The 56,543-nt window shown below is 72.9% G+C and carries 53 protein-coding genes (2 of these 53 running past the window's edge); 25 read left to right on the top strand and 28 right to left on the bottom strand.

Features of this window, described 5'->3' with window-relative positions:
* Together L3X23_RS21965 and L3X23_RS21960 are read right to left on the bottom strand one after the other, a co-directional pair.
* Positions 1–132, bottom strand: the beginning of a protein-coding gene (locus tag L3X23_RS21965) for an SDR family NAD(P)-dependent oxidoreductase (RefSeq protein ID WP_237194147.1). 606 nt of this gene lie to the left of the window's left edge; only the first 132 of its 738 coding nucleotides appear in the window; the start codon lies at positions 130–132; its stop codon lies beyond the left edge, outside the window.
* 96 nt (positions 133–228) lie between these two features.
* Positions 229–483, bottom strand: coding sequence for a DUF2530 domain-containing protein (locus L3X23_RS21960; protein WP_093084564.1), 255 nt, complete (start codon positions 481–483; stop codon positions 229–231).
* Positions 484–544: 61 nt separating this feature from the next.
* Here L3X23_RS21960 and L3X23_RS21955 point away from each other — a divergent pair, with 61 nt between their 5' ends.
* Positions 545–1,972 (top strand): NCS2 family permease, encoded by a 1,428-nt coding sequence (locus L3X23_RS21955; protein WP_237194146.1) that lies wholly within the window; start codon positions 545–547, stop codon positions 1,970–1,972.
* 38 nt (positions 1,973–2,010) lie between these two features.
* Entirely contained in the window at positions 2,011–3,258 is a 1,248-nt protein-coding gene (locus tag L3X23_RS21950; RefSeq protein WP_237198094.1) for an MFS transporter, read from the top strand.
* Between the two features lie 51 nt (positions 3,259–3,309).
* Here L3X23_RS21950 and L3X23_RS21945 read toward each other — a convergent pair whose 3' ends face one another.
* The 6 genes from L3X23_RS21945 to L3X23_RS21920 all read right to left on the bottom strand — a co-directional run bounded on the left by L3X23_RS21945 (position 3,310) and on the right by L3X23_RS21920 (position 9,925).
* On the bottom strand, positions 3,310–4,197 hold the full coding sequence (locus L3X23_RS21945) for a DMT family transporter (RefSeq protein WP_237194145.1): 888 nt from the start codon (positions 4,195–4,197) through the stop codon (positions 3,310–3,312).
* A gap of 209 nt (positions 4,198–4,406) precedes the next feature.
* Positions 4,407–5,384 (bottom strand): glycoside hydrolase family 16 protein, encoded by a 978-nt coding sequence (locus L3X23_RS21940; protein ID WP_237194144.1) that lies wholly within the window; start codon positions 5,382–5,384, stop codon positions 4,407–4,409.
* 6 nt (positions 5,385–5,390) lie between these two features.
* The gene (locus L3X23_RS21935; RefSeq protein WP_237194142.1) at positions 5,391–6,257 is read right to left on the bottom strand and encodes a hypothetical protein; all 867 of its coding nucleotides are present in this window, start codon (positions 6,255–6,257) and stop codon (positions 5,391–5,393) included.
* Between the two features lie 16 nt (positions 6,258–6,273).
* Positions 6,274–7,266 (bottom strand): hypothetical protein, encoded by a 993-nt coding sequence (locus L3X23_RS21930; RefSeq protein WP_237194141.1) that lies wholly within the window; start codon positions 7,264–7,266, stop codon positions 6,274–6,276.
* Entirely contained in the window at positions 7,263–8,177 is a 915-nt protein-coding gene (locus L3X23_RS21925; protein ID WP_237194139.1) for a hypothetical protein, read from the bottom strand. The genes L3X23_RS21930 and L3X23_RS21925 overlap by 4 nt, the downstream gene beginning before the upstream one ends.
* A gap of 239 nt (positions 8,178–8,416) precedes the next feature.
* Positions 8,417–9,925, bottom strand: a complete 1,509-nt coding sequence (locus tag L3X23_RS21920; protein ID WP_237194137.1) for a glutamate--cysteine ligase — start codon at positions 9,923–9,925, stop codon at positions 8,417–8,419.
* Positions 9,926–10,064: 139 nt separating this feature from the next.
* On the opposite strand from L3X23_RS21920, the gene L3X23_RS21915 reads away from it, so the two are divergent.
* Both L3X23_RS21915 and L3X23_RS21910 read left to right on the top strand, forming a co-directional pair.
* Positions 10,065–10,868, top strand: coding sequence for an RNA methyltransferase (locus tag L3X23_RS21915; protein WP_237194136.1), 804 nt, complete (start codon positions 10,065–10,067; stop codon positions 10,866–10,868).
* 4 nt (positions 10,869–10,872) lie between these two features.
* A complete protein-coding gene (locus L3X23_RS21910; protein WP_237194134.1) occupies positions 10,873–11,439 on the top strand; it encodes a DUF2537 domain-containing protein in 567 nt (188 codons plus the stop codon).
* A gap of 70 nt (positions 11,440–11,509) precedes the next feature.
* Here the strand turns inward: L3X23_RS21910 and sepH are convergent, their stop codons facing one another.
* Together sepH and serC are read right to left on the bottom strand one after the other, a co-directional pair.
* A complete protein-coding gene (gene sepH / locus L3X23_RS21905; protein ID WP_237194131.1) occupies positions 11,510–12,595 on the bottom strand; it encodes a septation protein SepH in 1,086 nt (361 codons plus the stop codon).
* Between the two features lie 274 nt (positions 12,596–12,869).
* Positions 12,870–13,985, bottom strand: coding sequence for a phosphoserine transaminase (serC, locus tag L3X23_RS21900; protein WP_237194129.1), 1,116 nt, complete (start codon positions 13,983–13,985; stop codon positions 12,870–12,872).
* Between the two features lie 175 nt (positions 13,986–14,160).
* On the opposite strand from serC, the gene L3X23_RS21895 reads away from it, so the two are divergent.
* Positions 14,161–14,757 carry an LLM class flavin-dependent oxidoreductase gene (locus tag L3X23_RS21895; RefSeq protein WP_237194127.1) on the top strand — a complete coding sequence of 199 codons (597 nt, stop codon included), beginning with the start codon at positions 14,161–14,163 and terminating at the stop codon, positions 14,755–14,757.
* Between the two features lie 69 nt (positions 14,758–14,826).
* The gene (locus L3X23_RS21890) at positions 14,827–16,095 is read left to right on the top strand and encodes an MFS transporter (protein WP_237194125.1); all 1,269 of its coding nucleotides are present in this window, start codon (positions 14,827–14,829) and stop codon (positions 16,093–16,095) included.
* A 63-nt stretch (positions 16,096–16,158) separates the two neighbouring features.
* Here the strand turns inward: L3X23_RS21890 and L3X23_RS21885 are convergent, their stop codons facing one another.
* Complete coding sequence (locus L3X23_RS21885; protein WP_374204889.1) at positions 16,159–17,337, bottom strand: citrate synthase 2; 1,179 nt, start codon at positions 17,335–17,337, stop codon at positions 16,159–16,161.
* A 113-nt stretch (positions 17,338–17,450) separates the two neighbouring features.
* Between L3X23_RS21885 and pdxH the strand changes: the two genes are divergently transcribed.
* The 5 genes from pdxH (at position 17,451) to L3X23_RS21860 (ending at position 23,580) form a co-directional block, all read left to right on the top strand.
* Complete coding sequence (pdxH, locus tag L3X23_RS21880; RefSeq protein ID WP_237194123.1) at positions 17,451–18,104, top strand: pyridoxamine 5'-phosphate oxidase; 654 nt, start codon at positions 17,451–17,453, stop codon at positions 18,102–18,104.
* A gap of 186 nt (positions 18,105–18,290) precedes the next feature.
* A complete protein-coding gene (locus tag L3X23_RS21875; protein WP_237198093.1) occupies positions 18,291–19,547 on the top strand; it encodes an MFS transporter in 1,257 nt (418 codons plus the stop codon).
* A gap of 128 nt (positions 19,548–19,675) precedes the next feature.
* Positions 19,676–20,968 carry a citrate synthase gene (locus tag L3X23_RS21870; RefSeq protein WP_237194122.1) on the top strand — a complete coding sequence of 431 codons (1,293 nt, stop codon included), beginning with the start codon at positions 19,676–19,678 and terminating at the stop codon, positions 20,966–20,968.
* Between the two features lie 158 nt (positions 20,969–21,126).
* Positions 21,127–22,503 carry a deoxyribodipyrimidine photo-lyase gene (locus tag L3X23_RS21865; protein ID WP_237194121.1) on the top strand — a complete coding sequence of 459 codons (1,377 nt, stop codon included), beginning with the start codon at positions 21,127–21,129 and terminating at the stop codon, positions 22,501–22,503.
* A 90-nt stretch (positions 22,504–22,593) separates the two neighbouring features.
* Positions 22,594–23,580 carry a hypothetical protein gene (locus L3X23_RS21860; protein ID WP_237194119.1) on the top strand — a complete coding sequence of 329 codons (987 nt, stop codon included), beginning with the start codon at positions 22,594–22,596 and terminating at the stop codon, positions 23,578–23,580.
* A 198-nt stretch (positions 23,581–23,778) separates the two neighbouring features.
* Here the strand turns inward: L3X23_RS21860 and L3X23_RS21855 are convergent, their stop codons facing one another.
* Together L3X23_RS21855 and L3X23_RS21850 are read right to left on the bottom strand one after the other, a co-directional pair.
* Positions 23,779–24,987, bottom strand: a complete 1,209-nt coding sequence (locus tag L3X23_RS21855; protein WP_237194117.1) for an ABC transporter permease — start codon at positions 24,985–24,987, stop codon at positions 23,779–23,781.
* Complete coding sequence (locus tag L3X23_RS21850) at positions 24,984–25,865, bottom strand: ABC transporter ATP-binding protein (protein WP_237194115.1); 882 nt, start codon at positions 25,863–25,865, stop codon at positions 24,984–24,986. The genes L3X23_RS21855 and L3X23_RS21850 overlap by 4 nt, the downstream gene beginning before the upstream one ends.
* Before the next feature lie 56 nt (positions 25,866–25,921).
* On the opposite strand from L3X23_RS21850, the gene L3X23_RS21845 reads away from it, so the two are divergent.
* The gene (locus L3X23_RS21845; RefSeq protein ID WP_237194113.1) at positions 25,922–27,634 is read left to right on the top strand and encodes a TrkA family potassium uptake protein; all 1,713 of its coding nucleotides are present in this window, start codon (positions 25,922–25,924) and stop codon (positions 27,632–27,634) included.
* Between the two features lie 73 nt (positions 27,635–27,707).
* Here the strand turns inward: L3X23_RS21845 and L3X23_RS35885 are convergent, their stop codons facing one another.
* Positions 27,708–29,507 (bottom strand): helix-turn-helix domain-containing protein, encoded by a 1,800-nt coding sequence (locus L3X23_RS35885; protein ID WP_308116929.1) that lies wholly within the window; start codon positions 29,505–29,507, stop codon positions 27,708–27,710.
* A gap of 381 nt (positions 29,508–29,888) precedes the next feature.
* Here L3X23_RS35885 and L3X23_RS21830 point away from each other — a divergent pair, with 381 nt between their 5' ends.
* The 5 genes from L3X23_RS21830 (at position 29,889) to groL (ending at position 36,136) form a co-directional block, all read left to right on the top strand.
* Complete coding sequence (locus tag L3X23_RS21830; RefSeq protein ID WP_237198091.1) at positions 29,889–31,523, top strand: methane monooxygenase; 1,635 nt, start codon at positions 29,889–29,891, stop codon at positions 31,521–31,523.
* Between the two features lie 121 nt (positions 31,524–31,644).
* The gene (locus L3X23_RS21825; protein ID WP_093084642.1) at positions 31,645–32,697 is read left to right on the top strand and encodes an FAD-binding oxidoreductase; all 1,053 of its coding nucleotides are present in this window, start codon (positions 31,645–31,647) and stop codon (positions 32,695–32,697) included.
* On the top strand, positions 32,697–33,881 hold the full coding sequence (locus tag L3X23_RS21820; RefSeq protein ID WP_237194111.1) for an aromatic/alkene monooxygenase hydroxylase subunit beta: 1,185 nt from the start codon (positions 32,697–32,699) through the stop codon (positions 33,879–33,881). The genes L3X23_RS21825 and L3X23_RS21820 overlap by 1 nt, the downstream gene beginning before the upstream one ends.
* A complete protein-coding gene (gene mimD, locus L3X23_RS21815; protein ID WP_237194109.1) occupies positions 33,878–34,252 on the top strand; it encodes a propane 2-monooxygenase effector subunit MimD in 375 nt (124 codons plus the stop codon). The genes L3X23_RS21820 and mimD overlap by 4 nt, the downstream gene beginning before the upstream one ends.
* Positions 34,253–34,450: 198 nt before the next feature.
* Complete coding sequence (gene groL, locus L3X23_RS21810) at positions 34,451–36,136, top strand: chaperonin GroEL (RefSeq protein ID WP_237194106.1); 1,686 nt, start codon at positions 34,451–34,453, stop codon at positions 36,134–36,136.
* A gap of 130 nt (positions 36,137–36,266) precedes the next feature.
* On the opposite strand, the gene L3X23_RS21805 is transcribed toward groL, so the two are convergent.
* The 7 genes from L3X23_RS21805 to L3X23_RS21775 all read right to left on the bottom strand — a co-directional run bounded on the left by L3X23_RS21805 (position 36,267) and on the right by L3X23_RS21775 (position 43,597).
* The gene (locus L3X23_RS21805) at positions 36,267–37,646 is read right to left on the bottom strand and encodes an MFS transporter (RefSeq protein ID WP_237194104.1); all 1,380 of its coding nucleotides are present in this window, start codon (positions 37,644–37,646) and stop codon (positions 36,267–36,269) included.
* 95 nt (positions 37,647–37,741) lie between these two features.
* On the bottom strand, positions 37,742–38,890 hold the full coding sequence (locus L3X23_RS21800; RefSeq protein ID WP_237194103.1) for a GNAT family N-acetyltransferase: 1,149 nt from the start codon (positions 38,888–38,890) through the stop codon (positions 37,742–37,744).
* A 30-nt stretch (positions 38,891–38,920) separates the two neighbouring features.
* Entirely contained in the window at positions 38,921–39,961 is a 1,041-nt protein-coding gene (locus L3X23_RS21795) for a gamma-glutamylcyclotransferase (protein ID WP_237194101.1), read from the bottom strand.
* Positions 39,962–40,810: a metal ABC transporter permease gene (locus L3X23_RS21790; protein ID WP_093084662.1), complete on the bottom strand. Its 849-nt coding sequence runs from the start codon at positions 40,808–40,810 to the stop codon at positions 39,962–39,964.
* Positions 40,807–41,946 carry a metal ABC transporter permease gene (locus L3X23_RS21785; RefSeq protein ID WP_237194099.1) on the bottom strand — a complete coding sequence of 380 codons (1,140 nt, stop codon included), beginning with the start codon at positions 41,944–41,946 and terminating at the stop codon, positions 40,807–40,809. Before L3X23_RS21785 ends, L3X23_RS21790 begins: the two co-directional genes overlap by 4 nt.
* Entirely contained in the window at positions 41,934–42,671 is a 738-nt protein-coding gene (locus L3X23_RS21780; protein ID WP_237194097.1) for a metal ABC transporter ATP-binding protein, read from the bottom strand. The genes L3X23_RS21785 and L3X23_RS21780 overlap by 13 nt, the downstream gene beginning before the upstream one ends.
* Positions 42,668–43,597 (bottom strand): metal ABC transporter solute-binding protein, Zn/Mn family, encoded by a 930-nt coding sequence (locus L3X23_RS21775; RefSeq protein WP_237194095.1) that lies wholly within the window; start codon positions 43,595–43,597, stop codon positions 42,668–42,670. Before L3X23_RS21775 ends, L3X23_RS21780 begins: the two co-directional genes overlap by 4 nt.
* Before the next feature lie 99 nt (positions 43,598–43,696).
* Here L3X23_RS21775 and mtnA point away from each other — a divergent pair, with 99 nt between their 5' ends.
* Positions 43,697–44,641: an S-methyl-5-thioribose-1-phosphate isomerase gene (gene mtnA / locus L3X23_RS21770; protein WP_237194093.1), complete on the top strand. Its 945-nt coding sequence runs from the start codon at positions 43,697–43,699 to the stop codon at positions 44,639–44,641.
* 28 nt (positions 44,642–44,669) lie between these two features.
* Complete coding sequence (locus L3X23_RS21765; protein ID WP_237194091.1) at positions 44,670–45,866, top strand: MFS transporter; 1,197 nt, start codon at positions 44,670–44,672, stop codon at positions 45,864–45,866.
* Between the two features lie 103 nt (positions 45,867–45,969).
* Here L3X23_RS21765 and L3X23_RS21760 read toward each other — a convergent pair whose 3' ends face one another.
* Together L3X23_RS21760 and L3X23_RS21755 are read right to left on the bottom strand one after the other, a co-directional pair.
* The gene (locus tag L3X23_RS21760; RefSeq protein ID WP_237194089.1) at positions 45,970–46,605 is read right to left on the bottom strand and encodes an MBL fold metallo-hydrolase; all 636 of its coding nucleotides are present in this window, start codon (positions 46,603–46,605) and stop codon (positions 45,970–45,972) included.
* Positions 46,605–47,693 (bottom strand): S-(hydroxymethyl)mycothiol dehydrogenase, encoded by a 1,089-nt coding sequence (locus tag L3X23_RS21755; protein WP_237194088.1) that lies wholly within the window; start codon positions 47,691–47,693, stop codon positions 46,605–46,607. The genes L3X23_RS21760 and L3X23_RS21755 overlap by 1 nt, the downstream gene beginning before the upstream one ends.
* A gap of 101 nt (positions 47,694–47,794) precedes the next feature.
* On the opposite strand from L3X23_RS21755, the gene L3X23_RS21750 reads away from it, so the two are divergent.
* The gene (locus L3X23_RS21750) at positions 47,795–48,961 is read left to right on the top strand and encodes a fumarylacetoacetate hydrolase family protein (protein WP_237194087.1); all 1,167 of its coding nucleotides are present in this window, start codon (positions 47,795–47,797) and stop codon (positions 48,959–48,961) included.
* Here L3X23_RS21750 and L3X23_RS21745 read toward each other — a convergent pair.
* Positions 48,951–49,526, bottom strand: coding sequence for a TetR/AcrR family transcriptional regulator (locus L3X23_RS21745; RefSeq protein WP_237194086.1), 576 nt, complete (start codon positions 49,524–49,526; stop codon positions 48,951–48,953). The genes L3X23_RS21750 and L3X23_RS21745 overlap by 11 nt on opposite strands.
* A 64-nt stretch (positions 49,527–49,590) precedes the next feature.
* Between L3X23_RS21745 and L3X23_RS21740 the strand changes: the two genes are divergently transcribed.
* Genes L3X23_RS21740 through L3X23_RS21725 form a run of 4 tightly spaced genes read left to right on the top strand, consistent with a single transcriptional unit; the run spans position 49,591 to position 52,805 of the window.
* On the top strand, positions 49,591–50,394 hold the full coding sequence (locus L3X23_RS21740; RefSeq protein WP_093084694.1) for an enoyl-CoA hydratase-related protein: 804 nt from the start codon (positions 49,591–49,593) through the stop codon (positions 50,392–50,394).
* Complete coding sequence (locus L3X23_RS21735) at positions 50,394–51,524, top strand: acyl-CoA dehydrogenase family protein (protein ID WP_237194085.1); 1,131 nt, start codon at positions 50,394–50,396, stop codon at positions 51,522–51,524. The genes L3X23_RS21740 and L3X23_RS21735 overlap by 1 nt, the downstream gene beginning before the upstream one ends.
* Before the next feature lie 9 nt (positions 51,525–51,533).
* Entirely contained in the window at positions 51,534–52,256 is a 723-nt protein-coding gene (locus L3X23_RS21730; RefSeq protein WP_237194084.1) for an SDR family NAD(P)-dependent oxidoreductase, read from the top strand.
* A gap of 30 nt (positions 52,257–52,286) precedes the next feature.
* Positions 52,287–52,805 carry a pyridoxamine 5'-phosphate oxidase family protein gene (locus L3X23_RS21725; protein ID WP_093084702.1) on the top strand — a complete coding sequence of 173 codons (519 nt, stop codon included), beginning with the start codon at positions 52,287–52,289 and terminating at the stop codon, positions 52,803–52,805.
* Here L3X23_RS21725 and L3X23_RS21720 read toward each other — a convergent pair.
* Positions 52,777–53,313: a methyltransferase gene (locus L3X23_RS21720; RefSeq protein ID WP_237194083.1), complete on the bottom strand. Its 537-nt coding sequence runs from the start codon at positions 53,311–53,313 to the stop codon at positions 52,777–52,779. The genes L3X23_RS21725 and L3X23_RS21720 overlap by 29 nt on opposite strands.
* A gap of 109 nt (positions 53,314–53,422) precedes the next feature.
* Between L3X23_RS21720 and L3X23_RS21715 the strand changes: the two genes are divergently transcribed.
* Complete coding sequence (locus L3X23_RS21715; protein ID WP_237190201.1) at positions 53,423–54,016, top strand: plasmid pRiA4b ORF-3 family protein; 594 nt, start codon at positions 53,423–53,425, stop codon at positions 54,014–54,016.
* Positions 54,017–54,047: 31 nt separating this feature from the next.
* Here L3X23_RS21715 and L3X23_RS21710 read toward each other — a convergent pair whose 3' ends face one another.
* The 3 genes from L3X23_RS21710 to L3X23_RS21700 all read right to left on the bottom strand — a co-directional run.
* Positions 54,048–54,896, bottom strand: coding sequence for an IS5 family transposase (locus L3X23_RS21710; protein WP_237190202.1), 849 nt, complete (start codon positions 54,894–54,896; stop codon positions 54,048–54,050).
* Positions 54,897–54,964: 68 nt separating this feature from the next.
* The gene (locus tag L3X23_RS21705) at positions 54,965–56,134 is read right to left on the bottom strand and encodes an FAD-dependent monooxygenase (RefSeq protein WP_237194081.1); all 1,170 of its coding nucleotides are present in this window, start codon (positions 56,132–56,134) and stop codon (positions 54,965–54,967) included.
* 83 nt (positions 56,135–56,217) lie between these two features.
* Positions 56,218–56,543, bottom strand: the 3' portion of a protein-coding gene (locus L3X23_RS21700; RefSeq protein WP_237194079.1) for an ATP-dependent Clp protease proteolytic subunit. The gene runs 292 nt beyond the window's last position; the window shows 326 of its 618 coding nt (coding positions 293–618); its start codon lies off the right edge, out of view; it ends in the stop codon at positions 56,218–56,220.

The raw sequence follows: 56,543 nt of genomic DNA, 5'->3' as shown, positions 1-56,543 counted from the left end.
GATGGCGGTCAGCCGGTCCATCCGGCGGGCCCCGAGGACGACGTGGAACCCGGCGGCGGCCAGGGCGCGGGCGGTGGCGGCGCCGATGCCGGAGCTGGCCCCGGTGACGACGGCGGTGGGACGTGCGGTCATGCCCCAACCCTATGCCGCCCCCACCCGGCGAACGGCGCGTTCGCTCACCAGGTGTGAGCGAACGCGCCGCTCGCCGCGCGGGATGAGACGGGCGGGTCAGTCCTCGAGGCCGCGTTGGGCGCCGCGGGCGCCGCGGCGGGCCGCCGCGCGCTGCCAGCGGAACACCCCGAAGCCCAGGGCGCCCAGGCCCGCGCCGACCACGCAGGTGGTGAACCAGACGTCCAGCGGGCGGCCGCCGACCACGTGGGCGAGGAACAGCACCGCGGCCCCGGTGACCCAGGCCAGCGTGCCGATCGCGACCACCAACGTGACGTCGGTGGTGCCGCGGGGCAGCGCGGGCGGGTCGACCATGCCGCGAACCGTACCGGTGACGACCTGAGCGCGCGCTGGGGATTGCCCCTACGGTGTGCCGGTGATCGAGCGGCTCTTCTCGGTGTCGCAGCGGGAGTCCACGGTTCCCCGGGAGCTGCGCGGCGGACTCGTCACCTTCGTGACGATGTCCTACATCATCGTCCTCAACCCCCTCATCCTCGGCAGCCTCGCGCCGACCGATCCCGGGGCCAAGACCGACGTGCTCGGTGCGATCCTGCCGATCTCGCAGGTGGCGGCCGTGACGGCGCTCGTCGCGGGCGTCATGACGATCCTGTTCGGGCTCATCGCCAACCTGCCGTTCGCCATCGCCACCGGTCTGGGCATCAACACGCTGCTCGCGGTGACGATCGCGCCGCTCATGACCTGGCCGGAGGCCATGGGCCTGGTCGTGATCGACGGCCTGGTCATCGTCCTGCTCGCCGTCACCGGGTTCCGCACGGCGGTGTTCAACGCCGTGCCCGCCTCGCTCAAGGCCGCCATCGCCGTCGGCATCGGGGCGTTCATCGCGCTCATCGGCCTGGTGGACTCCGGCTTCGTCCGCAGGCTGCCGGACGCGGCGAACACCACCGTGCCCGTCGGCCTGGGCATCGGCGGGTCGATCGCCTCCTGGCCGACGGCGGTGTTCGTCGTCGGCCTGCTGCTCACCGGCGTGCTGGTGGTGAAGGGGGTGCGGGCGGGCCTGCTGATCGGCGTCGCCGCCACGACGGTCGTGGCGATCGTCGTCGAGGCGATCGTGCAGGTGGGCTCGTCGGCGACGAACCCGAAGGGCTGGTCGCTGTCGGTGCCCGCTCTGCCGGACCGCATCGTCGGGCTGCCGGACCTCTCGCTCGTCGGGCAGGTGTCGTTCGGGGCGTTCTCCCGGCTGGACGTCCTCACCGTCGCGCTGCTGATCTTCACCCTGGTGCTGGCGAACTTCTTCGACGCCATGGGCACCATGACCGGGCTCGGCCGGCAGGCGGGGCTCGCGGACGAGAACGGCACGCTGCCGGGCATCGGCAGGGCCCTCGTCGTCGAGGGCGCGGGTGCGGTGGCGGGGGGTCTGGGGTCGAGCTCGTCGAACACGGTGTTCGTGGAGTCCGCCTCCGGGATCGGCGAGGGGGCGCGGACCGGCCTCGCGAACGTCGTGACCGGCGTGCTGTTCCTGCTCGCCATGTTCTTCACCCCGCTCTACGCGATCGTGCCGGTCGAGGCCGCCGCGCCCGCCCTCGTGATCGTCGGCGCGATGATGTTCCGGCAGGTCAGCGGCATCGACCTGACCGATCTGCGGACGGCGCTGCCCGCGTTCCTCACCGTCGTGGTCATGCCGTTCACCTACTCCATCGCCAACGGCATCGGCGCGGGGTTCATCAGCTACGTGCTGCTCTCGGCGACCACGGGCCGGGCCCGACAGGTGCACCCGCTGATGTGGGTCGTCGCCGTGGCGTTCGTGGGCTACTTCGCCATCGGACCCCTCAGGTCATTGCTGTAAGCTAATCAAATGTGACGGCAGTCGAGACTCGAGCAGGCATGTTCGTCTCGCTGCGCGTCCCGAACTACCGCCTGTTCCTGTCCGGTCAGATCGTGTCGAACGTCGGCACCTGGATGCAGCGCATCGCCCAGGACTGGCTGGTCCTGGACCTGACGGGCGGGAGCGCGACGGCGCTGGGGATCGCGGCCGCGCTGCAGTTCACCCCGATGCTGTTCCTCACGCTGTGGGGCGGCGTGCTGGCCGACCGGGTGGACAAGCGGATCGTGCTGGTCGTGGTCCAGGCGGCGATGGGGCTCTGCGCGGTGGCGCTGGGCACGGTGGTCCTCACCGGCGTCGTGCAGCTGTGGCACGTCTACCTGCTGTGCCTGCTGCTGGGCTGCTTCTCCGCGTTCGACACCCCGATGCGGCAGTCGTTCGTCAGCGAGATGGTGGGGCCGGGGCAGGTCGTCAACGCCGTCGCGCTGAACTCGATGGTCTTCAACCTGGCGCGGATCATCGGGCCCGCCGTGGCGGGGGCGCTCATCGTCGCGGTCGGGACCGGGTGGGTCTTCCTGATCAACGCGGCGAGCTTCGTCGGCGTGATCTCCGGGCTGCTGCTGATGCGGCCCGAGCGGCTCTACCGCAGCGAGCGGGTGCCGCGCGCGCCGGGCCAGCTGCGGGACGGGCTGGCCTACGTCCGCGCCCGTCCGGACCTGGTCGCGATCATGGTGCTCGTGTTCCTGGTCTCGACGTTCGGGATCAACTTCTTCATGACCATCGCCCTGCTGGCCCGCAACGTCTTCGGCCGGGACGCCCAGGGCTACGGCCTGCTCACCACACTGCTGGCGGTCGGGTCCGTCCTCGGCGCCACGTTCGCCGCGCGACGCACCACCAAACCGCGGCTGCGCATGGTCGCCGGCTCGGGCGTGGTGTTCGGGGTGCTGCTCGTGGTGGCCGGGTCCATGCCGACCTACCTGACCGCGGGGCTCGCACTCGTCCCCGTCGGGCTGGCCGCGCTGCTCTTCACGACGTCCGCGAACTCCGCGGTCCAGCTCTCCGTCGACCCGACCGTGCGCGGCCGGGTCATGGGCATCTACATGCTCCTGCTGCTGGGTGGTACCCCGCTGGGCGCCCCCGTGCTCGGCGTGGTGGCCGAGCACTTCGGCGGACGCTCCCCGCTGATCGTCGGCGGGGTGGTGACGGTCCTGTCCGTCCTGGCCGTCGCGGTGGTGCTCGCGCGCCGCGGCGAGGGTGGCTGGCGACAGCAGTGGCGACGCGGGGTTGACGAGCAAATGAGGTTAGGCTAACTTCACTCATGTCGCTTCGTGGTGGGAGCGGCGCGTCAGTTCGGGAAGGTGTCAGGCCCCGCGGCTCCGGTCGCGGGGCCTGATCCGCGTCAGGGCCACGCCGACCAGGCACAACGCGCCGCCGGCGAGGGCGAGCACGGGCGGCGCCTCGGCCAGCAGGACCGCCGCCATCGCCACGGTGATCGGCGGCACGAGGTAGGTGGTCACGCCGAGGCGGCCCGCGTCCATCCGGGACAGGGCGTAGGCCCAGGTGCTGAACGCGAGCGCCGTCGGCACGAGCCCGAGGTAGACCAACGCCGCGGTGGCGGACACCGGCGCGCCCGCGAGGTCCGTGACCAGCGCCGGTGCGAACGGCAGGCAGCCCACCGTCCCGATCGCACAGGCGAGGAAGGTGACCTGCAGGGCGGGGATCCTGCGCAGCGTGGGCTTCTGGGCGAGCACGCCGACGGCGTAGGTCACCGCGGCGACCACACAGAGTGCGGCGCCGAGCAGGTCGGTCCGCTCGCCCGTCGCGGTGGCCGCGCCGATCACCAGAACGCCGCCGAACGCGACCGCCGCGCCCACCAGCAGCGGCCGCGGGAAGCCCTCGCCGAGCAGCAGGCCCGCGAACAGGGCGATCAGGATCGGGCCGATGTTGACCAGCATCGCCGTGGTCCCCGCGTCGACCCGCTGCTCCGCGGCGTTGAGCGCCAGGTTGTACACCGCGAACCAGGCCACGCCACAGAGCACGAGCAGTCCCCACTCCCGCCCGGTCGGGCGCACCCAGCGGCCCGGGGCCACCTGCATCGCGCCGAGCGCCAGGGTGCCGACGAGCAGGCGACCCAGGGCGAGCGAGCCCGGGTCGTAGGCGCGCCCGACGAACCGGATGCCGACGAACGCGCTCGCCCACGCGAGGACGGTCACCGCGACGGCCGCGAGCGCGCGGCGAGAGTCGTTCACACGCGGACGGTAGAGCGTGGACGGACGGATCTCGCGCGGATTTCGGTCCGGGTCTTGCGGTGTGAGTGAGGGTAGGCTAACTTCAGTCACGTCGCTTCGTGGTGGGAGCGGCGCGTCAGTTCGGGAACGAAGGGCCCCGGCCGCATCGGCCGGGGCCCTTCAGGCGTCGATGGTGCGTTCCGCGCGCTCTTCTCACCCGTCTCGAGCGTTCAGACGTCGTACTCCCTGACCCAGTCCACGTGCATCTGCGTCTCCCGGCCGGGGCCGCCGAAGTTGTCGAGCTGGATCGTCAGGTGCATCGGCCCGGGCGGCAGGATCCCGGTGTCGTCGGTGCGCCACCACTCCTCGCCGTCGACGAACGCCGCGATGTGGTCGGGCGTCCACTCGACCGCCCAGGTGTGCCATTCGGTGGCATCGATGTCCACGTCCCCCTGCACCTGCGAGTTGTCCGCGCCGTAGTGCAGGAACATCTCGACGTTCTGCCGGGAGGCGTCCGAGATCTCCATGAAGTCCACCTCGCCGCCCACCGGCCAGTTCTCCGCGTCCGGCCAGAGCAGCAGCACCGAGTGGTAGTCGGGGTCGCCCGCGGGGGAGCGGACGCGGGCCTCCCAGCGGCCGTACATGCGGCCGGGGTTCCACGCCATGCCGCCGGTGGTGCCGTCGGGGGTGCCGGTGATCGTCATGATCCCGTCGGCCACGGAGATCGCGCTGGGGGAGCGGCGGCCGTTGCCGTCGTGGCCGGAGCCGTCGTAGATCCCCCAGTCCCCGCCGACGCCGCCGTCGAACTCGTCCACGCGGGTCGGGGTGCCCCAGCCGTGCGTCGCCGCGGCGGTGGGGCCGCCGGCGGCGGACCCGCCGGTCGCCCCGGTCCCGGTCCGGCTCGTCCGCGGCTCGGCGTCCGCAGGTTTCCCGCGATCGGGTCGGGTCGCCTCGCCCGCGCCTCCGGTGGGCGCGTCGTCGTCGGGGGTCACCGTGGTGTTCCTACCCGACCGCGCGTCCGCGCCGCGGCGGGGTGGGGCGGGGATCCGGCGGACCCGCTCACCGCCGCTCTCCGCCCGTTCGGCCGCGGTCCGGACGACCGGCACGAGGGGTGCGACGGTCTCGGCGGGCGTCGGCGCGAGGAACCCGATCAGCGTGGTCAGGCCGGTGACCAGCAGTCGGACGAGCTGCGGGGGGAGCTCAAGCATCGGACCTCACTCGGCGAAGCTCACGTGGACGTGGTCGTAGTGGCCGCCGGTGACGTCCGCGGTGTCGTAGACCGTGCTGGAGTACGGCCTGCCCCAGCCGTCGCCGTCGCGGACCGACGGATCCCAGTAGCGGCCCTGCCAGATCAGGTACGAGACGTCGAGCGCGTCGGCGTGGGCACGCAGGTAGTCCGCGACCCGCCAGCCTGCCGCCTGTTCGGCGTCGGAGGGGAACGCGCCGGCGGTGCCGGGGAAGAGGTCGCAGGCCCGACCGCGCGGGTGGTCGCTGGCGGGGTTCCAGGCGTGTTCGTCCCAGCAGCTCGCGGACCGGACGGTCGGCCCGGCGGCGAGGGGGCCGAACGCGGCCTCGACCGCGGCGAGCCCGTGTCGCGTCGCCTCGGTGACACAGCCTCCGCCGCCGGTCGGGTCCGGCACGGCGCAGCCGGACGCCCCGCCGGTCCAGGGCGCCGGCGGCGCCGGCGGCGGGGGTGTCGCCGCCGCCCGCTCGACGGCCGCGGACACGCTGTGCCGCAGCGCCTCCGGCCCGACGGCCGGTGCGACGGGTGTGCGCGCGAGTGCGGCGAGCCCGCTGCGCACCCGGGAGCAGGCCCGGCGGAGCTGGGTGAGGGGCGCCGGCTCGTCGGTGCGCGCCGCGACGCGGCGCACCCGACCGTCCGGCGCGTTCGGTGCCAGCTCCGGGCAGGCCAGTGCGCTCCACCGCTCCGGGAAGGGGGCGCGGGCGGGCGCGGGCACGACCACGACCGGCTGGTGTGGCGTGGTGACCGTGGTGACCGTGGTGACCGCGGCGGCCGGAGTGGTCGGGGGCGCGGTGAGGGTGGCCCCGGCCGTCAGGACCGCGGCGAGCAGGAGTCGCACCGCTACCGCCGGGCCCTCATCCGGCGACCCCGCCCGCGTCGAGCACCCGGATCCCGCGGACCGGGTGGAGCTCGGGCAGCCGGTGCTCGGGTTCTCCACAGCCTGTGGAGTCCACAGTGGAATCAACAGGGGTGTGGACGAGTCGGAGCGGCCCGGGCTCGTCGGGTTGCGCCGGGGCCTGCGGTGCCGGCGGGTGGTGGGGTGGCTCCGCGAGTGTGTGCCGGTCCTCTGCGGTGGCGTGTGGTGCCGATCCGGCGGCGGTGCCGATCTCGTGCGGGACGGCCTGGGCCCAGCGCGGCGGCGGGCCGGGCGGCATCGGACTGGGGAACGACCCGGTGGCGGACACGGGCCCGGCAGCGGGGAACGGCCCGGTGGCGGGGAACGGCCCGGCAGTAGGGAACGGGCCGGCGGTGGGGATCGGCCCGGCGGCGGGGAAGTGGCCGGTGGCGGGCGGCGGCCCAGCGACCGGCCCGGGGAACGGGGCGGCGTGCGGCAGGCCCGTGCCGAACCCGGTCGGTGCGGGGACGACCTCCGCTGCGGGTCGGTCCGTCGGCGGGGTCGGCGGGCCGGACAGCCGGCCCGACTCCGCGACGACCCGGGCGGCGCGCCGGATCGCGTCCGCCAGGGCCCGGACCGGGCGGGGCAGGTCCGCCCGCGGCCTCCCGAGCAACCCCGCGGCCTCGCGGTAGGGATCGGCCAGCTCCCGCCACAGCGCGACGTGCGGGACGGGAACCACCGCCGTCCAGCGGTCGTGGAGCCGCGCGAGCCGCGCGGGCGGGCGCCGTTCGGTGCCGTCGAGGGTGACGAGCAGGACGGGGTAGCGACCCGGCCAGGCGAGGTCGGCGATCCGGGCGGCCCGGTCGAGCGACTCGACGCTGCTGCGGCACACCAGGAGGTCGGCCTGCGCCGTGTCGGTGCCCGCGTCCCGCCCGTGGAGCGCGAGCGCGAGGATCGTGGTGCCCACCCCGCCGGACACCCCGGCGACGATCGGCGGTCGGTAGCCGCTCACAGGGTCTCCTCGGGGAGGTCGTCGGCGAGCTCGGGCGCGGGCTCGACCCAGGGGTCCTCGGACTCGTCCTCGGCGTCGACGACGAGCCGGTCGCCCGCCGCGAGCACCGCGACGCTGAGCCGCACCCAGCGGCCGGGCAGCCCGCGCCACCCGCGGGCGGCGGGTGCCGGGGCGGCGGCGGGCACGGTGGGGCCGTCCTCGTCCGGATCGTCGGGCGGGAGGGGCCTGCCGCCGGGGACCCGGCGGTAGGGCGTCACCCGGACGCGGACGTCCACCAGCACGCGCCCGTCGCCGTCCGGGCGGACCACGCCGGGGACCGCGAAGTCCGCCCGCTGCCTGCCCTGTCCGGACCACCCCAGCAGTACGGGGCGGCGGGCGGCCAGGTACTCGCCGAGGACGTGGGCCCGCAGGTCGGGGTCGTCCTCGTCCCAGGACAGGTAGTCGGCCGCGAACGCGGTCGCGAGCGCGGCGGCCTCCGCCGGGTGTGGGTCGCCCTCGCGCACCGTGCAGGCGCAGTACGGGGTCTCGTCCTGCATGTGCGCCGGGGTGCCCGTCCACCGGGGCGCCTCGGTGGGAGCGGACCACCCGCCGCCGACCGGAGCCCATCCGTGGGTGTCCATCGGGCCGGGCCGGGCCTCCGGGTGGGGCTCCGGCGCAGCGGACCACCCGCCGCCGACCGGAGCACCCGCCCACCCGTGCGTGTCCACCGGACCGGGCCTGGTCTCCGGGTAGGGCTCCGGCGCGGCGGGCCACCCGCCGGCCGCTCCGTGGGGAGGCCCGCCCCACGCCTGCGGGGGCGGGGCCAGGAGGTCCTCCGCGCGGCGGGCGGGGCGCGCGTGGCCCGTCGCGCTGTCGGGCGCGATCTCGCGCTCGGCGGGCTCGGGCCTGCCGAAGAACCGGAACGCGGACATGGTGCTGCCTCCCCTCGCCGGCGGGCTGCCGACGACGAGGGGGCACGCTAGGAACCCGGCGCCGCGTCCGGGCGGTTTCGGGGGATCCCGTTCACGATCGCGAACGGGGCGGCCGGCCGTTCCCGCGGTGGGCCGTGGTCCCGCGGCCGGGCGGGACGCGCGGGAAGCGGCAGCTCCGGTCGTGCGCGGTAAGTGGTGCTCTGGCACCACTTACCGCGCACGGGCGCGTCAGCGCTGGGTCAGGCGGGCAGCTGCCAGGCGTGCACCGGCTCGTTGGCCTCGGAGAACTCCAGGTACCGCTCCAGCATCCCGTGCAACGCGCCCGCCCGGGACGCCCCGCGTCGCTCCAGCGCGGCGACGGTCTGCAGCTGCCAGGCGGCGCCGGTCTGCCCGGACACGCACCGCCGCTCGATGACGGACAGGTAGCGGTCCTGCACCGCGGGCGTCACCCCCCACCGGGAGAGGCCCTCGTGGGCGAGCGGGAGGAGCTTGCGCAGGGCGAGCTCGTCCGGCTTGATCCACCCGGTCCCCGGCCAGTAGAGCGGCGCGTCCATGCCGTGGCGCGCGGCCGTCGAGAAGTTCTCCTCGGCGGCCTCGAAGCTCATCGACTGCCACAGCGGGCGGTCCGCCTCGACGAGCACGCGCAGCAGCCCGTAGAAGAACAGCGCGTTCGCCACCATGTCGACGGCGGTCGGCCCGGACGGGAGCACCCGGTTCTCCAGGCGGATGTGCGGCTGGCCGTCCGCCACGTCGTACACCGGACGGTTCCAGCGCCAGATCGTGCCGTTGTGCAGCTTCAGCTCGTCGAGGTCGGGGACGCCGCCCTCGCGCAACGTGGAGATCGGGTCGGAGTCGCCGGGGAACGGGACGATGCCGGGGAAGTAGCGCGCGTTCTCGGCGAACAGGTCCAGCACGGAGGAGATCCAGCGCTCGCCGAACCACACCCGCGGTCGCACGCCCTGGTTGCGCAGCTCGACCGTCCGGACGTCGCAGGCCTGGGTGAACAGCGGGATCCGGGTCTCGGCCCACAGCCGCGAGCCGAGCAGGAACGGGGAGTTCGCCCCCAGCCCGAGCTGCACGCCCGCGAGGCACTGCGCCGCGTTCCAGTACGCCGGGAAGGAGCTCGGCGAGACCTGCAGGTGCAGCTGCATCGACGTGCAGGCGGCCTCGGGGATGATCGTCTCGAAGTCCGCGGCGAACCGCTCGGCGGCCACCGCGTGCCTGCCCGCCGGGTCGCCGCCCGCGATGTCGATGTGGATCGGCTCGCCGCGCGCGGCGAGCATCTGCTCGTTGAGGACGGCGTAACGATCGTCCGCCGAGATCGAGTCCGAGACGAGGTGGTTCCGCTCCAGGGTCGGCAGTATCCCGATCATGGCGATGCTGGACGAGCAGTCCCGCGCCTTCGCCCCCGCGACGGCCAGCTCGTCCAGCAGCTCGTGCTCGAGGTGGCGCCACTGGTCGCCGGGCAGCGGGCGCGGCGGCAGGTTCAGCTCGATGTTCCAGCGGCCCAGCTCCGTCTGGAACTCGGTGCCGCCGATGGCCCGGAGCACCTCCCGGCCGGTCATCGCGGGAGCGAGGGCGCCGTCGACCAGGTTGAGCTCCACCTCGATGCCGGTCATCGGGTCGTCCTCGGCGAACGGGTGCTCCCGCAGCATCGTCGTCAACGCCTCGAGGCAACGCTGCACCTTGGCTCGATACCGCTGGCGCTCCCGCCGACTGAACCGGGTCCGGTCGACGTCCTGGCCCATGCTCTCCCGATGCCTCCTCCTGCCGCGCCCTCGAAAGGCGCGCGGTTTTCCACCGTGGCACATCCCCGACTTTGGCGGTACCGGCTGTCCGGGCGACCCGGTGCGACGAACGGCAGACGACCTGGGACGATCGGTCATCGTGGCCATCATCACCACCGTGGACGACCCCGCCGACCCGCGGCTCGACGACTACCGCGACCTCACGACGGCGGACCGCCGGCCGGATCGTCCGGGTGGCCGCGGGCTCGTCATCGCAGAGGGCGTCGTGGTGGTACGGCGTCTGCTGGAGTCCCCCTACCCCGTCCGGTCGCTGCTGGGCGTCCCCCGGCGGATCGAGGAGCTGTCCGCGGACCTGGCGCCCCTCGATGTCCCCGCCTACGCGGCCAGCGCCGACACGATGGCGACGACCGTCGGGTTCCACCTCAACCGGGGCGTGCTCGCCGTCGCCGACCGGGCCGCGCCCGTGGACGCCGCGTCCCTCGCCCGGACGGCGCGGGTGCTCGCCGTCTGCGAGGGGGTCAACGACCACGAGAACCTCGGCTCGCTGTTCCGCAACGCCGCCGCGCTGGGCGTCGACGGGATCCTGCTCGGCCCGCGCTGCGCCGACCCGCTGTACCGGCGCTCGGTCCGGGTGTCGATGGGCCACGTCCTGCGGGTGCCGTTCGCCCACCTCGACGAACCGTGGCCGGACTCGTTGGACCTGCTGCGCGAGAGCGGGCTGACCGTCGCGGCCCTGACCCCGTCCGGCACCCCGCTGCCCGCGGGCCTGGCCGGGGCCCGGGTCGCGCTGCTGCTCGGCGCCGAGGGCCCGGGCCTGACGGACGCCGCACTCGCCGCCGCGGACGTCCGCGTCGGCATCCCCATGGCCCCGGGCGTCGACTCTCTCAATGTGGCAACGGCTGCGGCCGTGGCCTTCCATGCCGTGGCGGCGTCCGTACTCTGAACCGGTGCACCTCGGTGCGGGGGGACGGGTGGTGCTCGGCGAGAGGCGACCGGGCGATGCCGGCCTGCCCGAGGACCTGACGTCCGACCTGCGGCAGTGGGCCGCGGTCGCGACCAGCATCGCGGGCGCCCCGATCCTGCCGGAGCAGCGGGACATCGTGTCCCGCCGCGGCAGGCAGCTCGCGGGCCGGGTGTCCGACGCACTGGGCAGGCCCGTCGAGTACGTCGACCCGCTGACGGGTGGGCGCGAGCGGGTGGTCGGGCGCTCCCAGACCGGGCCGATCCCGCTGCCCCGCACGGCGCCGAGCGAGCCGACCCCCTGGGAGACCGGTCTGCCCGTCGCCGCCTTCTTCGCGGTGCTCGCGGCCATCGGGGACGTCGCGCTGTCCCGGGCCTTCGGCGAGGCGTTCGGGTTGCTGTGGATCCCGGCGAACCTGCTCGTGGTCGGCGGGCTCGCGCCGTCGCTCTGGCTCGCCCGCAGGCAGCGGTTCTGGCGCTGGATCGCCCTGGGTGTGGCCGCGGGCCTCGCCGCGGCCTGGGTGGTGCTCCTGTTGGGGGAGTTCCTCACCTAGCCCCACGCATCATGGAGCCACCACTGTCGTTCCGCGGCCGCAGAGCGACAGTGGTGGAGCCACACTGCGGTTACTTGCCGCGGACGCCCAGGAGGACTTCGTCCCAGCTCGGCATGACGGGCTTGCCCTTCTTCGCGCGCGGGCGGGCCGGGGGCTGCTTGCTCGGTTCGGCCTGCGGCTCCGCCTCGGCGGCTGCGGGTTCGGGGACGGGCTCGGGGGTGGGTTCGGGGGTCGGCTCAGGGGCGGGCTCGGGAGCCGGGCGGGTGTCGCTGTTGCGGGCGGCCGGGTGGGTCGGCGCCGCCTCCCGCTGCACGGGCCGGGCGCTCTCGGTGCGCGGCGATTCGGTGCGCGGCGATTCGGTGCGGGGTGATTCGGTACGCGATTCGGTGCGCGACTCGGTGCGGGTGCGGACGGCGGTCCGCGCGGTGGCTGCGCGGCGCTGCTCCGGCGCGATCGGGGCGCCCCCGTTCACCGCCGCGGGCACGCTCTCGCTCGCCTGCTCCGCCTCCGCGGCCGGTGCCTCGGCCTCCTCGGTGCGCGCCATGTCGATCACCGGGCCGACGGGCCGCAGCGGCTGCTGCGGGCGGCCCTCGACCAGGTCCCGGGCGTGCTCGTCGAGCGCGGTGACGGTGCCGCCGTGTGCGCCGGGCTGGAAGCTCCAGTGCGCGCGGATGTCCGACTTCCCGGACCGCCAGCACAGGCCGACGACCCACTTGCCGTCCTCGCCCTTCCAGCTGTCCCAGTCGACGGTCGTCGGGTCCTGGCCGCGCAGCCCGAAGGTGTGCGCGACGGTCTCGTCGAGTGTCCGCAGGTCCGGGCCGTCCTCGCGGACGGGGTGCGCGTTGCGCGCGAGGTCGGCCGTGCGGGCGCGTTCGAGCAGCACCGGGTAGGCGAACCGTTCGATCTTCTGGCTGGGTACCCCGGCGGCGGCGGCCACCTGGTCCACGGACGCCCCGGCACGGATGCGGGCCTGGATCTCGCGTGGGCGCAACTGGCTCTCCAACTCGATCGCGATCTGGCCGAGCCGCGTCAGGTCTCCCCGGGCGGCGGCGCGGAGCTGTTCGTCCGCGGGCACCGTGTACCGCTCGCGGCGCGCCGAGTCCTCGAGGACCACCGCACCGTCCTCGGCGATCCCGACGACCCGCAACGACCGCATCTCCGCCGCACCTCCGCACTCGCCCGAAGCCCGACCTCGGCCCCCGTCCGGGTGACGGTAGATGCCGAATCGTGTCCGACGGGTGAGGCGCGCCGTGCCCGCTACCGGGCGTTTCCCGTGCCTCTCCCGACGAGCACGACCCCGAGCAGTCACAAGGCGTGCCGGAGTCGAGCAGTGTGGGGTGGATGTTACTGGTGTGACTACATTCCGTCACGCTCGGGCGTGAAAAAGGGGCCGGACCACGCGGCCCGGCCCCTCTCGACGGCGGGATCGGTCAGAGGTGCTCGACGACCCAGTCGACGCACGCGGTCAGCGCCGAGACGTCCGCGGGCTCCACGGCCGGGAACATGCCGATCCGGAGCTGGTTGCGGCCCAGCTTCCGGTAGGGCTCGGTGTCGACGACCCCGTTGGCCCGCAGGACCTTCGCGACCGCCGCGGCGTCCACGGACTCCGCGAAGTCGATCGTGCCGACGACCTGCGAGCGGTGCGCCGGGTCGGTGACGAACGGCGTGGCGAACTCGGACTTCTCGGCCCAGCTGTACAGCCGGTCGGAGGAGTCCTTGGTCCGGGCCACGCACCCGTCGAGCCCGCCGAGGCCGAGCATCCAGTCGATCTGGTCCGCCAGCATGATCAGGGTGGCGACGGCCGGGGTGTTGTAGGTCTGGTCCTTCACCGAGTTGTCGACGGCCGTGGCCAGCGACAGGAACGGCGGGATCCAGCGGTCCCCCGCGGCGAGGTCCGCGACGCGCTGCAGCGCGGCGGGGCTCATCAGCGCGAGCCACAGGCCGCCGTCGGAGGCGAAGCCCTTCTGCGGGGCGAAGTAGTAGGCGTCCGCCTGCGTGATGTCGACGGGCAGGCCCGCGGCGCCGGAGGTGGCGTCGATGACGACGAGCTGGCCGTCGATCGCCGCCTCGGGCCGCACGACCGGCACCGCGACGCCGGTCGACGTCTCGTTGTGCGCCCAGGCCAGCACGTCGCACGACGGGTCGGCGGTCGGCTCGGGCGCGCTGCCCGGGTCCGCGGCGACGACCACCGGGTCGGCCAGGAACGGGGCGCCCCGGGTGGTCTCGGCGAACTTCGCGGAGAACTCGCCGTAGGTGAGGTGCAGCGAGCGCTCCTTCACCAGGCCGAAGGCCGCGGCGTCCCAGAACGCGGTGGAACCGCCGTCGCCGAGCACCACCTCGTAGCCGTCCGGCAGCGAGAAGAGCTCGCGCAGGCCGGAGCGCACCCGTCCGACCAGGGACTTCACCGGCTTCTGGCGGTGGGACGTGCCCATGACGTCGCCCGCCCGGGCGAGGGCCTCGAGCTGCTCGGGACGGACCTTCGAGGGTCCGCAGCCGAACCGTCCGTCGCCGGGCAGGAGGTCCGCGGGGATCTGCAGGTCGCTCACGGGTCCCAGTGTCGCAAGTCGCGCGCGGGCGCGTGGGGTCGGCCCGTCCCAGCACGGGCGGTGATCGTCCGCAGGTCCCTCCGTCACGGCGTGTCGGCCAAGCGGGTGACACGTGAAACGAGGCTTCGGGATCGATCGAGAAGAGTCGGGTCTGCGTCGTGAGGGAAGGACCGTCATGGAGATCGACTGCGCACTCGCCGTCGGGGTGGCCACGCCCGAGCACGTCGCGCTCGCGGAGGAGCTGGGCTTCACCCGCGCCTGGTGCCACGAGGCGCCCGCGAGCTACGGCGACTCCGGCATGGCGCTGGCGGTCGCGGCCGGGCGCACGATCCGGATCCGGATCGGCCTCGCGGTCGGCGGCCACTGGCGGCGGTCCGCCACGGACGCCGAGTCCCTGGCGGACCTGGCCGCGCGGGCGCGCGGGCGGGCCGAGCTCGTCGTCGGGTCGCCCGGCGGGACCGGCCGGGACCCGGCTGCGCACGCGGCCGAGGTCCGCACGGAGCTGGCCCGTCGGCACGGGTTGACCGGCCTGCCGACCTGGCTCGCCCAGCCGGGTGCGAGCGCGTACGTGCCGCAGCCGCTCGGCGCGCCCGCGCCGCGGGGCACGGCGCTGCGCACGGTCGTCGAGGTCGCACCGGGCGCGGACCTCGAGCGCCTGGTCCGGCGGCTGCGTCCGGCGGGCCTGCTGCTGCGGCCCCGCACCGCGGACGTCGGGGTGGAGCTCGCGGAGTTCGCCGAGACGGTCCGGCGGATGGCCTCGATCGCGGCGTGACCGGATCCTGACGGCGCATGACCGCCCGGCCACTTCCCCGCGGCGGTCCCGTAGGGAACGCTGGGTTTCGTGACAGAACTCCGGTCCCGGCGGCGCGTGCACCCCGCCTGGTACGCCGCCGCCGCGACGTTCCTGGCGCTCATCGGCGCCGCCGCCTTCCGCTCGACGCCGGGGGTGATGGTCGAGCCGCTGCACGCGGAGTTCGGCTGGTCGATCGGCACCATCTCCGGTGCGCTCGCGGTCAACCTGGCGCTGTTCGGGCTCACCGCCCCCTTCGCCGCGGCGCTGATGGAGCGCTTCGGGGTGCGCCGGGTCGTGGCGGTCGCGCTGGTCCTGGTCGCGATCGGCTCGGGCCTCACGGTGTTCATGACGGCGTCGTGGCAGCTCGTGCTGCTCTGGGGCGTGGTCGTGGGCCTGGGCACCGGGTCGATGGCGATGGCGCTGGTGGCGACGGTCGTCGGGCGGTGGTTCGTCGCCCGCCGCGGACTCGTCTCCGGCGTCCTGACGGCGGGCACGGCCACCGGCCAGCTGATCTTCCTGCCGCTGCTGGCCCACCTGGTGGAGACCGACGGCTGGCGCACCGCCGCCGTGGCGGTCGCCGCGGCCGCGCTGCTCGTGGTGCCGGTCGTGCTGGCGTTCCTGCGGGACCGGCCCGCGGACGTCGGCGAGCTGCCCTACGGCGGCACGGCCGAGGACGTCGTCGAGCCGCTGCGGTCGGGCGCCGCCCGCCTCGCGGTGGGAACGCTGGCCGAGGCCGCACGCCGCCGCACGTTCTGGCTGTTGGTGGTCGGCTTCTTCATCTGCGGCGCCACCACGAACGGGCTGGTCCAGTCGCACTTCATCCCGGCCGCCCACGACCACGGGATGCCCGCGACCACCGCGGCGAGCCTGCTCGCGCTCGTCGGGATCTTCGACATCGCCGGGACGATCTGCTCCGGGTGGCTGACCGACCGCTTCGACCCGCGGATCCTGCTGCTGGCCTACTACACGCTGCGCGGGGTGTCGCTGGCGCTGCTCGTGCCGCTGTTCGGTGCCGACCTCAACGCCAGCATCTTCGCGTTCATCATCTTCTACGGCCTCGACTGGGTCGCCACGGTGCCGCCGACGATGGCGCTGTGCCGGCAGGCCTTCGGGGCGCGCGCCCCGATCGTCTTCGGCTGGGTGTTCGCGAGCCACCAGCTCGGCGCGGCGGCCGCCGCCCTGGCCGCGGGCCTGGTGCGGGACGCCCTGGGCAGCTACGACGCCGCCTGGTACGGCGGCGCCGTCCTCTGCGGCGTCGCCGCGCTCGCCAGCATCGCGATCCGCAGGCAGCGCACGCCGGTCCCCGCCACCGTGTGAGCGAACGGCGCGCTCGCCCACCAGGTGTGAGCGAGGGCGCCGTTCGCCGGAGCAGCAGCGGCATCAGGCGGTGAGCAGGTCCCAGCCCTCGACGTCCTGGGGCTTGCGGGGGCCGGGGCCGATGTACTGGGCGGAGGGGCGGACGAGCTTGTTCTCGCGCTTCTGCTCCAGGATGTGCGCCGACCAGCCCGCGGTGCGGGCGCTGGTGAACATCGCGGGCATCATGTGCGGCGGGACCTGGGCGAAGTCGAGGATGACGGCGGCCCAGAACTCGACGTTGGTCTCGATGGGGTGGTCGGGGCGGCGTTCGCGCAGGATCCGCAGGGCGGCCTGCTCGAGTCCGGCCGCGACCTCGTAGCGCGGGGCGCCCAGCTCCTGGCAGGTGCGCCGCAGCACGCGGGCGCGGGGGTCCTCGGCCCGGTAGACCCGGTGCCCGAAGCCCATGAGCTTCTCCTTGCGGTCGAGGATGCCGCGGACGAGCGCCTCGGGGTCCCCGGTGCGCTCGACCTCCTCGATCATGGGGAGGACGCGGGCGGGGGCGCCGCCGTGCAGGGGGCCGGACATGGCGCCGATCGCGCCGGAGAGCGAGGCGGCGACGTCCGCGCCGGTGGAGGCGATGACGCGGGCGGTGAAGGTGGAGGCGTTCATGCCGTGTTCGGCGGCGGAGACCCAGTAGGCGTCGATGGCCTTGACGTGGGCGGGGTCGGGGTCGCCCTTCCAGCGGACCATGAACCGTTCGGTGATGGTCTGGGCCTGGTCGATGCGGGACTGGGGGACGGCGGGGACGCCGATGCCGCGGGCGGACTGGGCGACGTAGGACAGGGCCATGACCGAGGCGCGGGCGAGTTGGTCGCGGGCCTCGTCGGGGTCGGTGTCCAGGAGTGCCTTGTAGCCCCAGTGCGGCGCGAGCATGGCCAGGGCGGCCTGGACGTCGACGCGGACGTCGCCGGTGTGGACGGGGATGGGGAAGGGTTCGGCGGGGGGCAGGCCGGGGCCGAAGCGGCCGTCGACGAGCAGGGCCCAGACGTTGCCGAAGGTGACGGACCCGACGAGGTCCTCGATGTCGACGCCGCGGTAGCGCAGGGCGCCACCGTCCTTGTCCGGCTCGGCGATCTCGGTGCGGAAGGCGACGTGGCCCTCCAGACCGGACTTGAAGCCGGGCGGGGGCGGGGGTACTTCGGACACCGGGGTCTCCTTCGTCGTCGGACACCGACGAGGACCGGTCGGCGCCGTCGGCCACATCCCAGAAATGCCGTCGTCACCTTCTCACGCCGGGGCCGGGCCGGGCGGTGTCCTGGGTCACGGACCCGAACGGAGGGTTTTCCGTCGTCACCGGGGTTGCCTACCGTCTGGGCATGACGGACACGACGCTCGCGCGGATGCGGGTCGACTACCAGACGAGCGGGTTCGACGTCGACCAGCTCGCGCCCACCTGGCACGAGCAGCTCGCGGCGTGGTTGGCCGCGGCCGAGCAGGCCGGGGTCGCCGAGCCGAACGCCATGGTCCTGGCCACCGCGGACCCGGCGGGCAGGCCCGCCTCGCGCACGGTGCTGTGCAAGGGCCTCGACGAGCGGGGTGTCGTCTTCTTCACGAACTTCACCTCGGCGAAGAGTCAGGACCTGCGGCAGTCCCACGAGGCGTCCGCGACCTTCCCCTGGTATCCGCTGCACCGGCAGGCGCACGTGCGCGGGATCGTGCAGCAGACCAGCTACGCCGAGGCCGACGCCTACTGGGCCACCCGGCCGCGCGGCTCGCAGCTGGGCGCGTGGGCCTCGGCCCAGTCGGCCGTCGTCGCCGACCGGAGCGTGCTCGACCAGGCGCTCGCGGACGTCGAGCGGCGGTTCGCCGACACCGAGGTCGTCCCGCGCCCGCCGCACTGGGGCGGCTGGCGGATCGTGCCGGACGAGGTGGAGTTCTGGCAGGGCCGCACCGACCGGATGCACGACCGGCTGCGGTTCGTGGGCGACCGGGACACCCGCACCTGGAAGGTCGTCAGGCTTGCGCCATGACACGGTGGTAGTGATGGCGGCGTGAGTACGCCACCCCCGGAGCAGCCGACGGACCCCCTCTGTCCGGACCCGCCGACCGTCCCGACCCCGGGACCGGCCGACGGGGACACCGCACGGCTGCCCCCGGAGCCGGAGGCCCCCACCGTCGCTTCCGCCTCCGCCTCCTCCCCGCACGCCCGCACCCGGCTGTCCCGGATCGCGCGCGGCGCCTTCGCCGACACGACCCCCCTGCGCACGCCCGCCTACCGGCGGCTGTGGGCCGCCGGCGTCGTCACGACGATCGGCGCGCAGCTGTCCGTCGTCGCCGTCCCCGCGCAGATCTACGCGATGACGCAGTCCTCGACCTACGTGGGGTTGACCGGGGCGTTCGGCCTGGTCCCGCTGGTGGTGTTCGGATTGTGGGGCGGGGCGATCGCGGACGCGGTCGACCGCCGGGTGATGCTGCTCGCCACGGGCACCGGCATCGCCCTGACCTCGCTCGCGCTGTGGGTGGTGGCCGAGAGCGGCATCGGGAACGTCTGGGTCGTCCTGGTGTTGTTCGCGCTGCAGTCGTCGATGCTGGCGATGAACATGCCCGCCCGCGCGGCGGTCATCCCGCGGCTCATCCCGGCGGCCCAGCTGCCCGCCGCGAACGCCCTGAACATGACGGTCACCCAGCTCGGCGCCGTGGCGGGCCCGCTGCTGGCCGGCGTCCTCATCCCGGTCATCGGGCTGGGCATGCTCTACCTGCTCGACGCGATCCTGCTGCTCGCCACGCTGTGGGCGACCTTCCGGCTGCCGACGCTGCCCCCGCAGGAGGCGAGCCCGCGCAAGGCGGGCCTGCGCCAGATCGTGGACGGCTTCCGGTACGCCGCGATGCACAAGATCCTGCTGGTGTCGTTCCTCGTCGACGTCGTCGCGATGGCCTTCGGCATGCCCCGCGTCCTGTTCCCCGAGATCAGCCACACCGTGTTCGGGGATCCTGTCGGCGGCGGCTTCGCGATGGGCCTGCTGTTCGCGGCCATCCCCCTGGGCATGGTCGCCGGTGGGGTGCTGTCCGGCTGGTTGGCGCGGGTCGCCCGGCAGGGTGTGGCCGTGACCCTCGCGATCTGCGTCTGGGGGCTGGGTGTCGCCCTCTTCGGCCTGACGTCCTCGTTGTGGCTCGCCGTGTTCTTCCTGGCCGTCGCCGGGGCGGCCGACCTGGTGAGCTCGGTGTACCGCAACTCGATGCTGCAGTCCGTGGCCACCGACGAGATGCGCGGGCGCATGCAGGGGGTGTTCACCGTGGTCGTCGCGGGCGGCCCGCGGCTGGCGGACCTGTGGCACGGTGCCGCGGCGGACGCCGTCGGGCCGGGGACGGCGGCCTGGATCGGCGGCGTGGCCGTGGTCGTGGTGACCCTGCTGGTCGTGTTCCGCTACCGCGAGTTCTGGGAGTACCGCGCGCCCGTCGCCCACACCCCGTAAGAGGTGTCCGGGTGAGTGATCCTTACCGCTTACGGCCGTCACGGCATCGCCCGAGGGGTACGGATCGCGCCCCGGCGCACTAGCGTGGCGGAAACGCAGAAGAAACCAGGGTGAGAGGGAACCTCCACATGGCTGACGAAGACACCGCCGTCCTGAACTACCCGGGCGGCACGCACGACATGGCGATCAAGACGCCGACCGAGGGAGCGTCGGCGGTCGACGTCAGCAAGCTCCTCGCGAAGACGGGGATGACGACGTTCGACCCCGGATTCACCAGCACGGCCGCCTGCGCCTCCGCGATCACCTACATCGACGGCGACGCCGGCATCCTCCGCTACCGGGGCTACCCGATCGAGCAGCTGGCGGACAACTCGAGCTTCCTCGAGGTCTCCTACCTGCTGATCTACGGCGAGCTCCCGACCGCCGAGCAGCTGCAGAAGTTCACCACGGACATCTCGCGGCACACGCTGCTGCACGAGGACCTCAAGGGCTTCTTCGACGGCTTCCCGCGGGACGCGCACCCCATGCCGGTGCTGTCGTCCGCGGTCTCGGCGCTGTCGACCTTCTACCAGGACTCGCTGGACCCGTTCGACGACGACGCCGTCGAGCTCTCCACGGTGCGCCTGATGGCCAAGGTCTTCACGATCGCGGCCTACGCGTACAAGAAGTCCGTCGGCCAGCCGTTCCTCTACCCGGACAACTCGCTGGGCCTGGTGGAGAACTTCCTGCGCATGACGTTCGGTTTCCCGGCCGAGCCCTACGAGGTCGACCCGACCATGGCCAAGGCCGTGGACACGCTGCTGATCCTGCACGCGGACCACGAGCAGAACTGTTCGACGTCCACGGTGCGGCTCGTCGGCTCCTCCCAGGCGAACCTGTTCGCCTCCATCTCCGCGGGCGTCAACGCCCTGTTCGGCCCGCTGCACGGCGGTGCCAACCAGTCCGTCCTCGAGATGCTCACCCGCATCCAGGAGGAGGGCGGCAACGCGGACGCCTTCATGGAGCGCGTGAAGAACAAGGAGCAGGGCGTCAAGCTCATGGGCTTCGGCCACCGGGTCTACAAGAACTACGACCCGCGCGCCAAGATCGTGAAGCAGAAGGCGGACGAGGTGCTCAAGGCCCTCGGGGTGACCGACCCGCTGCTGGACATCGCGATGCGGCTCGAGGAGAAGGCCCTCGCGGACGACTACTTCGTCGAGCGCAAGCTCTACCCGAACGTCGACTTCTACACCGGCGTGATCTACCGGGCCATGGGCTTCCCGACCAAGATGTTCACGGTCCTCTTCGCCCTCGGCAGGCTCCCGGGCTGGATCGCCCACTGGCGCGAGATGATGGGGGACCCGGCCAACAAGATCGGCCGCCCCCGCCAGCTCTACGTCGGCTCCGGCGCCCGCGACTACGTGGACGTCGAGAAGCGCTGACGCGCCCGTGCGTGGCGAGTGGTGCCAGAGCACCACTCGCCACGCACGACCCCGACCCGGGAGTCCCTCTCTTCGGACACGCGAGTCGGACGCCCGGGCGTGTGAGCCGGACGTCGGTTCGGCGCGCGGGTGGGGGCCTGCGCCGCTAGCGTCGATCCATGCCCGACCGCTCCGTCGTCTGGTTCCGGCGTGACCTGCGGGTCGCTGACCAGCCCACCTTCCTCGCCGCGGCCGACTCCGACGAGGCGTTGGCCCTGTTCGTGCTCGACCCGGCCCTGATCGCCCCGAGCGGTGGGGCCCGGCTGACCTTCCTCTACGGCTGCCTGCGCGAGCTGTCCGCGGCGCTGGGTGACCGGCTGCTGGTGGTCAAGGGCGACCCGGTGGACGTCGTGCCGCGGGTGGCCGAGGCCGTGTCCGCGTCGGTGGTGCACGTGGCGGCGGACTTCGGTCCGTACGGCGCGAAGCGGGACGAGGGCGTCGAGAAGGCGCTGGCGGACGCAGGCCGCGAGCTGCACCGGATCGGGTCGCCCTACGCCGTCGCGCCCGGGCGGGTCGTGAAGTCCGACGGCGATCCCTTCAAGGTCTTCTCCCCGTTCCGCCGCGCCTGGGCGGACCACGGCTGGCGCGACCCGGCCGACACCTCTGCGGCGACCGTGACCTGGATGGACCCGTCGGACAAGGACGGCGGCCCCCGGGCCGTCCGGATCCCCGACGACGTCGCCGTGGACGCCGAGCTGCCCGAACCCGGCGAGCGGGCGGCCCGCGCCGCGTGGCAGGACTTCCTCGACATCGTCGACGAGTACGGCGACACCCGGGACCGCCCCGACCGGCCCGGCACCTCGCGCCTGTCGCAGTACCTCAAGTACGGCTGCATCCACCCCCGCACGATCCTCGCCGACCTGGCGCAGCGCCGCTCCGAGAGCGCGAACACCTACCGGACCGAGATCGCCTGGCGCGAGTTCTACGCGGACATCCTGTTCCAGCGCCCGGACTCCGCCCGCCGCAACTACGACCGCTCCTTCGACGCCCTGCCGGTCGCCACCGGCAAGGAGGCCGACGCCGCGTTCGAGGCGTGGAAGGAGGGCCGCACCGGTTTCCCGATCGTCGACGCCGGGATGCGCCAGCTGCGCGCGGAGGCGTGGATGCACAACCGGGTGCGGATGATCGTGGCGTCCTTCCTGGTCAAGGACCTGCATCTGCCGTGGTGGTGGGGTGCCCGCCACTTCATGCAGCTGCTGGTCGACGGCGACCTCGCCTCCAACCAGCACGGCTGGCAGTGGACGGCGGGCAGCGGCACGGACGCCTCGCCCTACTTCCGGGTCTTCAACCCGATCACGCAGGGGGAGCGCTTCGACCCGAACGGCGACTACGTGCGCAAGTACGTCCCCGAGCTGCGGGGCATCGAGGGCAAAGCGGTGCACCAGCCGTGGAAGGTCGGGGTGCCGGAGGGCTACCCCGAACCGATGGTCGACCACAAGGCCGAGCGGCAGGAGGCGCTGGACCGCTACGAGCAGGTGAAGAACGCCCGTCGGTGAGGCGGCCTGCGCCCGGCCCCCACGGGCCACCCGACGCGGCATGTGGGTGAACGCCTAGGCTGGCCCCAGCACTTCACGAGGGGAGACCCGATGGCCGACCGACGCCGACCGACGCGCGGGATCGTGCTGGTCGGGCTGCTGGCCGGGGCCGCGGGCGCGGGCGTCTGGTGGTTCCGGCGCCGCCCGGACGGCCGCCCGCTCACCGACCAGTGGGCCGTGGCCACCGCTCCTCCCGCCGCCCGCTCGGTCGCGCCACCCGTCCCCAGCGAGCCCGAGGTGCGGGCCGAACTGTCGGCGCCGGCCGTGCCGACGGTGCCGCCTGCCCCGGTGGCCCCGTCCGAGCCGAGCGAGCCGGACGCCGTGGCCGAGCCCCATGCTGTGGCCGAGCCGGATGCTGTGGCCGAGCCGGATGCTGTGGCCGAGCCGGATGCTGTGGCCGAGCCCGATGCTGTGGCCGAGCCGGAAGCGCCGACCGAGCCGACCGAGCCGGACTCCCCGGCCGAGCCCGACGCCGCTGCGGAGGCGGCCGAGCCGGACGTGGCGTCCGAACCCGAGGCGCCGACCGCACCGTCGCCCGAGCCGTCCGACCCCTCCGCCCCCGAGGCTCCGGCAGCCGCGGACGACCCCACCGATGAGGCTCCGAAGCCGACCGACATGCCGGCGACGTCGAGCGTCGAGCCGGTGGGCGCGGTCGTCGAGGACGAGCCCGCCGAGCCCGCCGAGCCCACCGAGCCCGCCCGCCCCGCCACCCTCTTCGACGCGACCACCCCCTCCACGGCGCCCGGGTTCACCCCCTCGCTCACCCCCCGCGCGGCGCCCACGGACGACACCCCCACCGTGGCGATCCCCGCCGTCAACCCGGCCGAGCCCTACGGCCCCGGGTCGGCCGCGCCGCTCGCGGACGGGTCGGCTCCCGGCCCGGAGTACACGATCAAGGGGAACGCGTCGTCGATGCTGTTTCACCCGCCGTCGAGCCCGTACTTCCGGCGCACGAAGCCCGAGGCCTGGTTCCGCACGGCGGAGGACGCCGAGAAGGCGGGCTTCACCGAGTGGAAGCCCAAGCCCCGCGCCACCTGATCCACTGTTCGGGAGCGGAACGGTCGAATCCCGACCGCCACCCGCCCCACGAGTGGATCATCGCGACCGCCGACGACGGAGTACCGCCTCACCGAGGCGGCGCGGGAGCCCACCCTGCGCACGGACCGGGCCGAGCGCCCACCGGGCCCCGTGCACCGGGCCCCGTGCATCGGGACCCGTGCACCGGGCCCGGCGGGGCTACGACGAGCGCAGGGCCTCCGACCAGGACACCCGCGCCCCCGTGCGCAGCACCGAGTTGCGGTAGATCCGCGCCGCCACCGCCACGACGGCGACGATCGTGGCCGCCGTCAGCAGGATCGCGATCAGGACCTGCCACCACGGCGCCACGCCGAGCGCCTGCCGCGCGGGCATCAGCGTGGGGGAGAAGAACGGGACGAAGGACAGGACCGTCGCGAGGGTGTTGCGGGGGTCTCCCGGCAGCACCGACACCGCGAAGATGAACGGCAGCAGCAGCGGGAACATGATCGGCGCCACCAGCGACTGCAGCTCCTCCTGCCGGGACACCATCGACCCCGCGGCGGCATAGACGGACGCGTAGAGGAAGAACCCCAGCAGGTACCAGATCACGGCCGCGACCAGCGCAGGCCCGGCCGCGGACGGCGCGCTCAGCACCCCCGTCACGGACCCGACGACCACCCCGATCGCCCCCAGGATGAGCAGCTGCAGCAGCCCGACCGCGCCCAGCCCGAGCACCTTGCCCGCGAGCAGGTGCAGCGGCCGGATCGTGGACAGCAGCAGCTCGACGACCCGCGAGGACTTCTCCTCCACCACGCCCTGGGCGACCGCGGACCCGTACCCGATCAGCGACATGAACAGCAGCACCGAGGTGACGATCGCCAGCCCGAGCCGCTGTCCCCGCTCGGGGTCCTCGGGTTCGAGCGTCTGCACGGCGACGGCGCCCGCCGCCGCGACGGTGGCCGGGTTCTGCCCCGCCGCCTGCAGCGCCTGGTCCAGGGTGGCCTGCCGGACCACGGTCGAGACCAGCACCTGCAGCTCGGACCCGACGGCGTCCCGTCCGGTCAGCGTCCACCCCGACGGGTGGTCCAGCACCGCGTCGAGGTCCCCGGACTGCAGCTGTTCGGCACCCTCGGCGGCGGACACGTCCACCACCGTCAGGGTGCGGCCTGCCACCGTGGCCGCCTGGTGGAGGGCCGGGACCATCGACTGGGCCGCGGGCGTCACCCCCAGCGAGTCCGACGACGTCCGGCTGCCGATGAACTGGAAGATCAGCGCGTAGACACCGAAGATGACCAGCGAGATCACGATCCCGACCGCGAAGCTCCGCGAGCGCACCTGCGTGGTGAACTCGCGCCGGGCGACCAGCCCGATCGCCTGCTGCGGGGACAGCCCACGCCGGGCCGACGACTCGTTCGCACGCTCGCTCATCGCGACACCACGTCCTTGTAGAGCTCGGTCAGGGGCGGTCGGTGCGGCGTGAACTCGTGCACCGGCCCGGCGGCCAGCGCCGCGGCGAGGACGTCCTGGTCGGAGGCGCCGGCCAGCTCCACCCGGGTGTGCGGGCCGTCCTCTGAGACCACGCTCACCCCGGGCACCGCGCCCGCCCAGTCCCGCGGCCCCACGACGTCGATCCGGGACACCCCGCCCGAGCGCAGCTCCGGCACGCTCCCGACGGCCACCATCCGCCCGGCCGCGATGATCCCGACCCGGTCGCAGAGCCGCTCCACGAGATCGAGCTGGTGGGAGGAGAACACCACCGGCACACCCTCGTCCGCCTTGTCCCGCAGCACTTGGCTCATCACCTCGACGGCGGTGGGGTCCAGCCCGGAGAAGGGCTCGTCGAGCACCAGGATCTCGGGGTCGTGGACCAGCGCCGCGCACAGCTGCACCCGCTGCTGGTTGCCCAGCGACAGCTTCTGGACCTCGTCACCCACCCGTTCCGCGACGCCGAGGCGCTCGGTCCAGCGGGTGACGGCGGCGGCCGCGTCCGCGGCGGACACCGCGTGCAGCCGGGCCAGGTAGGCGAGCTGCTCGCCGACCTTCATCTTGGGGTAGAGCCCGCGTTCCTCGGGCATGTACCCGATGCGCCGCCGCGCCTCGGCGTCGATCGCCGTGCCCTTCCACCGCACCTCGCCCGCGTCCGCGCTCAGCACCCCGAGCACGATGCGCATGGTCGTGGTCTTGCCGGCCCCGTTGCTGCCGACGAACCCGAACACCTCGCCCGGACGCACCGAGAAGGTGACGTCCTCCAGCGCCGTGCGGGTCCCGAACCGTTTCCGTAGCCCCCCGATGTCCAACACGATCACCGAACCTACTGGTGTCCGGCAACACGCAGGCAATACACGGCCGAGACACTCGCCCGATGAGCCACGTCGTGGTCTGCGGCGTCGGTGCGGTGGCGCTGCGCATCGTCGAGCAGCTGGTGGACGCCGGCATCGAGTGCGCGGTCGTCGACGCGACCGACCGGCCCGACCCGGTCACCGAGCACCTGCTGGCGGGCTGGGGGGTGCCCCGGCACCCCGGCAGGCTGCGGGAGGCGCTGCGTGCGGCGGGCGCCGAGAAGGCCGCCGCGGTCGTCGTGGCCCCGGACGACGATCTCGTCGCCACCGAGGCCGCCCTGCTCGCCCACCAGGTCGCCCCGGACACCCGGTTGGTCGTCCGGGTGGAGAACCGCGCGGTGGGCCGGGCGCTCGGTGGGCACGGCACCGTGCTGGACGTCGCCGCGCTGGCCGCGCCGTCCGTCGTCGAGGCCTGTCTGGGGCGGCGCCCGCACCCGCTGGACCTGGGCGGACGACGGTTCGTGGTCACGACCGTGGAGGCGCCGCGGGCGGGCACGCTGCGCTCCCTCTACGGCGTCCTGGCCCCGCTGGCCGCGGAGGACGCGCTCTGCCCGGGCCGCGACCATCCCGTCGCCGCGGGCGAGGAGGTCACCCTGATCGGCACGCCGGAGGAGTTCGGGCCGCTCGTCGAGGAGGTCCCCGAACCCGTGCGGGTCGGGGCGCGCAGCGCGGGCGCCGAGCGGGCGGTGCGAAGGGCGGACGAGGGTGGGCGCGCGGGGGCGCTCACCCTGATCCGCAGCCTGCTCGCCGAGGCCGAGCGCCCCCTGAAGGCGACGGCCCTGGTCCTGCTCGCCGTGTTCGCGCTGTCGGTGTTCGTGCTCCGCGCCGGCTACGTCAAGCCCGACGGCCGGGGTATGAGCTGGGTGGACGCCGTCTACTTCACCGTGGAGACCATCGGCACCGTCGGCTACGGGGACTTCTCCTTCGCCGAGCAGGCGACCTGGCTGCGGATCTACGCGATCGGGATGATGTTCCTGGGCGTCGTCCTCGCCGCGGTGCTGTTCGCCCTGCTCACCCAGATGCTGGTCAGCAACGGCCTCGAGCGGTCGTTGGGCAGGAGCCGGGTCGAGACGATGCGCGGGCACGTGCTCGTCGTCGGGCTCGGCGCGGTGGGCATCGGCGTGCTGGAGGGGCTGCTCGCGGCGGGCGCGCGCCCGCTCGTGCTGGAGCGGGACGAGGCCAACCGGCACCTCCCGCGGGCCCGGCAGCTCGGCGTGCCGATCGTCATCGGGGACGCCACGGACACCTCCGTGCTCGCCGCGGTCAACCTGGTCGAGTGTGCGGCCGTGGCCGTGCTGACCAGCGACGATCTCGTCAACATCGAGGCAGGCCTCGCCGTGCGGGACCAGCTCGGCGACCGCTGGCGGGACGTCCCGGTGGTGCTGCGGCTCTTCGACCGGGACCTGTCCGAGGCGGTCGAGGAGGGTTTCGGCTTCGACCACGTCCGCTCGACGGCCGCGCTCGCCGCCCCGTGGTTCGTCGGCGCCGCGCTCGGGCTGGACGTGCTCGGCACCTTCTACGTCGACCGGACCCCGTTCATGGTCGGACGCCTCCCGATCGGCCCCCAGCTCGACGGGCGCGCCATGCGCGAGCTCTCCGCCCGCACCCGGGTGGTCGCCCTGCGCCGCGCGGACGGCACGGTCGACACCCCGCGCAGAGACACCCGCTTCGCCGAGGGCGACGACGCCTACGTGGTGGGCCCCTACACCGAACTCCTGGCGTTACTCACCCACTGACCCGACGCATTATGGAACCATAATGGCCGTTTCGGGCCCCGAAAACGACGTTATGGTTCCATAATGCGGTGGGTCAGACGGCGGAACCGTCGGGCATCGTGATCCCGTAGCCGCGGATGCGTCGGTAGATCGTGGCTCTGCTCATGCCCAGTCTGCGGGCGGCCTCGGCCTTGTTGCCGTCGGTGTCCAGCAGGGCGTCGACGATCGCGTCGCACTCGATCGCTTCCAGGGGCGTGAGCACCCGACGGGTGATCGCCCGGACCTCCGGCGGCAGGTCCTCCGGCCGGATCACCCCGGTCCGCCGCCGCGCGACGACCTTGCGCAGCACCTGGTAGAGCTGGTCGACGTTGCCGGGCCAGCGGTTGCGCATGAGCACCCGCATCGCCTCGGGCGAGCAGTGCAGGTCGGCGCCGCGGGTGAGCCGGGCCAGCAGGTAGGGCACCAGCTCCGCGACGTCCTCGATGTGGTGGCGCAGCGGCGGCACCTCGATGCTGCGCGGGAAGCAGCCCTGCAGCTCCGCGAGCTCCGGGGAGTCCGGGCCGTCGGTGCCGTGCGCCCGGGTGGCGACGACCCACTGCCGCTCCGGGTCGGTCGACTCCCGGTGCGGGTCCAGGACGTCCGCCAGGGCCAGCGCGTGGTCCGCGGACAGCACGTCGATGTGTTGCAGCACCAGCGTGCCGCCACCGGTCGCGAGCTCGTCCGCGACCTCGGCGAGCCACGCGGGCGAGGCGTGCGCCGCGTCGAGCACCCGGACGTGCCCGGCGGGGGAGTGGGCCTGGTGGGTGGCCCGGGCCAGCGTGGTCCGGCCGGTGCCCTCCTCGCCCTCGAGGACCAGCCACTCCCGCATGCGGAAGTGCCGGTCGACGGTCTGGGCGCACTTCGTCCACAGCGCCCCGGACCCGACGGCGGTGGGCAGCGCGGCCCCGACGGCGGCCGCCGTGTGCCGGGTCGCGACCGGCGCCTTCGACACGAGCTGGACCTGCAGGACCCCGCCGGAGAGCGAGCCCTCGGCCCAGCTCGGTCGACACTGCACCCGCGCGGTGTTCCCGCTGGGCAGGTCGACGAGCAGCTGGCGGCGCCGACCGGTCCGCAGCGCCTCGGTGGCCTCGGCGATGAGCGGGCCGTGATCGCCCGCGTCGAGCAGCTCGCGGGCCTTGTCGTTCATCATCATCAGGTCCGCGCCGACGGCGACGACGGCCCCCCGCCCGCGGCGGCAGGCGGCGAGGTAGTCGTGCAGCAGGGTCAGCTCGCGGCGGCCCGACTGTTCCAGCAGCCGCTCCTCGATGCGGTGCGCGATCGTGGCGGCGGTGGCGGCCATCAGCGCGCTGGCCTCGTTCCGCCAGCACGTCAGGTCGAGCACCCCGAGCAGCTTCCCGGAGACGGGGTGGTGGATCGGGACGCCGGCGCACGCCATGTCCTCGAGGTGGTCGACGTAGTGCTCGTGCCCGTAGACCTGCGCGGGGGCGCGGCCTTCCAGCGCGGTGCCGATGCCGTTGGTGCCGACGTACTGCTCGGCGTAGCTGTAGCCCGGGGCCAGCCAGATCCGGTCGAGCTGGCGGCGCAGCGCGCTGTCGCCGGTGCGCCGGTCGAGGACCACGCCCTCGTCGTCGCAGAGGATGACCGAGACGGGCTCGGTGGCGAACGTGTCCGCGATGTCCTCGACCACGGGACCGGCCGCGCGCATGAGCGGGCTGTCGGGTTCGGCGTCGATCTCGTACGGCAGTTCGAGGTGGTCGCTGGCCACGGAGAAGCTCCGCGACCGCGTCCAGGACGCGAGGATCGGCGGCCGGACGAGACCCGGCGGGGGCTCCTCGTCGTGCAGGAAGGACTCGCGGGCGAGGGCGATCCGCTCGGCCGCCGGCCCGACGGCCACGGGCGCGACGACTCCGGCTCCGGACCCGACTTCGGTATCCGGCGCCTCGTGGTGGGTAGTGCGCTCAGACATCTTGACCAACCGGTTGCCCTTCTCGGAGCAGCTGTGGTCCGCGGTGACGCGGCAGCCGGTATCGATCCGGACGCTACCGCCCGGACGTGAGGAACGATAGGCCCTGGTCAGGGGGGCACCGTCTCAGATTGAGACCGCACAGGAGACGCGTCGGAGGTGTGATCTGCACGTCGGACGGATGTGACCCACGTCGCAACCGCCCGATCACACAGGGACGATGACGAGACCGCACACCCGCGCCGTCGGTGCCGCGTCGCCCTCTGTGCCACTCACCCACCACCGTGAGGAGACGACGTGAGTCGGCAGAGCTTGGCGAAGGCTCACCAGAAGATCCAGGAACTCGCCTGGGAGCCGCAGTACCACGAGCCGTACATGAAGTACGGAACCGACTACACCTTCCGGAAGGCGGCGAAGAAGGACCCGCTCAAGCAGGTCCTCCGGAGCTACTTCCCGATGCAGGAGGAGAAGGACCACCGCGTCTACGGTGCGTCCGACGGTGCCATCCGCGGGAACATGTTCCGCCAGGTCCAGGAGCGTTGGCTGGAGTGGCAGAAGCTGTTCCTGAGCATCATCCCGTTGCCGGAGGTCTCGGCGGCGCGCTCGATGCCGATGCTGTTCCACGTGGTTCCGAACCCGGAGCTGCACAACGGTCAGGCGATCCAGATGATCGACGAGGTACGCCACTCGACGATCCAGCAGAACCTCAAGCGCCTGTACATGAACAACTACATCGACCCGGCGGGCTTCAACAACAGCCTCCGGAACTTCCACAGCGACTACTGCGGCACCATCGGCCGCCAGTTCGCCGAGGGGTTCATCACGGGCGACGCGATCACCGCGGCGTCGATCTACCTGACGATCGTGGCCGAGACCGCGTTCACCAACACCCTGTTCGTCGCGATGCCCGCCGAGGCGGCCGCCAACGGTGACTACCTGTTGCCCACGGTCTTCCACTCGGTGCAGTCCGACGAGTCCCGCCACATCTCCAACGGCTACGCCACGCTGCTCATGGCGCTGTCGGACGAGGACAACCGCCAGCTGCTCGAGCGTGACCTGCGGTACGCGTGGTGGAACAACCACCGCGTGGTCGACGCCGCGATCGGCACGTTCATCGAGTACGGCACCAAGGACCGGCGCAAGGACCGCGAGTCCTACGCCGAGATGTGGCGCCGCTGGATCTACGACGACTACTACCGTGCGTACCTGATCCCGCTGGAGAAGTACGGCCTGGTCATCCCGCACGACTTGATCGAGGAGTCGTGGAAGCAGATCTGGGAGAAGGGCTACGTCCACGAGGTCGCGCAGTTCTTCGCCACCGGGTGGCTCGCCAACTACTGGCGCATCGACTCGATGACGGACGAGGACTTCGAGTGGTTCGAGTACAAGTACCCGGGCTGGTACGACAAGTACGGCAAGTGGTGGGAGAACTACAACCGCCTGTCGAAGCCGAACGGGCACAACCCGATCGTCTTCGAGGACGTGGACTACGTCTACCCGGCCCGGTGCTGGACCTGCATGGTCCCGTGTCTGGTCCGTGAGGACATGGTCACGGCCGAGGTGGACGGCCAGCACCGGACCTACTGCCACGAGGTCTGCCGCTGGACGGACGTCGAGGCCTTCCGTCCGACGTACCAGGGTCGCGAGACGCCGAACATGGGCCGCCTCGTCGGCAAGCGCGAGTGGGAGACGCTCTACCACGGCTGGAACTGGGCCGACGTGGTCTCCGACATGGGCTTCGTCCGGGACGACGGGAAGACGATGACGGCCCAGCCGCATCTCGACCTCGACCCCAAGAAGATGTGGACGCTGGACCACATGCGGCGGTGTCCTCCGCTGCAGTCGCCGAACGTCCTGTTCAACGAGATGAGCGACGCGGAACGGGCCGCCTACGTCGCCGACTACAACAAGCAGGGCCCCGCCGGCCGCCCGGCGCCGCAGAGCTGAGTCGCAGCTCAGCCAAAGGCGCCTGAGCGCGGGTCAGGCGAGGGGGAGGGCACGGGGCCTCCGTGCCCTCCCCCGCTCTCTGCCCTCTTCCCGCGAACGAGTTCGAGAGGGGCCCACCACATTGGGTGACAAGCACGTCGTCCGGTTCGAGCCGGTCGGCATCGAGATCGAGGTCGACGAGGACCAGACCATCCTGCGTGCGGCCGCCGAGCAGGGCGTGCAGTTGATGCACGGCTGCAAGGAGGGCCAGTGCGCGGCCTGCAAGTCGTTCGTCCTCGAGGGCGAGGACATCGAGTTGGACAGCTACTCGACCTTCGCCCTCCCCGACTACGAGAAGGAGGAGGGCTCGACACTGCTCTGTCGGGCCCACGCCTACGAGGACCTCACCATCGAGCTCCTCAACTACGACGAGGAGATCATCCGGTCCGGACTGCCGCTGCGTAAGGGCAAGGTCCAGGTCGTGGCCAACGACGAGGTCACGCACGACCTGCGCCGGCTCGTCGTGAAGCTGATCGAGCCCGAGGAGATCAAGTTCTTCCCGGGGCAGTACATGGACTTCATCGTCCCGGGCACGGAGGAGTCGCGGTCGTTCTCGATGGCGAACACCCCGAACCGCGAGGGGGAGTTCGAGTTCGTCATCAAGATCTACCCCGACGGCCTGTTCTCCGAGTTCCTCGCGGAGAAGGTGCAGGTCGGCGACCAGCTCGAGGTCGAGGCGCCCTTCGGGACGTTCACGCTCCGCGAGAACCGCACGTCGGACATCGTGTTCGTCGGCGGCGGCGCGGGCATGGCGCCGATCCTCGGGCTGCTCCGGTCGATGGCCGAGCGCGGGGTCGAGCGACGGGCGCGGTTCTACTACGGCGCCCGGGCCACCCGTGACCTGTGCTTCGCCGAGGAGATCGCGGCACTGGGGGAGCAGCTCCCGTCGGGGTTGACCTACACCCCGGCGCTCTCCCACCCCGACGACGAGCCGTGGTCGGGCCAGACGGGCCTCATCACGGAGGTCCTGCAGGCGAACGAGTCCACATTGGAAGGAGCCGATGCCTATGTCTGCGGTCCGCCGCCCATGGTCGACGCGGCGATCGCGACGCTGACGGCACTGGGCGTGCGCGAGGAGAACATCTTCTACGACAAGTTCACCACCACCGGTGAAACAGAAGGCGAGGACGGCTGATGACCACCACGGAACGGCCCGAACGCAGTGTCCCGAAACCCGTCTTCACCGACGCGGAAGCCGGCGCACGCGAGTTCCCCGACTCGGGCGCGAGCGCCCGCCGGTACAACTACTACAAGCCGGCGAAGCGCAAGCAGACCCACTACGAGGACGTCACGGTCGACGTCCAGCCGGACCCCCGGCACTACCTGTCCCAGGGCTGGATCTACGGCTTCGCGGACGGCAGCGCCGGATACCCGCTGACCTGGACGAAGCTCAAGGCGTGGGGCGTGGACCGCCCCGAGCCCGAGCGCTTCCCCGGCTCCGGCGGCAAGGGCTACGAGTGGCCCGCCCACGGCTGGCACGAGTTCCGCGACCCCAACGAGGAGTGGGAGCTCACCTTCTACCGGTACAACGCCAACGTCGTCCGGCAGGTGAACCAGAACATCGAGAACGCCCGCAACGCCAAGGCGTTCGAGCAGTGGACCCCGAACTGGATCCAGTTCGTGGAGCGCAACGTCGGCGCCTGGATGCACATCGAGCACATCCTCGGCCTCTACGTCTTCGCGGCCTGCAACCGCTCCGGACCGACCAACATGCACAACACCGCCATGGCGGTGAACAGCATGCACAAGATCCGGTTCGCCCAGGACCTCGCGCTGTACAACCTCACCCTCACCGAGGAGATCGAGGGCTTCGACGGCACCGCGCACCTGGAGGCGTGGAACTCCGACCCGGAGTGGCAGGGCGTCCGGAAGGTCACCGAGGCCCTCACCGCGGTCGACGACGACTGGGGCGAGTCGATCTTCGCCACCAACGTCGTCTTCGAGCCGCTGCTCGGCGAGCTCTTCCGCTCGAACCTGGTCATGCAGGCCGCCGCGGGCAACGGCGACTTCGTGACGCCCACGGTCATGGGTGCCGCGGAGTTCGACTTCGCCCAGCGCGACCTGCGCTGGACCCAGGCCTGTTTCGGTCCGCTCACCCAGGACAAGGAGTTCGCGGACTACAACAAGGACCTGATGCAGGGCTGGCTCTCGCACTGGGTGCCGCAGGCCATCGAGGCCGCCCGTGTGCTGCAGCCGATCTGGTCGCTGCCGGACGCCAAGCCCCCGCGCTTCGAGGACAGCCTCGACCGCGCCAAGAGCCGTTTCTCCGGAATCGTGACCGACCTCGGTCTCTCCGTCCCGAAGGAGCTGTCGCAGTGACGTCGTTCAAGACCGCAGAGAGTCCGTTCAAGGCGGACAACACCGCGTCCGGCAAGGCCGGGGTGACGCTGATGAACAACCAGATCGGCGTGGTCGTCGCGGAGGTGATGGACCAGCAGGAGAACGTCACGATCACGCACCTGCCGTCCATGATCCGCGTGGACTGCGTGGGCCGCATGGACTTCGTCTACGACGACATCTCCGAGGCACTCGGCGAGGAGCCCGGCTTCTACGACGCCGCCGAGTTCGAGGAGAACATGTCGACCCACTACGGGAAGATGATCCACATGGACGACCGGACCGTGATGTTCGGCAACCTGGAGGAGGCCGCCGAGTTCATCGGCGACATGCTCCCCCCGCCCGTCAAGTAACCGTGAGCGGCGATGGTCGCCATGGCGACCATCGCCGCTCACGACCCCCGTCGGCCCTGGTGAGGCCCACTGCGCCGACGGTCGCCTTCGCCGCACCGTTCCCGTCGACGTCCGGTTCCGCAGCCGGACGTCGACGGGGAGGTCGGTTCACCCGCGCACGAGACCGACGTCGCTCTCATCCCAGGAGGACCCGCAGTCATGGCCAAGGAACTCAAGTTCGGCGCGGACGCCCGCAGGGCGCTCCAGGCCGGTGTGGACCAGCTCGCCGAGGCCGTCAAGTCCACGCTCGGCCCCAAGGGCCGCAACGTCGTCCTGGAGAAGATCACCGGCACGCCCGAGGTCACGAACGACGGCGTGACCATCGCCCGCGAGATCCACCTGCGCGACCCCTTCGAGAACATGGGCGCGCAGATCCTCAAGGAAGCCGCGATCAAGACCAACGACATCGTCGGGGACGGCACCACCACCGCCACCGTGATGGCGCAGGCCATCGTCCGCGAGGGCATGAAGGCCATCCAGTCCGGCGGGAACCCGGTGCTGGTCAAGCGGGGCATCGACCTCGCCGTCGGGCGGATCGTCGAGCACCTGTCCGGGGTCGCCCACCCCGTCGACTCGCTCGAGCACCTCTCCCGCGTCGCCGCGATCTCGGCGAACGACGACGAGGGCATCGGCTCCGTCGTCGCGCAGACCCTGCACACCGTCGGGGACGACGGCGTCATCTCCGTCGACGACGGCCCGGTCCTCGGCCTGCAGGTGAACTTCGTCGAGGACTTCGAGTTCGACAACGGCTACGTCTCGCCCTACCTGGTCACGGACCCGGGCTCGATGACCGCCGTGCTCGACGACCCGTACATCCTGCTGTCCGCCGAGAAGATCACCGACGTCCGGCAGCTCATGCCGGTGCTCGAGAAGATCATGCGCGACCCGCGGCCGCTGGTCATCGTGGCCGAGAAGGTCGAGGGCACGGCCCTGCAGATGCTGGTGCACAACCACGTCAACGGCCACCTCAAGGTCACCGCCATCCAGGCCCCCGGCTTCGGGGAGAAGCGCATCCACCTCCTGGAGGACATGGCCGCGCTCACCGGCGCGAAGGTGCACTCCAAGGCGTCGAGCTTCGCGCTGGAGCAGATGACCGCCGAGCACCTCGGCCGGGCCGCGCAGGTCCGGGCCACCAACGAGGAGACCGTCATCATCGGCGGCGGCGGGGCGCGGGAGGCCGTCGACCGGCGGCTGGCGCAGCTGCGGGCCGAGATGGCGCGCGCCTCCATCGGCACGGACGAGGACTGGCTCAACGACCGCATCGCCCGGCTGTCCGGCAAGGCCGCGATCATCTCCGTCGGGGCGCCGACGAACGCGGAGCTCAAGGAGATCCGCCACCGCGTCGACGACTCGCTGCAGGCCACCCGGGCCGCCATGGCCGAGGGGATCGTGGCGGGCGGCGGCTCGGCGCTGCTGCACGCGGAGTCCGCGCTCAACGACCTGGACGTGCAGGGCGACTACCGGATCGGCGTCGAGATCGTGCGGGCGGCGCTGACCGAGCCCGTCACGCTGATCGCCTCGAACGCGGGCTACGACGGGGCGGACGTCGTCAAGCAGGTCTCCGACCTGGGCGTCGACGAGGGATTCGACGCCCTCGAGGGCCGCTTCGGGAACATGATCGAGATGGGCATCATCGACCCGCTGCGGGTGGTGCGCTCCGCGCTGCAGAACGGCGCCTCGGTGGCCGGCCTGATCCTCACGACCAACAGCCTGGTCGCCGAGGAGCAGACCCCCTGGAACAAGGCGCTGATGACGGAGTACGGCCCCCTCGACGAGGGCATCCCGCAGCCGAGCCCGGACAGCTCGACCCCGCAGTCCCTGGGCCTCGGCCCGTCGATGGGCTAGGCACCGACCCTCGGCATCATGGAGCCACAACGGCCGTTTTCGGCCCCCGAAACGGACAGTGTGGCTCCACAATGCGGGCCCAGGACGCGACACGGCCCCCTCTCGCGAGGGGGCCGTGTCGTGCGTCGCCCTAGTGGGTCGCGGTGGGCTCGCGGTCGGGGACGTAGTGGTCCGTGCCCGGGATGCGGGTGGGGTGGGAGATGTCCAGCCCGGCCGTCTCGGGCATCTTGACGAGCGGGTAGATGGCGACGGCCGCCGCGAGCATCAGATAGAACGCCGGGATGTAGGTGTTGCCGGTCGCTTCGATCAGGGCTGCGTTGATGAGCGGTGCCGTACCGCCGAAAGCGGCCGTGGAGGTCGCATAGCCGATCGAGAAGCCTCCGTAGCGGTTTCGCGTCGGGAACATCGCGGGCAGCGCGGAGCCGATGGTGCCCAGCATCATCACCAGCTGGATGCCCAGGATGGCGATACCGATGATCACCGGCACCCAGCCGCCCTGATGGATCAGCCAGAACGCAGGGATCGCCAGCACCAGGGTGCTGATGGCGGATCCGAGGAGCAACGGCTTCCGGCCGATCCTGTCCGACAGCCGCCCGATGGGCGTGATGACCACCATCATGATCAACATGACGGCGATGAGCACGAAGAGCGACTCGGTCTCGTCGATGTCCACGACCTGCGTGAGGTAGCTCTCCATGTAGACGAGCAGGGTGTAGTTGGCGACGTTCAACAGCATCACGAAGCCGATGAGCTGCAGGATCTGCGGCCAGACGTTCCGAACGACCTCCCGGAACGGGGCGGACGTGGTGACGTCCTCCTGCTGCGCGGCGCGGAAGGCGGGCGTGTCCTCCAGCTTGTTCCGCAGGTACCACCCGACGAGCCCCAGCGGCCCCGCGATCAGGAACGGGATCCGCCAACCCCAGCTGTTGAGAGCCTCCTCGGAGAGGCCGAGTCGAACGGCGGTGGCGAGCATCGCACCGAGCACGGTGCCGGCGAGGGTGCCGAACTCCAGGAACGAGCCGAAGAACCCACGGCGCTTCGTCGGGGCGTACTCCGCGATGAAGGTCGCAGCACCGCCGTACTCGCCGCCCGTCGAGAAGCCCTGGATCAGACGGAACGTCAGCAGCAGGATCGGAGCCGCCACGCCGATCACGGTGAAGGTGGGCAGCAGACCGATGAGGAAGGTCGCTCCCGCCATCAACACGATCGTCCAGGAGAGGACCGTCTTGCGGCCGAACCGGTCCCCGAGTGGGCCGAGGATGATGCCGCCGAGCGGCCGCAGCACGAAGGGGATCGCGATCAGTGAGAACGTGAGGATGATTCGTGCCGCCGGACTCGCATCCGGGAAGAAGGCCAGGCCGATCTGCGTGGTCAAGTAGGCGTAGATGGCGTAGTCGAACCACTCCACACCGTTCCCGATCGCGGCGCCGGCGACCGCTTTGCGCACGGTGGGCAGGTCTGCCTCGTCGACCTGCACTCCATCGTGGCCCTCTGCGTTGGTTTCGCTCATCACGCCCCCTGTCTCGGTTGCCCGTCAACGCTAGGCGAGGTACTCCGTTTGCGCAGGGCGGGGCGTGGGCAGCCGAATGGGTTGGGCTCCTGCGGTCAGAAGCCGGTGCCGTGCATCGGCGGGCGATCGGCGAGGAACGCGGTGTCGATGCGGTGTGCGTCACCTTCCACCAGCCCGGCGCGGGCGAGGGTGGTGGCGCGGTGGCCGCCGAGGTAGAGGGTGCCGAGGGCCGAGTGGCCCAGGGTGACGTCCGGGAGGGCGGCGGTCGGGGTGCACTCCGCGCCGTCGGGGCCGCCGGTCACGTGGTAGCGGGAGCCCTCGACGTCGAGCACCACGTCGACCTCCGCCGTGTATCGGCGTGCGGTCAGGGCGGCGGGCACGTCGAGCACTCGGATCCACACGCCGTCGCGCACCTCGCTCGTCTCGACGAGCCGCGGGTCGGTGAGCAGGAAGCCGAGCGGGTCGCCCGGGGGAGAGACACCGGTCTCGAGGTGGGAGACGAAGTCGCCGCTCAACAGCACGCGCCAGAGGGCGGCGTGCGCCTCGGGCGTCGCGGCGAACAGGTCCCGGACCACGAGGGTGCTCCGGTCGTGGTGCAGGCGGTAGGAGGCGTAGCCGTCCGGGTGGGCGAGGTGGAACAGCGCGGTGCCGCCGTCCCGGTCCTCCTCCGGGTCGGCGAGGAACAGGTCCCACAGGACGTCGTGGCGCAGGACCGAGCCCGGCGTGCCCACGGCCCAGCGGGCCTGGACCTCGGGCGCGTGGGCGCGCGCCTCCCGGGCGGAGATCATCCGGACGCCGCCGGGGTCCGGCGCCTCGGGGCGGAACCGGGCGAAGCGCTTGTCGATGCGGATCCGCCGCGTCTCGGTGGCTGCACCGTAGCCGTAGCGGCCGTAAAGCGTGCCCTGGCTGGCCGTGAGCGCGGCGACGGCGGTGGTCATCGTCTCCAGCTGCGCCGCCATCAACATCCGCAGCACCCCGCGGCGGCGGTGCGTGGGCAGGACGGACACCCAGGTCACGCCCTCGATGTCGAGCTGCCCGCCGGGGACGCCCATCGGGAACGGCACCGAGCCCGTCACCCCGACGACGCGGCCCGCGTCCTCCACGAAGAGGAAGCGTTCGAGGTCCAGCAGCCTGCGCATCCCGGCGATCCACGCCTCGCTGTGCGTGGTGCCGAACCCGCGCTGGTCGTGCTGGATCAGCGCGTCGAAGTCCGCCGCCTCGGCGCGGCGCAGGGTGAGGTCCACGTCGGACGAGTGTGCCGGGCGGCGTCGGGCTCACCAACCGCTTATCGGCCGGAATCCCTCGGAGGCGCGGATCCATACGTACGTCCAACACGGACGTCCTTCCACGCTGACGCGCACCCGGGCGTACTCCGGGCCCTCGTACTCGTCCAGGCCGGGGAGGGCGGTGGCGGGGTCCCGCAGGGTCACGACGTGGCCGGGCACGGGATCCGCGCCCGGCACGAGCGCGGGGAAGCCGAGGCCGGTGTCGAACAGCCTGCCGCGTCCCGTGGCCGGGGACACCGCGGTGGCCAGCGGCTCCAGCAGGTGCCAGGCGCGGTCGCCGGGCTGGAGCGTGCCGTAGACGAAGAGCCGCCCGGGCCAGGAGTCCGGGTTCGGCGGACCGTGCACCGTGGTCGCGTCGAGGCCGTCGTCCCCGGGGACGCCGACGAGTCCCCGCGCCGCGGACTGGGGCACGTCCGCGCACCGGACGGGAGCACCGTCGACGAGCAGTGGCCGTCGCACCTCCGCCGCACCCAGGTAGACGAACGGCGACCCCACCCGTGAGTGGCGATGGTCGCCATGGCGACCATCGCCACTCACGAGGTCGACGGTGCCGGAGTGCAGGCGGGCCAGGCGGTAGCGACCGACGAGGCGGCCCTCGCACCGGTCCAGCACCTCGACCTGGGCCGGGGTGGCGAACCAGACCGAGTGCTCCTCCACCACGCCCGGGGCCGACACCAGGACGGCGGGCCGCTGGTCGTCCACGACCCGCAGGCCCACGGCCCACACCGCGGCCAGGTCCCGGGTCGTGCACCGCTGCACCACCACCGCGCCGGTCAGGCCGAGCGTCGCGCGCAGCCACCCGATCTTCGCCGGGTTCCGGTTGGACCCGTAGGTGAGGACCGGGACCCGGCCCGCCATCGGCACGTCCCCGAGCTCGGCGAGCAGCGCGTCGGGGTCGCCGACCAGCCCGCCGCCCGGCACGTGGACGTACGACTCCGCGGGCACCGCCCCCGGGTACGGCTCGGCCGGGTAGTCGGCGTCGCGGAAGTCGAGGTCGGTCGTGCGCGGTAAGTGGTGCTCTGGCACCACTTACCGCGCACGGGCGCCGAAGGCGCGGATCGTGAGGGCGACGACGAAGCAGGCGGCGCACACGAGCCCCATGGCGCCGGCGATCGAGGTGTCGAAGGTCAGGGCGGTCACGTGCCCCACGATCGCACCCACCCACCCGACGCCCACGGCCACGGCCACCATCGCGCCCAGCCGCCGGGTCAGCAGGTACGCCGTGGCGGCGGGGACGATCAGCATCGTCACGACGAGGATGGCGCCGACCGCCTCGAACGCCGACACGGCGGTGATCGCCACGGCGACCAGCAGCAGGCGGGACAGCAGCCGGGGGCGCAGCCCGGTGACCCGGCTGAACTGCGGGTCGAACGTCGTGGCCCGCAGCTCCTTCCACAGCGCCGTGACCAGCAGCAGGTTCAGCACCGCGACACAGGCCAGCACCACCCCGGACCGGGCGAGGACGACCCCGCCGACGGTCACCGTGTCGAAGGGCGCGAACGCGATCTCGCCGTAGATGGTGGAGTCGAGGTCGAGGTGGATGTCCGAGGCGTAGCGGGTGATGCCGAGGACACCGAGGGAGAACAGCGCGGGGAAGACGAGCGCGATCGCGGCGTCGGAGGCGACGAGACCGGTGGCGCGGATCGCGTCGATACCGAGGACGCAGAGCACCGCGAACGCCGCCGCCCCCGCGACCACCGGGACGGGCGCGCGGGTCTCGCCGATCAGCCACACGGCCACGATCCCCGGCAGCACCGCGTGGCTCACGGCGTCGGACAGCAGGGCCATGCGGCGCAGCACCAGGAAGGGGCCGAGGAGGCCGCACGCGGTCGCCGTCAGGCCGGCGACCAGCACGATCACCAGGTCGTCCGCGGTCATCGCGCCAGCCTCTCCAGCTCGGCGAGCGCCTCGGGGGCGAGGGTGCGCCGCAGGTCGTGCAGGTCGGGTTCGCGCGCGTCCCGCAGCCGGATCTGCGGGCCGTACCGCAACCAGGCCCGCCACAGCTCGTCCCGGTCCTGGGCCTCGCGCCGCGCCCGTTCCCCGGCGACGGTCAACACGCCGTCCGGCGTCATCAGGTTGGCCCGGACCAGGCGCCTGCTCGTGCCGCCCGCCAACAGCAGCCGGTCCCGCTCCATCCGACGACGGCGGCGCGTCAGCCGTGCGCGGCGCGCGAGCACCCCGCGGCGTGGCGCCAGCAGCACGGCCAGCACCGCCACGGCGACCCCCACCAGCACGACGACCGGCCCGGTGGGCAGCTGCGCGCGGGTGGCGAGCAGCGCGCCCGCCACCCCCACGACCGCGCCGACGATCCCGGCCAGCACCAGCACCCGGCCGAACGAGTCGGCGAGCTGGCGTGCCACGACCGTCGGCACCGCGAGCATCGCCACCATCAGGATCGCGCCGACCAGCCGCACCCCGATCACCACGGCCGCCACCAGGAACGCCGTCACGGCGACCTCGACCAGCCTCGTCGGCGCGCCGATCGCGGCGGCGTAGGCCCGGTCGAACAGCGTGGTCACGAGCATCCGCCGCAGGAGCAGCACCGCCAGCAGCCCGACGGCACCGAGCAGCCCCATCACGGCGACGTCCCGTTCGAGCAGGCCGGCCGCCTGCCCGAAGAGGAAGGCCTCGAGCCCGGCCTGCTGCGCGTCTCCCGTCGCGGTGATGTGGGTGAGCAGCACGATCCCCAGCGAGAAGAAGCCGGACAGCACCACACCGATCGCCGTGTCCGCCCGCAGCACGCTGCGCTCCACGGCCACCATCAACAACGCCGCCACCAGCCCCGCGACCGCCGCCCCGGCGAGCAGCCCCGCGATCTCCTTCGTCCCGGTGACGAGAAAGGCGACGCAGACGCCGGGCAGCGTGGCGTGCGCGATGGCGTCACCGACGAGGGACCGGCCCCGCAGCACGGCGAACGAGCCGAGCACCCCCGCGGAGATGCCGAGGACCAGCGCCCCCGCGACGACGACGGTGTCGGTGTAGGGCAGTCCGAGGAGCGCGCTCAGCCGGTCCACACCGGGGTCCCCTCCGGCAGGCCCGCGCCGTACGCCTCGCGGATGCGGTCCTCGGTGAGCACGTCGGCGACCGGGCCGCAGCCGAGCGTGCGGACGTTCAGCAGCAGCACCCACTCGAACGCGCTGCGGACCTGGGCGAGGTCGTGGTGCACGACGACCGTGGAGCCCCCGTCCGCGGACAGCTCCTGGAGGAGCTCGAGGAGGTCGGCCTGGGTGCGGGCGTCGATGCCGGCGAAGGGCTCGTCCATGACCAGCACCTCCGCCTGCTGCGCCAGGGCCCGGGCGAGGAAGACGCGCTGTCGCTGGCCGCCGGAGAGCTGGCCGATCTGCCTGCGGGCGAAGGCGGACATGCCCACCCGCTCCAGGCAGTCCGCGGCGATCGCCCGGTCCGCGCGTCCGACCCGGCGGAACCAGCCCGCCGCCCGGTAGCGGCCCATCGCCACCACCTCGGCGACGGTGATCGGGAAGTCCCAGTCCACCGACTCGGCCTGGGGCACGTAGGCGAGGTTCGCCAGGCCCGCGCGGCCCTCCACGCCCGCGATCCGCACCGTGCCCGTGTCCGCGGTGACGAGGCCCAGGGCGGCCTTGAGTAGCGTGGACTTGCCCGCCCCGTTCGGCCCGACGATCGCGGACAGCGCCCCGGCGGGGAACGTGGCGTCCACCTGCCAGAGGGCGGGCGCGGCGCGGTAGCTGACCGTGAGGCCGCTGATCTCCAGGGCGTTCATGCGCGGTTCTCCAATGCTGAGGCGATCAGCTGGGCGTTGGCCCGGACCATGCCGACGTACGTTCCCTCGGGGGTGCCCTCGGCGCCCGCGGAGTCGGTGTAGAGCTCGCCGCCGATCCGGGTGGTCCAGCCGCGTTGCCTGGTGGCCGCCAGCAGGGCGTCCACGGTCTGGCGGGGCACGGAGGTCTCGATGAAGACCGCGGGCACCTGCCGCGCGGCGATCTCCGCGGCCACCCGCTCGACGTCCGCCGTGGTCGCCTCCGCCGCCGTCGAGATGCCCTGGATCGCGGCCACCTCGACGCCGTAGCGGCGCCCGAAGTAGGTGAACGCGTCGTGGCTGGTCACCAGGATCCGGTGCGCGGGCGGGATCGCGGCCATCAGGGCGGCGACCTCGCCGTCCAGCGCGACGAGCTCGGCGTCGTACTCGGCGAGCCGGGCGCGGTAGCCGTCGGCGTGGGTGGGGTCGAGCGCGGTCAGCTCCTCGGCGATGGTGCGGGCGCAGTCCCGCCAGAGCGAGACGTCGAACCAGACGTGCGGGTCCGGCGCGTTCCCGTGCAGGAGCAGCTGCTCGCGCGGGATCCCATCGGTGACGGCCCGGGTGGGCTGGCGGGCGGACAGGTCGGCGAGCAGGTCGCCCATCTTGCCCTCCAGCTCCAGGCCGCCGTAGAAGATCACGTCCGCGTTCCGGAAGGTGCGCACGTCCCGCGCGCTGGCCTTGAACAGGTGCGGGTCGACCCCCGGCCCCATCAGCCCGGTCACCTCGACGCGGTCGCCGCCGATCCGGCGCACCGCGTCCGTGATCATCGTCGTGGTGGTGGTGACCTGCAGCCTCCGCTCGGCGACGGGGGCGCGGTCGGCCGTGACCGTCTGGGCGGCACAGCCCGTGAGGACCAGCGCCAGCAGCGCCAGGACCGCCCGGATCCGCATATAGCCTCGTCTACTTCGAAGGTGAGTGCCCTCTAACAGGTGCGCTGACTATAGGGTGCCCGACCCGCCCGCGGTGTCTCCGTTTGAGAAGGTCTGAGGGTGTCCTCCGCCACTGACGCCCCCGACGCCACCGAGCTCCCGCCCACGTTGCGCTGGCGGGACGACGCGCTCGTCCTCCTGGACCAGACCCGCCTGCCCGCGATCGAGACGCTCATGGTCCGCACGGTGGCCGAGCTGGTCTCCGCGATCCGACGTTTGGTGGTCCGGGGCGCCCCGGCGCTCGGGGTGGCCGGGGCCTTCGGCGTGGTCCTCGCGCGGCGCGAGGGCATCGACCCGGAGGTGATCGCCTCGGCGCGGCCCACCGCCGTCAACCTGCGGCGTGGGGTGGAGCGGGCGGCCGCCGCGGCGGACCCCCTGGCCGAGGCCCGGGCCGTGCTGGCCGAGGACGTGGCGTCCTGCCACGCCATCGGCGACCGCGGCGCCGCCCTGCTGACCGAGCTCTGCGGCGACCGCCCCCTGAGCCTGCACACGCACTGCAACGCGGGCGCCCTGGCCTGCGTGGAGTGGGGCACGGCGCTGGGGGTCGTGCGGTCCCTGCACGCCGCGGGGCGGGTGTCGCTGGTCGTGGCGGACGAGACCCGGCCGCTGCTGCAGGGGTCCCGGATCACGGCCGTCGAGCTGGCGGCGATCGGGGTGGCGCACCGGGTGGTCGTCGACGGCGCGGCGGGCTCGGTGATCGCCCGGGGGCTGGTGGACGCCGTGGTGGTCGGGGCGGACCGGATCGCGGCGAACGGCGACGTGGCGAACAAGATCGGCACGTATCCGCTGGCCCTGGCCGCCGCCCGGGCCGGGATCCCGTTCGTGGTGGCGGCGCCGGAGACCACCGTGGACCCGGGCACCGCGTCCGGCGCGGAGATCGAGATCGAGGAGCGGGACCCGGCCGAGGTGGTCGTCGGGTTCGACGCCTGGAACCCCGCCTTCGACGTCACCCCGGCGGACCTGGTGACGGCGATCGTCACCGACACCCGCGTCTGGCGCCCGTGAGAACGTTCGACGCCGGAGGCCGTCGGCCATGAGAACAGCCGCGTTCCGCCTCATGCTGGCGGTGACCGTCCTCGGCTTCGGCGGGCACGCGCTGCTGCTCCCGGTCCTGCCGCTGTGGGTGAGCCGCGCGGGCAGCGGGGAGTTCGGTGCGGGCGCCACGACCGGCGTGTTCATGCTGACCACGGTGCTGACCCAGCTCGCGGTGCCGTGGCTGCTCCGCGTGCTCGGCTACCGCGCCGTCTTCGCGAGCGGCCTGGTGCTCCTCGCCGCGCCGACCCCGCTCGTGCTCGGCACCGCCGAACTCGGGCCGGTCCTGGCCCTGAACGCGGTGCGCGGCATCGGGTTCGGGCTGATCACCGTGGCCGGCAGCGCCCTCGTCGCCGAGCTCGTCCCGCCCGCCGAACACGGCCGCGCGTCCTCCCGCTACGGGCTCGCCATCGGCATCCCCGGACTGGCGCTGCTCCCGCTCGGCGTCGCGACCGTGGACGCCCTCGGGTTCACCGGGGTCTTCTGGACCGCGACGGCCAGCCCGCTGCTCGCCGCCCTGCTCGTCCCGTTCCTCCGCGCCACGAGCCCCACGCCCCGCAGGCACGCGTCCGACCCCGGGGTCGAGGAGCTCGCGCGCTCCGAGGCGGGGGTGGACCGCGTACCACCGGACCCCGTGGCGGGCAGGCGGGCCTTCGTGCTCGCCGGGCTCGGTCCGATGGCCGCGATGCTCGCGGGATCCGTCGCCCAGGGCGGGCTGACGACGTTCCTCCCGCTGGTGGCGCCCGGTGCGGGCGTCGCCGTGCCGGTGGCGTTGTTCGCCCTCGCGCTCGGGGGTGTGCTCGGCCGGGGTGTGGCGGGCCCGTTGGTCGACCGCCGCGGGCCGGGCAGGCTGCTGCTGCCCGGCGGAGTGCTGTCCGCCCTGGGGATGGGGGTGGAGCTGCTGGCCGTGGGCCTGAGCCCGTGGCTGCTCGTGCCCGGCGCCCTCGCCGTCGGGCTGGGGTTCGGGCTGGTGCAGAACGACTCGCTGGTCGCCCTGTTCGCCGCCGCGGGGCCCGCCCGCTACGGCGCCGCCAGCGCTGCCTGGAACATCGGCTTCGACGCCGGCACCGGCGCCGGGGCGAGCGGGTTGGGCGCCATCGCCCAACCCTTCGGCTTCCGCGCCGCCTTCGGGGTCGCCGCGCTCCTCCTGCTCGCCACGACCCCGCTCACCCGCCGCCGCAGCTCACCGACCCCGTGAGTGGCGATAGTCGCCAGAGCGACTCCGCCGACCCGCCCCACCGCCTCCGACGGCTGCCGACCCCCGGCCGCCACTCACGGGTGTCGGTGGCCGCTCACGGGGGTCAGTGGCCGCGGGCGATCCACTCCTCGAGGTGCGGGGCCTCGGTGCCGATGGTGGTGGCGTCGCCGTGGCCGGTGCGCACGGTCGTGTCGCCCGGGAGCGGCAGGAGCGTGGTCCGGATCGAGTCGATGATGGTGTCGAAGCTCGAGTAGGACCGGCCGGTCGCGCCCGGTCCGCCCGCGAACAGGGTGTCCCCGGTGAGGACGGTGCCCAGCTCGGGGATGTACAGGCACGTCGAGCCGGGCGAGTGGCCCGGGGTGACCAGGGGTCTGATGTCGAGGCCGCCGACGGTGAGGGTGCCCTCGACCCGCCCGTCCGGCTTGCGGTCCGGCCAGGTCATCTCCCACAGCGGGGCCTCGGCCGGGTCCAGCAGGATCGGGGCGGAGAAGCGGTCGGCGAGGGCGGGGGCCTGGTTGACGTGGTCGTCGTGGGCGTGGGTGCACACGATGGCCTTGACCCGGCGGTCCCCGACGGCGGCGGCGATGGCGTCCGCGTCGTGGGCGGCGTCGACGATGATCACCTCGGTGTCGTCCCCGACGATCCAGACGTTGTTGTCGACGTCCCAGGTGCCCCCGTCGAGCGAGAACGTCCCGGAGGTCACCACCTGATCGATGCCGGTGTGGGTGGGGCCCGTCATCAGAACACCACGACCGAGCGCAGCACGTCTCCGTGGTGCATCTTCTCGAAGGCGCTCTCGATGTCCCCGAGCCCGATCTCCTCGGACACGAACTTCTCCAGCGGGAGCCGGCCCTGCAGGTGCAGGTCGACCAACATCGGGAAGTCCCGGGAGGGCAGGCAGTCGCCGTACCAGGACGACTTGAGCGCGCCGCCACGGCCGAAGTACTCGATCAACGGCAGCTCGGGGGCCTTGAGGTCCGGGGTCGGGACGCCGACCAGGACGACGGTGCCGGCGAGGTCGCGGGCGAGGAAGGCCTGCTTCCAGGTCTCCGGGCGCCCGACGGCGTCGACGACCACGTCCGCGCCGAACCCGTCGGTGGCGGCCTGGATGGCCTCGACGGCGTCGGTCTGCGTCGCGTTGACGGTGTGAGTGGCGCCGAAGCCCTTGGCCCACTCCAGCTTCCGGTCGTCGGTGTCCACGGCGATGATCGTGGTGGCGCCGGCCAGGGTGGCCCCGGCGATGGCCGCGTCACCCACGCCGCCGCAGCCGATGACGGCGATGGAGTCCCCGCGCCCGATCCCGCCGGTGTTGATCGCCGCGCCGATGCCCGCCATGACCCCGCAGCCGAGCAGCCCGGCGACCTGCGGCTTCACCGCGGGGTTCACCTTGGTGCACTGGCCGGCGGCGACGAGGGTCTTCTCCACGAACGCGCCGATCCCGAGGGCGGGGGAGAGCTCCTGCCCGGAGGCGAGGGTCATCTTCTGGGTGGCGTTGTGGGTGTTGAAGCAGTACCAGGGCTTGCCCTTGCGACAGGCCCGACACTCCCCGCACACCGCGCGCCAGTTCAGGATCACGAAGTCCCCCGGGGCCACCTCGGTGACGCCCTCGCCGACGGACTCGACGATCCCGGCGGCCTCGTGGCCGAGCAGGAACGGGAACTCGTCGTTGATCCCGCCGAGCTTGTAGTGCAGGTCGGTGTGGCAGACCCCGCAGGCCTGCACCTGTACGACGGCCTCGCCCGGGCCCGGGTCCGGCACCACGATCGTCTCGACCGAGACCGGCTCACCCTTCTTCATCGAGACGACCCCGCGGACCTCTTGCGACATGCTGTACTCCCTCGTCGATACCACCGATGCGCACCCTTTCATGCGTCACCCCGGGAGATCGAGCCCCCGCTCCACACGGCCCCGACCACTAGCCTGACCCCATGAGCGCCGCCGCCCTGCTGCCCCCGGAACCCCCGCTGGGAACGGCGCTGGGGGTGGTCGCCGGTTCCGGCAGGCCGGGGCCCTCGCGGATCGTGGTGCCGGTGGGCAGCGTGTACGTCGACGTCGGCACCCTCGCCGCGGCGCAGGGCGGCCCCCACCCCGCGCTGCTCGGCGAGCCCACCCTGGACGGGTTGCTCGCGGCCGGGCGCCCCGCCTGGCGGGAGGTCTGGGAGTGGCTGGGGGACTGGCTCGTCGATCCCGACCGCCTCGGGCCCTACGCGCTGCCGCAGGCGGGCGTGGTGCCGGTGCTGCCGTTCACCGTCGCGGACTACACGGACTTCTACGCCTGCGAGCAGCACGCCGCGAACGCCTCGGCGATCGCGCGGGCGGGCGGCACGGTGAGCGAGAACTGGTACCACCTGCCCGTCGGCTACCACGGCCGCGCCGGAACGGTGCAGGTCAGCGGCACCCCCGTCGTCCGGCCGCACGGGCAGCGCGGGCGTGGCGACCTGGGCCCCACGAAGGCGCTCGACCTGGAGGCCGAGCTCGGTTTCGTCCTCGGCGGGCGCCGCACCGGCCCGGTCCCGATCGAGGAGGCCCTCGACCACGTCTTCGGCGTGGTCCTGCTCAACGACTGGTCCGCGCGAGACGTGCAGGCGTGGGAGTCCCGTCCGCTGGGGCCGCACCTGGGCAAGAGCTTCGCCACGTCGATCTCGGCCTGGGTCACCCCGCTCGACGAGCTGGCGGGCGCCTGGGTCGACCCGCCCGCCCGGGACCCGCAGCCGCTGCCGTACCTGCTCGGCAAGGCGGACCGCGGCCTGGACCTGACCCTGGAGGTGCGGATCAACGGCGAGCGGATCTCCACCCCGCCCGCCGCGGACCTCTACTGGACCCCGGCCCAGCTCGTTGCGCACCTGACCTCGGGCGGGGCCCCGATCCGACCGGGCGACCTGCTCGGTTCGGGCACCGTCTCGGGTCCGCGCCGTGACCAACGCGGCTGCCTGCTCGAGTTCACCTGGGGCGGCCGGGACGAGTTCGCCCTGGCCGACGGCACCACCCGCCACTACCTCAACGACGGCGACGAGGTGTCCATCGTGGCCACCGCCCCGCGCCTCGACGGCGGTCGGATCTCCCTCGGCGAGGTCCGCGGCACGGTCACGCCGTAGCGGCCACCAGCTTGAGCAGTGTCTCGGTGAGCTGCTCGATCTCCCGGTCGGTCCGCACCCACAGCGGCGCCTGCGACATGCCGGCGTGCAGGACCTGCAGGGTCGGGTCCACCGCCACCACGGCGAACTCCCCGGTCCGCGCGCCCTCCTCGACGACGGCCCGGAACACCGCGTCGTGCCGGTGGCGGAGGGCCTTGATCCGGTCCCGCTGGGGTTCGGGCCAGTCGTCCGGCACGAGGAACAGGCGCAGCGCGGCCGGGTGCTCGCGCACCGCGATCCGGATGTGCTCGCGCAGCAGCGCCCGCAGCCGCTCGGTCGGTGGGCCGTGGGCGGGCAGCGCCTGCAGCCGGTCGGTCCACTCGGCGCCCAGCGCTTCGATCGCGGCCGTGACCAGCTCGTCCTTGCTCGCGAAGTAGTAGTAGAGCGAGCCCTTCGTCACGTCCAGCCGTTCGGCGACGTCCTCCAGGTTCACCCCGGCGTACCCGCGCTCGCCCAGCAGGTCGGCGGCGGTGGCGAGGATCGCCCGCACCCGTTCGCCGCGCTTGCGCGCCATCCGCTCACTCACGGTTCACATCTTGACCCATGAGTCAAACTTTGTCACGGTGGTCGACGAACGAAGGAGTTCCCGCATGCATCCAGCCGACTACACCGACATCGTCTACGAGGTCGACGGCACCACCGCCGTGATCACCATGAACCGCCCGCACCGCTACAACGCGTTCACCGCGAAGACCGTCGAGGAGCTGACCAGGGCGTTCCGGGCCGCGTGGGCCGACCACGCCGTCCGCGCGATCATCCTCACCGGCGCCGGGGACAAGGCGTTCTGCACCGGCGGGGACGTGAAGCAGCGCGCCGAGACCGGCGACTACGGCCCGAGCGACTCCGGGATGTTCGAGATCGGCTACCTGCACAAGCTGATCCGGGACGTCCCGAAGCCGGTCATCGCCGCCGTCAACGGCCTGGCGATCGGGGGCGGACACGTCCTGCACGTGCTGTGCGACGTCTCGATCGCCGCCGACACCGCGCGCTTCGGCCAGACCGGTCCGAAGGTGGGCTCGTTCGACGCGGGGTTCGGCTCGGCCTACCTGGCCCGCGTGGTCGGGGAGAAGAAGGCGCGCGAGATCTGGTTCTGGTGCAGGCAGTACTCCGCCGCCCAGGCGCTCGAGATGGGCCTGGTCAACGAGATCGTGCCCGCGGACGAGCTGATGGACACCGCGAAGGCCTGGGCGGCCGAGGTGGCCGACAAGAGCCCCACCGCCCTGCGCGTGCTCAAGCAGTCCTTCAACGCGGACACCGACCACCAGGCGGGGCTGTCCAACATGGCCATGTCCGCGCTCGACCTGTTCGCGGTGTCGGAGGAGGGCATGGAGGGCGCGAAGGCCTTCGCCGAGAAGCGTCCGCCGGAGTTCGACAAGTACTACCGGCCGCACTGATGGACTTCGCCCCCACTCCTGCGCAGGCGGAGCTCGTCGGGTCGGCGCGGCGGATCGCGCAGGAGGTGCTCCTCCCGAGCTACCGCGGTCGGACCCGGCTCGAGCCCTCCTTGCGCCGGGAGATCGGAGCGGCCGGTCTGCTCGGCTCCGAACTGCCCGTGGCGTACGGCGGGGGCGGCACCGACCGCGTCACCACCGGCCTGATCGTCGAGCAGATCGGCCGCGGCGACATCAGCGCGGGATACCTGCAGGTCGTGGGCTCGCTGGTCGGCCAGATCCTCGTCGGCGCCGCACCGCACCTCGCCGCGGAGTGGGTGCCGAGGATCTGCTCCGGAGCGGACGTCGTCGGGATCGGGCTGACCGAACCCCACGCGGGATCCGACGCCGGCGTCCCCCGGCTCACCGCCCGCCGCGACGGCTCGGACTGGGTGCTCGACGGGGTGAAGTCGCTGTCCTTCGCCCTCGACGCCGCGGCCGCGGTCGTGTTCGCCCGCACCGGCCCGTCGCAGGTCCGCGGCAAGGACATCACCGCCTTCCTCGTGCCGCTGGACGGGGTGCGCCGCGAGCCCTACCCGGACGTCGGCACCCGTGCGGTGCAACGGGGCGCGGTGCACCTGGAGGGGACCCGGATCCCCGGCGACCACCTGATCGGCGCCGAGGGCCGCGGGTTCTCCCAGGTCATGCGGGGCTTCGACTTCAGCCGTGCACTGATCGGCCTGCAGTGCCTGGGCTGCGCCGCGCAGAGCGTCGACGAGACCTGGGAGTACGTCGCCCGCCGCGAGGCCTTCGACCGCCCCCTCTCGACGAACCAGGGCGTGGCGTTCCCGCTGGCCGAGGCGGACACCCTGCTCGACGCCGCGCGCCTGCTGTGTCTGGAGACGTTGTGGCGCAAGGATCGCGACCTCCCGCACACCGCGCAGGCCGCGAAGTGCAAGTGGTGGGCACCCAAGGTCGCCCACGACGCCGTCACGCAGTGCGTGCTGCTGCACGGCCAGTACGGCTACCGCACCGAGCTGCCCCTCGCCCAACGCATGAACGACGTGCTGGGCCTGCAGATCGGCGACGGCACCGCCCAGATCATGAAGCTCGTGATCGCCCGCGAACGGGTCGGTCGCGATCTCGCACCCTAGGAGTTCGCCATGAACAGGATCGCCGTCGTGACCGGTGCCGGTCGCGGGATCGGCCGGGCCGTCGCGGAGCGCCTCGCCGCCGACGGGTGCCTCGTCGTCGCGACCGACGTGGACCTCGACGCCGCCGTCGAGACCGGCAGCGCCGTCGGAGGCGTCGGGCTGCGGGCGGACGTGGCCGACCGTGCGTCGGTGGAGACGATGGTGGCGCAGGTCAGGGCCGAGCACGGCCGCATCGACGTCCTGGTCAACAACGCGGGCTGGGACGTCGCCTGCCCCTTCGTCGACTCGGATCCCGAGGTCTGGGACCGGATCGTCGCCATCAACCTGTACGGGGTGCTGCACACGTGCAAGGCGATCCTGCCGATCATGATCGCCCAAGGTGGCGGCACGGTGGTCAACGTGGCGTCCGACGCGGGCCGGGTCGGCTCCTCCGGTGAGGCCGTCTACTCGGCCGCGAAGGGCGGCGTCATCGCGTTCACCAAGACGATCGCCCGCGAGACCGCCCGGCACGGGATCAACGCCAACTGCGTGTGCCCGGGCCCGACGGACACCGAGCTGTTCGCGTCGATGGGCGGCGACGCGCTCAAGGAGGCGCTGGTCAAGGCCATTCCGTTCCGACGGCTCGCGCAGCCGAGCGACCTCGCGAACACGGTGTCCTTCTTCGCCTCGGCGGACGCCGCGTACCTGACCGGGCAGACCGTCAGCGTGAGCGGCGGGCTGACCATGTCATGACCTGTCAGGGTTTCGCGGTCCACTGGTCCCGTGTTCGAGACCCCTGACGACATCGCCGCCCTCCAGGATCTCCTGGACTCCTCGCTGCAGCGCTCCACCGGCCACCTGCGGTCCATCGTCGCGCCGGGGGAGCGGACGCTGACGGCGCCGCAGCTGGTGCGGGTGGCGCGGGGGATGTGCACGCTCGCGGTGTCCACCGTGACGCGTGCCGGGGAGCCCCGGGTCAGCGGGGTGGACGGCCACCTCCTGCACGGGCGGTGGGTGTTCGGCACCGACCCGTCGGCGGCGAAGGCCCGCCACCTCGCGGCGCGGCCCGCGGTGAGCGCGGCCCACCTGCGCGGAGACGACCTCGGGATCTTCACCCACGGCCGGGCCGTCCGGCTGAACCCGGACCATCCCGCCTGGCCCGAGACCCTCGAGTACCTGAAGGGGCACTACGGCGCCGACGCGTTCGTGTGGACGGACGTGGTGTTCTACCGGATCGAGCCCACCTGGATGGTCGCCTACGCCCCGGACCCGGTCAGCGTCGCCGGAGCCGATGGAGGGTGACCTCGCCGCGGGCGGCGCTGGTCACGTCCCAGTCGGCGAGCAGCTCGGGGGTCAGCGGGCGGCCCGGGTCGGTCAGCCACACCTCCGGGGCCAGCCGCGGCAGCACCTCCCGCAGCTCGACGACGTTGCGGTGCCCGTAGAGCACGTCCGCGGCCAGCACGAGGTCCCACTCGCCCTGCAGGTCGGTCCAGCTGCGGGCCTCGGCGCGCAGGGTGAGCCCGTTGCGTGCCGCCGAGCGGCGCACCAGGTCGACGGCGGTCGGCGACAGGTCGACCGCCGTGACGTCCGCGCCCGCCCGGGCCGCGGCGAGCGCGGGCAACCCGAGCCCGCACCCGATCTCCAGCACCCGCGCCCCGGCCGGGAACCGGCTCTCCGCCAACGCGAGCGCGCTGGGCCACAGCCGGGCCCAGTGCGGCGGCAGGAGCTCGTCGCCGACCTCGTCGAACGGCGGCTCCTCCGCGGGGCGCAGCACCCGCAGCCCGAGATGCCGCTCCTCGACGACCCTCACCCACCCTCCCCCGTGCGTGGTAAGTGGTGCTGGAGCACCACTTAGACGTCGTTTCAGAAGTGGTGGGCCCGATCCTGTCCGTGTCGGCGACGGCTGAGAGCATCGGCTGATGGCCGTGCCTCGTGTGTCTGGGAAGACGAAGATCCTCGAGTTGGAGATCGTCCTGGCCGGGGTGACGCCGCTGGTCCGGCGTCGGGTGCAGGTGCCCGGCGAGATCGATCTGGCGGTGTTGCACGAGGTGGTGCAGTCGGTGATGGGGTGGACGAACTCGCATCTGCACGAGTTCGAGGTCGCCGGGCGCCGCTACGGGATCCCGGACCCCGACTGGCCCTCCCAGGATGTCGCCGACGAGACCAAGGCCAGGCTGTTTCGGCTGGTCAAGGCCGGTGACCGGTTCGGCTACATCTACGACTTCGGCGACAACTGGACCCACGAGATCGCCGTGGAGAACGTCCTCGCCGCGCAGCCGGGGGTGCGCTACCCGCGCTGCATCGCAGGCCAAGGGGCGTGTCCACCGGAGGACGTCGGCGGGAGCTGGGGGTACGAGGACTTCCAGACCGTGATCGCCGACCCTGCCCATCCCGACCACGCCGAGCGCCTGGAGTGGGCGGGAGGGCCGTTCGACGCGCACCGCTTCGACCCCGACGAGGCCGACCGGGCCCTGGAGTGGCTGGCCTGGCGACCACTGGCCCCGACCTCGTAGACAACAGCGCAGCGAGCACCGGGGCCGACCGTCATACCGGCTTCGGCCGCGCCCTGGTGAGGTGGCGGTGGCAGATCAGGGCACAGGCCAGCGACAACAGGGCGGTGATCGTGGACTCGGCGCGGTCGTAGCGCAGCGCGAGACGGCGGAAGTCCAGCAGCCAGGACATGGTGCGCTCGACGACCCAGCGGACCCGCCCGAGCCGGGTGGAGTCCTCGATCCCGCGCCGCGCGATCCGCACCCCGATCCCACGGCGGGTCAGGTAGCGGCGACAGCGCGGATAGTCGTAGCCCTTGTCGGCGTGGAGCTTGTCCGGGCGCCGACGCGGCCGCCCCGGCCGTCTGGCGTGCTCGCGAACGCCGGGGTTGGTGTCCAACAGCGGGGCGAGCATGCGGCTGTCGTGGGTGTTCGCCCCGGTCACCAGGGCGTGCAGCGGCAGCCCGCTACGGTCGCAGAGCACGTGGTATTTGCTGCCCGCCTTGCCGCGGTCGGTCGGCGAGGGCCCCGTTAGCTCGCCGCGGCGTTTGGCCCGCACGCTCACGCTGTCCACCGCCGCGCGCGACCAGTCCAGCAGGTCCTGCTGGGCGAGGCGGTCGAGCATCACCCGGTGCAGCTCCGCCCAGACCCCGGCCTCCTGCCACTCGCGTAGCCGCCGCCAGCAGGTCACCCCGGACCCGCAGCCGAGCTCGGCGGGCAGAGCGTTCCAGCTGATCCCGGTCTTGAGCACGAACACGATCCCGGCCAGGGCAGCCCGGTCCGGCACCCGCGGCCGCCCCGTCCGTCCCCGCTTGGGCTTGCGCTGTTGCTTGGGCAGCAGTGGCTCCACCAGTGCCCACAGCTCGTCGCCGACCAATCGCTCGACACAAGATCGTCTCACCATTGCCGGACATGATCAGCTACCCGCGGCGATCCACACAGGACCGACACTCCGACTTCTGAAACGAGGTCTTACCACGCACGAGCGCGAATCGCGTAGTCGGGAAGGGCGAAGGAGTCGGCGGGCGGGGAGAAGACCCGGTCGAGGCCCAGACCGACCGCCGTGGAGGCGACCCGCAGGCCCGCGCGCAGGACCGCCGTCCCGACCCGTGTCCTCGGGTTGAGCAGGCCGGGCGCGCCGGGTGGCAGCTTCTGCGCCCGCTCGACGTAGGGGCGCAGGACCTCCTCGTACCGGCGGAGGCCGTGCCCGGGGTCCGCGCTCACCTCACCCGCCAGCACGTACGCCCCGACCAGGGCCAGGCTCGTGCTCATCCCGCTGATCGGCGAGGCGCAGTGCGCCGCGTCCCCCGCGAGCGCGACCCGGCCGCGGCTCCAGTACGGCAGCCGGGTCTGCCCCACCGCCTCGAAGTAGAAGGGCGTGTCGTCCAGGGCGTCGAGGATGCGCGGGGTCTCCCACCCGACGTCCGCGAACGTGCGACGCAGGATCGTCGTCTGGGCGGCGCGGTCGAGCTCGGCCAGCCCGCGGACGTCGGAGAGGAAGGCCAGCCCCGCGCGGACGGAGCCGAGGTTGTCCGGCCGCAGCCAGACGTTGCGCCTGCGTCCCGCGGTCAGCCAGCGCCACTGCGTGGTGTCCGTGGCGGTGCGCGGCAGGGCCAGGTAGGCGACGTACATGCCCAGCTCGCGCACGGGGTCCCCGGGGAACAGCAGGGCCCGGGTGCTCGACCGGAGCCCGTCCGCCGCGACGACCAGGTCGTACCGACCACCGCCGCCGGACGCGAGCTCCACCTCCCCGTCCTCCGTCACGGCGGCGATCCGGTCGCCGAGGACGTACTCGGTGTGCGGCGTGTGCTCGCGCAGGATCCGGGAGAGCTCCCCGCGCAGGATCTCCGCCTCCGCCGTACCGCCCGCGGTGTCGCCCTCGCCCGCGGGGAACGCGGCGACGACCCGGCCGTCGGACGCGACGAACTCGGTGCCGGTCTCGCCGGTGTGCGCGGCGAGCACGGTCTCCTCGAGCCCCATCCGCCGCAGCACCTCCCGGGCCGCACCCCGGACGTCGACGTTCTGTCCCTCGTCCCGCGTCGTCGAGGCCCGCTCGACGACGGTCGTGGTCCACCCGTACCGATCGAGCCAGTAGGCGAGCGCGGGTCCGGCGATCCCGGCCCCGGAGATCAGAGCGTCCATGCCCCGAGTCTCGGCCGCCGGGGCCGGAACCGCGCGCCGACGCGGTCGTGAGTGGCGAGTGGTGCCCTGGCACCACTCGCCACTCACAGGCGGCGGAGCCGCAGCTTCCGGGGCGTGATGATGTCGTCGACGATCCCGTACTCGCGGGCCTGTTCGGCGGTGAGGATCCGGTCCCGCTCGATGTCGGCGTGCACCTGCTCCAGGCTGCGGCCGGTGTGCGTGGCCAGCGCCTCCTCCATCTGACGACGGATGCGGGCGATCTCGGCGGCGTGGATCTCCAGGTCCGAGATCTGCCCCTGCACGACGTCCGTGGCGGGCTGGTGGATCAACACCCGCGCGTTCGGCACGGCGAGCCGCCTGCCGGGCGAGCCCGCCGCCAGCACCACCGCCGCGGCGGAGGCGGCCTGCC

The sequence above is a fragment of the Pseudonocardia sp. WMMC193 genome, assembly GCF_021728735.1.
Taxonomy (GTDB): domain Bacteria; phylum Actinomycetota; class Actinomycetes; order Mycobacteriales; family Pseudonocardiaceae; genus Pseudonocardia; species Pseudonocardia oroxyli.
This window is presented reverse-complemented; position numbering and strand designations above follow the sequence as displayed.

Bases quoted from the DNA above. Each gene is read 5' to 3' on its own strand.
- L3X23_RS21870 (WP_237194122.1), top strand. From the start codon at position 19,676: ATGGCTGACGAAGACACCGCCGTCCTGAACTACCCGGGCGGCACGCAC.
- L3X23_RS21885 (WP_374204889.1), bottom strand. From the start codon at position 17,337: ATGTGGCCGACGGCGCCGACCGGTCCTCGTCGGTGTCCGACGACGAAG.
- L3X23_RS21805 (WP_237194104.1), bottom strand. From the start codon at position 37,646: ATGAGCGAAACCAACGCAGAGGGCCACGATGGAGTGCAGGTCGACGAG.
- L3X23_RS21920 (WP_237194137.1), bottom strand. From the start codon at position 9,925: ATGGGCCAGGACGTCGACCGGACCCGGTTCAGTCGGCGGGAGCGCCAG.
- L3X23_RS21940 (WP_237194144.1), bottom strand. From the start codon at position 5,384: ATGCTTGAGCTCCCCCCGCAGCTCGTCCGACTGCTGGTCACCGGCCTG.
- L3X23_RS21790 (WP_093084662.1), bottom strand. From the start codon at position 40,810: ATGACCGCGGACGACCTGGTGATCGTGCTGGTCGCCGGCCTGACGGCG.
- groL (WP_237194106.1), top strand. From the start codon at position 34,451: ATGGCCAAGGAACTCAAGTTCGGCGCGGACGCCCGCAGGGCGCTCCAG.
- L3X23_RS21960 (WP_093084564.1), bottom strand. From the start codon at position 483: ATGGTCGACCCGCCCGCGCTGCCCCGCGGCACCACCGACGTCACGTTG.
- L3X23_RS21950 (WP_237198094.1), top strand. From the start codon at position 2,011: ATGTTCGTCTCGCTGCGCGTCCCGAACTACCGCCTGTTCCTGTCCGGT.
- L3X23_RS21755 (WP_237194088.1), bottom strand. From the start codon at position 47,693: ATGTCGCAAGAGGTCCGCGGGGTCGTCTCGATGAAGAAGGGTGAGCCG.
- L3X23_RS21730 (WP_237194084.1), top strand. From the start codon at position 51,534: ATGAACAGGATCGCCGTCGTGACCGGTGCCGGTCGCGGGATCGGCCGG.
- L3X23_RS21735 (WP_237194085.1), top strand. From the start codon at position 50,394: ATGGACTTCGCCCCCACTCCTGCGCAGGCGGAGCTCGTCGGGTCGGCG.
- L3X23_RS21895 (WP_237194127.1), top strand. From the start codon at position 14,161: ATGGAGATCGACTGCGCACTCGCCGTCGGGGTGGCCACGCCCGAGCAC.
- L3X23_RS21705 (WP_237194081.1), bottom strand. From the start codon at position 56,134: ATGGACGCTCTGATCTCCGGGGCCGGGATCGCCGGACCCGCGCTCGCC.
- L3X23_RS21760 (WP_237194089.1), bottom strand. From the start codon at position 46,605: ATGACGGGCCCCACCCACACCGGCATCGATCAGGTGGTGACCTCCGGG.
- L3X23_RS21715 (WP_237190201.1), top strand. From the start codon at position 53,423: ATGGCCGTGCCTCGTGTGTCTGGGAAGACGAAGATCCTCGAGTTGGAG.
- L3X23_RS21775 (WP_237194095.1), bottom strand. From the start codon at position 43,597: ATGCGGATCCGGGCGGTCCTGGCGCTGCTGGCGCTGGTCCTCACGGGC.
- L3X23_RS21855 (WP_237194117.1), bottom strand. From the start codon at position 24,987: ATGAGCGAGCGTGCGAACGAGTCGTCGGCCCGGCGTGGGCTGTCCCCG.
- L3X23_RS21740 (WP_093084694.1), top strand. From the start codon at position 49,591: ATGCATCCAGCCGACTACACCGACATCGTCTACGAGGTCGACGGCACC.
- L3X23_RS21845 (WP_237194113.1), top strand. From the start codon at position 25,922: ATGAGCCACGTCGTGGTCTGCGGCGTCGGTGCGGTGGCGCTGCGCATC.
- sepH (WP_237194131.1), bottom strand. From the start codon at position 12,595: ATGCGGTCGTTGCGGGTCGTCGGGATCGCCGAGGACGGTGCGGTGGTC.
- L3X23_RS21925 (WP_237194139.1), bottom strand. From the start codon at position 8,177: ATGTCCGCGTTCCGGTTCTTCGGCAGGCCCGAGCCCGCCGAGCGCGAG.
- L3X23_RS21865 (WP_237194121.1), top strand. From the start codon at position 21,127: ATGCCCGACCGCTCCGTCGTCTGGTTCCGGCGTGACCTGCGGGTCGCT.
- L3X23_RS21750 (WP_237194087.1), top strand. From the start codon at position 47,795: ATGAGCGCCGCCGCCCTGCTGCCCCCGGAACCCCCGCTGGGAACGGCG.
- pdxH (WP_237194123.1), top strand. From the start codon at position 17,451: ATGACGGACACGACGCTCGCGCGGATGCGGGTCGACTACCAGACGAGC.
- L3X23_RS21765 (WP_237194091.1), top strand. From the start codon at position 44,670: ATGAGAACAGCCGCGTTCCGCCTCATGCTGGCGGTGACCGTCCTCGGC.
- L3X23_RS21820 (WP_237194111.1), top strand. From the start codon at position 32,697: ATGACCACCACGGAACGGCCCGAACGCAGTGTCCCGAAACCCGTCTTC.
- L3X23_RS21710 (WP_237190202.1), bottom strand. From the start codon at position 54,896: ATGGTGAGACGATCTTGTGTCGAGCGATTGGTCGGCGACGAGCTGTGG.
- L3X23_RS21860 (WP_237194119.1), top strand. From the start codon at position 22,594: ATGGCCGACCGACGCCGACCGACGCGCGGGATCGTGCTGGTCGGGCTG.
- L3X23_RS21780 (WP_237194097.1), bottom strand. From the start codon at position 42,671: ATGAACGCCCTGGAGATCAGCGGCCTCACGGTCAGCTACCGCGCCGCG.